Origin of the sequence: Streptomyces sp. MS19 (genome assembly GCF_047200595.1) — a bacterium.
In the GTDB taxonomy this organism is placed as follows: domain Bacteria; phylum Actinomycetota; class Actinomycetes; order Streptomycetales; family Streptomycetaceae; genus Streptomyces.
Genome location: NZ_JBJZOH010000029.1, coordinates 1 through 55,975, shown reverse-complemented (window position 1 = coordinate 55,975; position 55,975 = coordinate 1). Strand labels below are relative to the sequence as shown.

Genomic DNA, 55,975 nt, shown 5'->3' with positions numbered 1-55,975 from the left:
GCTCGCCCGCCCACTGCGCCGAGCCGAGGCTGCCGCCGCCGTACCACATGCGGTCGGCGAGCCCGGGGGAGTGGGGCTGGACGTGGGCGGAGAAGACCTCGATGCCCTCGGTGCCGCTGAAGTCGCTGGCCGGTGCGCCGCGTACGAGGTCGAGGAGGCGCCGTACGCGCCGGTGGCTGAAGTCCTCGGCGTCGGCCGTGTCCGGGTAGAGCGCGTCCCGTACGCGGTCGAAGTGCATCGGCGGGCCGACGCTGACGCCCGGGTTGAGGCGCCCGCCGGACAGCACGTCCACGGTCGCCAGGTCCTCGGCGAGCCGCAGCGGGTTCTCCCAGCCGAGGGGGATGACGGCCGTGCCCAGCGCGATGCGGGTCGTGCGCTGGGTCGCGGCGGCGAGGACGGCGACGGGGGAGGAGATGCCGTGCTGGAGGTGGCGGTGGCGGACCCAGGCGCTGTCGAAGCCGAGCTGCTCGCCCAGTTCGATGATGCTCAGCACCGACTCGTGGCCGCCGCGCGGGGCGGCGGGGTCGAAGAGGCCGATCGTCAGGAACCCCAGGCGGCGCAGGGGTCGGGAGTGCGGTGGCACGGGGGCTCCTCGGTCGTCCGTCGGGCGGGGCCCGGCCCGGTGCCGGGGCGGCTCGATTCTGGCAGCCGAATGTTGCGGGAACGCGTGCCGCGACGAGGAGTTGGCAGGTGGCGGGCGGGGTGGGCGAAAAAGCGGGTTTCCTGGCGCGAGTTCGCGGAACCCGTAGAACAACGGAGAAAGCAAGCCCCATCCGGCCGATGCAGTCGCCGGGTGACCACCTTGGAGGTCAACCATGCTGAAGGCCATCGGAGATGTGTTCCGCCAGATCGGTGGCGCCATCGCCACCGTCGTCACACTGCCGTTCCGCGCGGTGGGCCGGCTGTTCGGCGGCGCGTCGAGCTCGGCACACGGGCACCACTGAGTCTCCGTACACACTGTGAACCCGCCCCGGTGGCGATCGACCCGTCACCGGGGCGGTGACGTGCCCGCGCGCGGGCGGCCGGTCGTGCCTCAGGGCCCGACCGGCTCCCGCCATGCCGGGCGCACGACGGGCCCGGCGTCCGGCAGCGGGATCTCCGGCAGGGGCGAGAAGCCGTGCCGGACGTTGAGGCCGAGGAGCCGGGCCGAACTGGACTCGGCGTACGTGCCGACCCCGTCGAGGTCCGCCCGCTCCAGCACCCCGCGCAGCAGCGCCCCGCCTATGCCGCGCCCCTGACGGCCGGGGCGTACGGCGCAGTACGCCACGTGGTAGTGCGCCGGCGCGTACGGATGCCGGCCCGCCAGGGTGTCGAACGCCGTGACCGCGCGCTCCGCGTACGGCCCCACCGCCGCCTCCAGGCGCGCCGCGAACCGCGCCGCCCGGTCGGCGGGCGGACGGGGCGGGCCCGGCGGGACGTACAGCAGCACGCCGTCCGCCGTGCCGTCGTCGTCGGACACCAGCGTCTCGCCGTGGGCCGCGAGGTGTTCCGCGAACAGGACGTCGAACAGGGCGGGCAGCAGCGTCCTGCGGCGGCGTTCCTCGGGGAAGATCCAGCGCATGACAGGCTCCGCCTGGAACGCCTGGGACAGCAGCTCGATCACCACGGGCCAAGCCTCCCCCCGCCCGCGCCCGGACAGGCCGGCGCGGCGCCCCGTTCACCGCATCGGGTGAAGATGGGGGCGTGGACCGAGACGCGGCCATGGTGGGGCACTGGACCAGCGAACCGTTCGACTACGGCGCGATGGAGAGCAGCGCTCTCGCCCTCCTGCCCGACGGCGGGGGCTGGACCGTGTACGCGTCCGTGTCGGGGACGCTGAGCGTCACGCGTTTCCTGTGGGGCTGCCCGCGCGCGGGTGTGCTGGAGCTGCGGATGACGCGGATCGTGGAGGGGACCCGGGCCAGCAGGGACGACGGTGGGTTCGCGACGGTGGAGACGGACGAGTCGTGCGACGAAGCGCTGCGCACCGGGTACGCGTTCGACAGGGTGCGGGGCGGGGACGGCGCGGTGGTGGAGGCGGTGCGTTTCGAGGAGCCGGTGGAGTACTGCGTGCTGTACGCGCGGGGTGACCGTCGCGTCACGGCGGACCAGGACCCGTCGTGGTCAGTCGTCGGACGCGACCTGCCGTAGCGTGCGGCCGGTGCGCGCGGAGCGTGCGCGGACCGGGTCGGGCGTGCCGTGGTCCGAGGCGTGGCTGTCGTCGCGCTTGACCAGCAGCCATGCCTCGCCCTTGCCCTGCCGGAAGCGGGTCAGCGCGTAACCGCCGCGCAGCTTGCGCCCGTTCAGCTCGAACGACAGGTGCCCCCGGCGCAGCGCGTCCGCGACGGACGAGCCGCGCTCCTGGTGCCACGTGCCCTCGTCCCAGATGATGACGGTGCCCGCGCCGTACTGGCCCTCGGCGATGGTGCCCTCGAAGTCGCGGTAGTCCAGCGGGTGGTCCTCGGTGGGCATGGCGAGGCGCTTGTCGTGCGGGTCGGTGGACGGGCCCTTGGGGACGGCCCACGACTTGAGGACGCCGTCCGCTTCGAGGCGGAAGTCGAAGTGCATGCGGCTGGCGTCGTGGATCTGCACGACGAAACGGGGCTCGCCGCCGTCCGCCGAGCCGCCGCCCGGCTCGCGGGTGCGGTCGAAGTCGCGCTTGCGCCGGTACTCGGACAGCTCCCCGCCGCCGTCGTCGTCCTGACGGCCGCCCTTCGCGTGTCCCTGCGCGCTCACCCCTCCATGCTGGCACCGGCCCGCCGGGTCCGCACGCCCGCACGCCCGCGCGGCGGGCGGGGCGGGCCGGGGCGGCGGATGATGGCCGCATGGCGCGGCAGGAGCGGGACCACGGGGCGGGGGTCGCCGTACGGGAGCCGGCGGGGCGCCGGGTGCTGGGCGCGGCCGTGTTCGGCTCGGGCATGGCCATGCTGGACGGGACCATCGTCACGGTCGCGCTGCCCCGTATCGGCGCCGATCTGGACGTGCCGCTGTCCGACCTCCAGTGGACGCTCAACGCTTACATGCTGACGCTTGCCGGGCTGATCCTGCTCGGCGGCGGCCTGGGGGACCGCTATGGGCGGCGCCGGGTGTTCGTGATCGGCGTCGTCTGGTTCACCCTGGCGTCGCTGCTGTGCGGCATCGCCCCGAACGGGAACGCCCTGATCGCCGCGCGTGCCCTCCAGGGGGTGGGTGGCGCGCTGCTCACGCCGGGGTCGCTGGCGCTGATCCAGGCGACGTTCCGTCCGGGGGAGCGCGCCAAGGCGGTCGGCCTGTGGTCGGGGCTGGGCGGGGTGGCGACGGCGTGCGGGCCGTTCCTGGGCGGCTGGCTGGTGGACGGGCCGGGCTGGCGGTGGATCTTCTTCATCAACGTGCCGTTCGCGCTGGTCGTGCTCCTGCTGACGCGCGGGGTGCCCGAGAGCCGTGACTGGGACGCGTCGGGGCGCTTCGACGTGCTGGGCGCCGCGCTGGCCGCCCTCGCGCTGGGCGGCGTCACGTACGCGCTGATCCAGCGGACGGTGTGGGTGGCGGCGGTCGGTGTGGTGGTCGGCGCGCTGTTCGTCCTGCGTGAACGGCGCGCGCCCCGGCCGATGCTCCCCCTGGACGTCTTCCGCTCCCGCCTCTTCACCGCGGCCAACCTGGTCACCCTGTGCCTGTACGCGGCGATCGGCGGTGTCTTCTTCCTGCTGCCGACACAGCTCCAGAACGGCCTCGGCTACTCGGCGCTCACCGCCGGGGTCGCCACCCTCCCGACGACCCTGCTGATGACCGCGCTCTCCGGGCCCGCCGGTGCCCTGGCCCAGCGCATCGGCCCACGCCTGCCCATGACGGTCGGTCCGCTGATCGCCGCCGCCGGACTGCTCCTGCTGCACCGCGTCCACCCCGGCGGCTCGTACTGGACGACGATCCTCCCGGGCGTCGTCGTGCAGGGCCTCGGCATGAGCCTGTTTGTCGCACCCTTGACCGCTACGGTCCTCGCCTCCCTGGAGGACCGGCGCGCCGGGGTGGCCAGCGGGGTGAACAACGCCGCCGCGCGCGTCGCCCAGTTGTTCGCCGTCGCGGCGCTCCCGCTGGTGATCGGCCTGTCCACCGACGACTACCGGGACGCGGGCGCGGTGGACGCCGCTTTCGGCCGGGCGGTGCTGGTCTGCGCGGGGCTGATGGCGGTGGGCGCGCTGGTGTCCTGGTTCACCGTGCCGGGGGAACTGGTGCAGGCGGAGAAGGGCCGCCCGGACGGCGGCCGCCAGGGTGGCGAACGCCCCGCCGCGCCGCAGTGCCGCACGCACTGCGCCGTCTCCTCGCCCCCGCTGGAACCCGGCCCGCACCACGACCGCGCGCGCTGACCCCGTAGGCCCCGGCGGGAGGCCCGTATTCGCGTCGCACTCCTGCGCGAGCGGGGCGATAGTGGGGCCATGACATCCTCGCCGGGGCTGTGGTCGCGGAACTTCGCCCTCTTCTTCACGGCGCGCACCGTCGCCAAGCTCGGCGACATGATGCTGCCCGTCGCCCTGGCGGCCGGGCTGGTGGCGCAGGGCGGCGGGGCCGGCTCGGTGGGCGCGGCGCTGGCGTCGTTCACCGCCTGCTTCGCGGGGTTCGTCGTCTTCGGCGGGGTGATCGCGGACCGGTTCGAGACGCGGCGGCTGATGATCGGCGCGGACGTGGTGCGCGTCGTCACCCAGTCGGTGACGGCGTGGCTGTTCTTCGCGGGGCAGGCGCAGCTGTGGCAGCTGTGCGTCTTCGGTGCGGTGAACGGGATCAGCGCGGCGATGTTCCAGCCGGGCGTGGCGAGCACTGTGCCTCGTATAGCGGAGGACGTGCAGGGAGCGAACGGGGCGGTGCGGACCGCCGAGTCGGCGATGGCGGTCCTCGGCCCGGCGACGGCGGGCACGCTCGTCGGTGTCACGTCACCCGGCGGGGTGTTCGCCGTGCACGCCTGCACGTATCTCGTCAGTGCCCTGTGCCTGCTGCTGCTCCGGCTCCCGGCGCAGCAGCGCGGTGAGCGGGGCACCGGCACGTTCCGCGCCGACCTGGTGGAGGGCTGGCAGGAGTTCCGGGCCAGGACGTGGATGTGGGGCGTCATCCTCATCTGGATGCTGCTGATGCTGATGGCCTGGGGACCGGCCGTCCCGCTGGTCGCGACCCTGATGATCGGCGAGCACGGCGAGGGCGCGTACGGCCTGGTGAACTCGGCGCTCGGCGCGGGCATGGCCCTGGGCGGGCTGCTGGCCATGCGGTTCCGGCCGCGCTATCCGCTGCGTGTGGGGGCCGTGGTGCTGTTCGGGTACTGCCTCCAGCCGCTGACGGTGGGCGCGGGCATGCCGCTGCCGGTCGTCATGGGGGGTTTCGTCATAGCCGGGGCCGGCATGGCGTTCTGGGGCGTCATGTGGGCCACGTCGGTGCAGACACAGGTGCCGGGCGCGGTGCTGAACCGCATCCACGCGTACGAGGTCGCCGGTTCCCTGGTGATGATGCCCGTCGGCCAGGCCCTGGCCGGGCCCGCTGCGGGGGTGTTCGGTGCGGACGAGGTACTGCTCGCCGGGGCTGTGGCGTGCGTCGTGGGGCCCGCGACACTGCTGGCCGTCCCCGCCATCCGGCGGCTGCCGCGCGTCAGCGGCAGCAGGCGTCACCCGGTGCCGGTTCCGTCGCAGCGGCGGGTGGTCAGCAGCGCCGAGGGCGAGCAGCGCGGGTGAGGACGTCGGGGTCAGCCGCGCAGCGGGCAGGGCAGGCGGGGATCGGTGTGGTGGGGCGAGCGGCCGATGACGTCCGGCGTGAGGTACCCGGTCCCGCGCAGGTACCAGCCCGCGTGCACGTCGCCGCCCCAGGCGAGCGCCCGTGCCGCCTCCCGGCCGAACCAGTCGGCCGCCGCGTCCGGCGCGCCGAGGGTACGGGCCACGGCGCCGGAGGGCCGCAGCAGCCAGTCGCTGATCCGCAGGGGTGTGCACGGGTCGGCGAGGAAACCGGGCGAGGGCGGCGTGCCGGGTGCGGCGGCGGGGCGCCGGTCGGCCTCCTGGCCGAAGACGCGGTGTTCGCCCTGCCAGTGGTAGGCGTGGAAGTGCGCGGGCGGCATGTCCCTTCAGGCCGGCCGCGCGCGCCCGGGGCTGGAGAGCCGGAACAGAGACGGCCGCCCGGTCGTTACCGCCACACAGCCGAGGAAAGGTGAGGACCATGGACGCGCTGTACACCGCCGTCGCCACCGCGAACGGCCGCGAGGGCCGCGCCGTCTCGTCCGACGGGCAGCTCGACGTCGGCCTGGCGCTGCCGCCCGCGCTCGGCGGCGACGGCCGCGGGACCAACCCGGAGCAGCTCTTCGCCGCCGGGTACGCCGCCTGTTTCGCGAGCGCGCTCGCGGGGGTGGGGCGCCGGGAGAAGATCGACACGGGGGACGTGTCCATCACCGCCGAGGTGGAGATCGGGCAGGACGACGCCGGGTTCGCCCTTGCCGTGACCCTGCGCGCGGAGCTGCCGGACCACCTCTCGGGCGCGGAGGGCGAGCGGCTGGTCCGGCAGGCGCACGAGGTCTGCCCCTACTCGCGCGCGACACGGGGCAACGTGCCGGTGACCCTCGTGGTCGAGTAGCGCGCCGGGGCGGGCCGCGGCGGGTGGGCGGCGGGCGCGCGGGCGCTTCCCGCCTGGGCCGCCGGACCGGGGCGGCCCTCCGACGGCGATCCGGTTGGGAAGGACCGCCGCGTGCTCGGCTCGCACGCCGACGCGGACGACGCGGTCCAGGAGGCGTGGCTGCGCCTGTCCCGCCAGGACGCGGGCGCCTTCGACAACCTCGGCGGCCGGCTGACCACCGTGGTCGGCCGCATCAGCCTCGATCTCCTGCGCTCGGGCCGCACGCGGCCGACGGTTTCCCTCGACGACCAGCCGTCCGGGGGAGGGTCGCGTCACCGGGATCACCGCCGTGGTCGATCCGGCCGAACTCGCCCTCATCAGCCTGCCCGACGCGGTGTGACCGCCCACCGCCCGGCGGCACGCCGGCCGACCGGAACGGGCGACGGGCGTCAAACGCGCAGGCGCCCCCGCCCCCCGTCCCCCAGGTGTTCGACTCCCGCCGCGCCCCCGCTGCCCGTCGCCGCGCGGGCTGTCCGGGCCGCACCCCGCGCCCGCGCCTGCCCGACTCACTCCCGTCACACGGCCCGCCCACCGCCACCACCGCCCCGTACAACCCCACCACCCACGGCCACCCCGCCCGACGGGCGCCGCCACGCACCGCACCCCGGGCCCACCACTCCCCGCCGCAGGTCAACGCCGCCATGACCGGCCCCCGCACCCGACACCCGCGGCGCATCACCCCGTACGCTCCGTCCGCCGCCCCCAGGCCAACCGGCCCGTTCCCCCTCGGTACCACCCGCCGCACCCGGCCCCGCGCACCCGCCGCCCGTTCCCCGGCGGCCACCCCATGACGCCCGGCTCCCGCGCCCCGGCCCCCGCCCGTGGCAGCCGGTGCGCGTCCCGCCCCTTCATCCTGGCGTGACGGCCACCGCGCAGCCGGGGACTTGCCGCGCAGCGGAAGGAGACACGTTCATGCCGATCGTCACCGCCGGGAACGCCCGGGTCCACTACACGGTCACCGGCACCGGGCCGCCCCTCGTGCTCGTCCACGGCACGGGCGCGCTCGGCGCGGAGGGCACCTGGAGCGGGATCGCCCCCGCCCTCGCCGACCGGCGCACCGTGATCGCGCCCGACCTGTCGGGCACCGGCAGGACCGAGGACGACGGGGCGCCGCTCACCGTCGAGGGGCTCGCCGCCCAGGTGGCGGCCGTCATCGGGCACGCGGCAGCCGGCCCGGCCGCCGTGCTCGGCTACTCGCTCGGCGCACCCGTCGCCGCCGCGCTGGCCGCGCTGCGTCCCGACCTGGTGGCCAGCCTGATCACCGTCGCCGGGTGGGCGCACACGGAGGGGGACGCGTACCTCAGCAACGAGTTCGCGCTGTGGCGATTTCTGGGGGACCTGGACGCCGAGGCGTTCGGCCGCTGCGTCACCATGACGGGCTTCAGCCGCGGTTTCCTCTGCGCGCTCGGCCACGACGAGGTGGAACGGCTCGTCCGCGCCATGCCGCCGACGCCGGGGACGCTGCGGCACGTGGACCTCGACCGGCGCATGGACATCCGCGCGCTGCTGCCCCGCGTACGCGCCCGCACCCTGGTGATCGGCTGCGCGCAGGACGCGACCGTGCCGGTGGAGCACAGCCGCGCGCTGCACGCCGCCATCGCGGGGGCGCAGTACGCGGAGATCGACGCGGGGCACGCCGTGTTCTTCGAGCAGCCGGAGGAGTTCGTCAAGCTGGTGCGGGACTTCGTGCCCGCGTCCTGACGCCGCCGCCCGCGGCCCCGCCCCGCCGCCGCCCGCCGTCAGACCGCCGGTTCCGCGGTCTCCGACTCGGTCATGACGGTGTCCCCGAGGATCGTCGCGTGTTCCAGGACGTCTTCGAGCGGGTCGTCGATCTGCCCGGTCCCGATGAGCGCGAAGCGCGGTCCGATGCGGGTGTCGCCGGCGTAGTGCTCGTCGGCCGCCGCGGCGCCCGCGCCCAGGGCCGCCGCACCCGCCGTCGCGAGGGCCAGCAGCGGCAGTCGTGCCGGCAGTCGTGTCCAGAGGGTCCGGTTGCTGGTGCTGTGCATGTCCACGCCTTTCCGACGCCCCCGCACCGCGCGGGAGTTCGGTCTGCTCATCAGGTGGGCGTCCAGAAGGTTACGGTTTCACCAGGTCGTATTACCGTGCGTCAGGTGACTACTGCATCCCGCCCCCGCCCGCGCGTGACCGTGGCCGTCCCCCTCCTGCTGGCCGCCGCCCTGCTGGCCGCCTGCGACCAGGCACCCGAACTGCCCGGCACCGACCCCGCACCGCCGTCCGCGACCGGAGGCGGCGGCACCACCGCGGGCACCACCCTCCCCGGCCTCCCCGAACCGGCCGAGGCCCGCGCACTCCTCGACGGCCTCACGGTCGCCGACGCCGGCTCGATGAGCGGCTACTCCCGCGACCGCTTCCCCCACTGGACCGAACGCGACGGCTGCACGGTCCGCCAGCTCGTCCTCGAACGGGACGGCGAGGACGTGACCGCGGACGACGACTGCCGGCCCGCCTCCGGGACATGGACCAGCGCCTACGACGGCGAGACGTTCACGGAGGCAGGCGACCTCGACATCGACCACATGGTGCCGCTCGCCAACGCCTGGCGCTCCGGCGCCGACGAGTGGACCGACGACGAGCGCGAGGCGTTCGCCAACGACCTCGACGCCCCGCAGCTCCTCGCCGTCAGCGCCGCGAGCAACCGGTCCAAGGGTGACCAGGGGCCCGACGAATGGCTGCCGCCCGCCGAGGACTTCCACTGCACCTACGCCGTGGCCTGGACGGCGGTGAAGGACACGTACGGCCTCACCGTCACCGCCGCGGAACGCGACACCCTCGCCGGACTCCTCGACGGCTGCGCCTGACCGCGCGCGGGGGCGGGGACGGGGCGGGAGCCGGGGAAACCCGTTTCGCACCACGGAACGCGGCGTTATGATCCCGCTGTTCACGTTTTCGGGTGCGACGGCCCGCCGGCCGTCCCCGCGCGGTCCCGTCCCCCCGCCCGGCCGGCACACGGGCCGCACCGGGAGCCGAGGAGGCAGCGGTGGATCTGTCCAGCGCGCACAGTTACCGGCTCGACTGGATCACCAGCTTCGTCGCCGTCGCCAGGCACGGCGGCTTCTCCGCCGCGGCCAAGGCCCTCTACCGGTCGCAGCCCCGCGTCAGCAGCCATGTCGGGGAGCTGGAACACGTCCTCGGCGCCCGCCTGTTCGACCGCTCGGTCCAGCCGGTCGCGCTCACCCCCGAGGGGCGGGCGCTGCTGCCGCACGCCGAGGAGATCATCGCGCGCCTCGCTGTGTTCGCCGAGGTGGCGGGCGGCGCGGACGGGGCGCTCCGCGGCGAGGTGCGGATCGGGATGTACCCGAGCGCCGCCGCGTACGCCTACCCGCCCCTCGTACGCGCCCTGCGCCGGCGCGCGCCGACCGTGCGCACCACCCTGGCCGAGGGCCCCGCGCTCTCGCTGGAGAGCGGGCTGTCGGACGGCGAGATCGACCTGGCGCTGCGGCCGGTCCTCCCGCTGGTCCGCGACGACCGGCTGACGTACCGGCGGCTGTGGAGCGAACCGCTCGTCGCCGTCGTGCCGCACGGCCATCCGCTGGCCGGGCGCGGGCCGGTGACGCTGGCGCGGCTCGCGGCGTTCCCGCTGGTCACGATGGGGGAGCCGGCCGAGGGAGCGCCCCGGCAGTTCGAGACGAACCTCGCGTTCGCCGAGGCGGGCGTCCGGCCCGAGATCGCCTTCGAGACGACCCAGCCGCAGACCCTCGCCGCCCTGGTCAGGGGCGGGCTCGGCATCGGCTTCACCAACGCGCTCGCCATGACCACGGCGAACTGCGAGGGCGTCGAGCTGCTGCCCGTCGCCGAGCGCCACATCCGGCGGCACGTCGCCGTCTGGTGGCGCGCCGACCGGCCCGAGTCCCCGCTGCTGCCGCTCGTGCGGGACGTGATCGCCGGGCTGCCCGCGCCCCGGCTGGCCGAGGTCGCCGACCCGTACGACCCCTACGACCCGTACGACCCCTACGGCACGGCGGACGCCGTGGCCTGACGCCCGGGGTATCGCGACAACGGATGGCCCCCATTCGGGTACGCCCCACCGCGGCACCGGGCACCGCGCGACCAGTCCCCAGGCGGCGTACCCGGGGTTACGGTGACAGCCCCGCGCCGAAGGAACCGCATGACCGCATCACACGAGCCGCCGCCCCCCGCCGCCCCCCGCAGCGCCGCCTGGTTCGGCACCGAGGGGCGCAACGGCTTCATCCACCGCTCCTGGCTGCGCAACCAGGGCCACGGCCCCGAGGTCTTCGACGGACGCCCCGTCATCGGCATCGGCAACAGCTGGTCGGAGCTGACGCCGTGCAACGCCCACCTGCGCGACCTCGCCGAGGCCGTCAAGCGCGGGGTGTGGCAGGCCGGCGGCTTCCCGCTCGAATTCCCCGTCATGTCGCTCGGCGAGCCGCTGATGCGCCCGACGACCATGCTCTACCGCAACCTCCTCGCCATGGAGACCGAGGAGACGCTCCGCGCCAACCCGCTCGACGGCGTCGTCCTCCTCTCCGGCTGCGACAAGACGACGCCCGCGATGCTGATGGGCGCCGCCAGCGTCGGCCTGCCCACGCTGATGGTGACCGGCGGGCCGATGCTGAACGGCAAGTTCCAGGGCCGCGACATCGGTTCGGGCACGGACGTGTGGCGGCTGAGCGAGGAGGTGCGCGCGGGCCGCATGTCGCCCGCCGACCTGACCGACGCCGAGGCGTGCATGTCCCGCAGCAGCGGCCACTGCATGACGATGGGCACCGCCTCGACCATGGCGTGCATCGTCGAGGCGCTCGGCGTCCAGCTGTCCGGCGGCGCCGCGATCCCGGCCGTGGACGCGCGGCGGCGCGCGATCGCCCAGGAGTCGGGGCGGCGGATCGTGGCGATGGTCGGGGAGGACCTGCGGCCGTCCGCGCTGCTGACGCGCGAGGCGTTCGAGAACGCGATCCGCGTCAACGCCGCGCTCGGCGGCTCCACGAACGCCGTCGTCCACCTGCTCGCCCTCGCCGGGCGCGCCGGGGTCCCGCTCGCGCTGGACGACTTCGACCGGCTCGCCGCCGACGTGCCGGTCCTGGTGGACCTGATGCCGTCCGGGCGCTTCCTGATGGAGGACTTCTACTACGCGGGCGGGCTGCCCGTCGTCCTGCGCGAACTCGATCGCATGGGCCTGCTGCACGGGGACGCGATGACCGGCGGCGGCCGCACGGTCGGCGAGGAGGTCGCGGGGGCGCGCTGCTGGAACCGGGAGGTCATCCGCACGGCGGAGGAACCGTTCCGCCCCGCCGGGGAGGGGACCGTCGTGCTGCGCGGCAGCCTCTGCCCGGACGGCGCCGTCCTCAAGGTCTCGGCCGCCTCGCCCGGACTGCTGCGGCACCGGGGCCGGGCACTCGTCTTCGACCGCGTCGAGGACTACATCGCGGCGGCCGACGACCCCGGCCTGCCGGTGGACCCCTCGACGGTGATCGTCGTGCGCGGCGCCGGGCCGCGCGGCTACCCGGGCTTCCCCGAGGTGGGGAACGTGCCGGTGCCGAAGGTGTTGCTGGAGGCGGGCGTCGAGGACGTGCTGCGCATCAGCGACGCGCGCATGAGCGGCACGGGGTACGGCACGTGCGTCCTGCACGTCGCGCCCGAGGCGGCGGTCGGCGGACCGCTGGCGCTGGTGCGGACGGGCGACTGGATCGAGCTCGACGTCGCCGCCCGGCGCCTCGACCTCGCCGTGGAACCGGCGGAACTGGCCGCACGCACCCCGGCACCGGTGGCCACGGAGATCCCCGCGCGCGGCTGGGCGCGGCTGTACGTGGAGCACGTCCAGCAGGCGGACGCGGGCGCCGACCTGGACTTCCTCACCGGCGGCAGCGGGGCCGCCGTGCCCCGGCACTCGCACTGACCGCACGGGTCACAGGAGGGCCGGTCACAGGGGCGTGCGGTAGTTCTCCGCCTTGTCGAGCGTCGCGGTGAAGCGCGCCCACTGCTCAGCGCCTTCCGCCGTGGGGCCCACGGTGAAGTCCTCCGGGTCGAGGAAGTCGAGCCGTTCGCGTGTGGCGGGATCGAGGTCCCGCCACGCCGCTTCGTCCTGCGGTGACCGAGCCACAGTTGTCGCACACCCAGATGTTGTTGTCCACGCATCGCCTGCCGCCCCCGACCTGCCCCGTTACGGACAGCGGCCGTGGGAGAGACCGACTGTAGCGTGCCGCGCGGGGGCGCGGCAGCCCCTGACGCCGCGCGGTGACGCGTACGCCCGCGCGGCGTCAGGGGTGGTGCGTACCGATCAGGCCACGCGGGTCAGCCGTTCGCCGACGGCGGGTTCCGCCAGGTCGCCGACGAGGGCGACCGGCACCTCGGTGCCCGCGACCGTCAGCGTCCCGACCTCCGTGCCCGCCGCCGCGCTGCCCGGCACGCCGTCCTCGGCCGGGGTGAGCGTCAGGTCCACGCTCATCCCGTCCCAGCCGACGGCCGTCACGTCCTCGGTGACGGCGACGGGTGTCCGGCCGCCGAGCCCGTCGTCCACATAGCCGACGACATCACCCGCCGACAGGATCGTTTCGGTCCGCAACTGTTCCTGCGCGAAACGGATCAGGGTGTCGCTGGCCGCGATCGCCCCGTCGAGTATGGAGTTGTTGAGCGGGTCCTGGTCCACGACGGCGCCGACGATGAGGCGGTGCTCGTCCTCGCCGACCGGCTGCTCGACGGCGAACAGCAGGTTGCCGCCCGCCGCGGTCGTCGTGCCGGTCTTGATGCCGACGACGTGGTTCATCGGCACGAGGCCGTTCCAGTTGTAGTGCAGCTCGTCGTACATGTCCGTGTACGAGGGCTGGCGCGCGATCTCCCGGAAGATCCCGTCCCGCATCGCGGCCTCGCCGAGGATCACCTGGTCCGCCGCCGTGCTGACCGTGGTGTCCTCCAGGCCGCTCGGGTCGGTGTACGTGGTGTTCTCCATGCCGAGTTCGCGGGCGGTCTCGTTCATCTTCTCGACGAACGCCTCCTCGGACCCGGCGTCCCAGCGGGCGAGCAGGCGCGCCACGTTGTTCGCCGACGCGATCAGCAACGACTGGATCGCCTCGTACTCGGTGATCTCGTCACCGGCCTGCACATCGACGGTGGACTCGTTCTGCGCGCTGAGACCGCTGTCCTCCTCGGCCTGCTGGTCGATGGGGATCAGCTCCCCGAGCCCGGCCTCGTCGGTGATGGGGTGGTCGCGCAGGATGATGTAGGCCGTCATCACCTTGGCCACCGAGGCTATGGGCGTCGGCTCCTGCGCGCCCGACGAGCCGAACGAGCCGATTCCCGCCACCTCCAGATGCGCCTGGCCGGAGGAGGGCCAGGGCACGTCAGGCGCGCCGCCGTCGAACGTGAACGTCTCCGCGGCCGTCAGCCGCAGCTCCGGATCGGGCAGCGGGCGCAGGAACTGCGCGACCGCGACCGCGATCACCAGCAGCAGGACGACCGGCGTCCAGATCTTCACCCGCCGGGCGGCGGTGCGCAGGGGCGTGGGCGGGGGCGGCGGCCGGTTGGTCAGGGCGGCGAGCAGCTCCAGCGGGTCCTTGGGCTCCTCGGCGGGTGCGTCCGCCGACTTCAGCGGGACGTACGTGCTGGCCGGGGGCTCGGTCGTCCCGGTTGCCGAGGGCGGCAGCCGGAGCGACGTGGTCCTCCGGTCGGCGGGCGGCTCGTCCGCTTCCTCCGGTGCGCCCTCCTCCCCGGTGGCCGAGGACGGCAGCCGCAGGGAGGTCGTCTTCCGGTCGGCCGGGGGCTCCTCCGCCGTGTCGGCCGGGACGCGGAGCGCCGTGGTCGGCTGGTCCACCCGCTTCCCCGGCAGGGCGAACATGGCCGTCGGCTGGTCGACGGGACGCCCGTCCCCCTCGCCGTCGTCCTCCTCCGGCTGTCCGGCCTCCCCCCGGGGCTTCTCGCCGGGTTCTTCCTCCGACGCCTCCGCCGCCTCGCCATCGGCCTGCCCGGAGGCCTCCTCCGAGTCCTCGTCCTCGTCCTCCTCGGGCTCGGGGCCGCTCTCCGCCGCCATGGGAACGCGCGGATCGCGCGGGGCGGGGAGCTTCAGGGCCGTGGTGGCCTGTTCGGCCTCCTTGCCCGCCTGCCCGGCGCCGCCACGGTCCGCGCCGTCCGCGCCGTCCGGGGCGGAGAACGCCCGGCCGGCGGGCGCCGCCTCCTCCTCGGCGCCGCCCTCGCCCTTCCCGGCGTCACCAGCGCCGACCGTGCTGTGTGCACTGTCCGTGCTGTCCGCGTCGGCGTCCCCCGCCGTGGCGTCGGACTCCCCGGTGTCCACCGGCTCCTCGGCCTGCCCGGTCTCCGCGGTGCCCGTCGTCTCCGGGCTCTCCGCGTCACTACGGTCTTCCGCCGTGTCCACCCCTGTGCTGTCCTTCGTCACGCTCTCGTCCCCGGGAACCTCCGCACTCCGGGGAACCTCCAAGGCCCTCCCGGACGTCTTCTCCGATGACTCCCGCTCCCGCTCCGAAATGTCCGGGGACCTGCCCGACACCCGTGCCTCCCTGCAAGTCGTTCTCGCCGCGCTTCGAAGTACCCGTCGGCCCTACCAGTCTGCCGGGTCCTGTGCACCTCGGTACGCCACGTCCGTGGCGACGGGTTTCTGCCGTCTGCCCATGAGGACGACAACGACATATCTACGGGTTCCCGCCCATAGCGACCACGCGCTCTCGACAGAACAATGTGAGAGGCGTCACCCTGTCTTTCATCCACGCGGGGAGGCATGGATGGGCAGGAGTCGTAGAACCATTCCGGAGGAGCTGCTGCTGCTGGCTCTGGACCCGGCGACGGGCACCACAGCACAGCCTCAGTCGCTCGACCTCGGCCTTGCCGGGGCGCAGCTCGTCGAGCTGGCCCTGGCGGGTCGGATAGCCCCTGATGGGGACCGAATAGCCGTGATACTGGCACGGCCGACCGGAGATCCCACCCTGGACTCCGCTCTGGAACTGCTGCGCAGGCGCGGCAGCCCGGTGCGGGCCGTCCACTGGATCGGCGGGCCCAGACTGGGACTTCGCCAAACCTACCTCACTCATCTGGAACGCTGCGGCATGGTGCACGCGGTGGAGAACCAGATGTGCGGGGTTCTGCCGACGACCCGGTACCAGGCGACGGACACCGCGGTCAGCAGGCAGATCCGGGCCCGGCTGGACAGCGCGATCCGCACCGGCACACCGCCGGACGCGCGGACCGCGGCACTCGCGGCACTGGCACACGCGGTCGGCCTGGGCAAGCACCTCTATCCCGGCAACGAGGGGCGGTCGTCCCGCTCCCGGCTGCGGGATCTGATCAGGCACGACCCGATGGGCGGCCTGGTGGCCCACGCCGTCATGGACGTCCAGAACGGTGCGGCGGGCCAGGCGGCCGCCGCACGGCGCCCGCAGCCCAGCGGCGCGCCACGCAAGGCGGGACACGCTCCGGTGACCGCGGCCATGGCCGTGGTCGGACAGCCGGGGCCTCCGGAGCAGATGCGGCGGAGAGGGGTGACACGGGCCGCGCCCCGCCCTTCGTTGTCGCACTAGAGGGCGCACCGGCGCACGCGCCGGGACGCCCACGCGCCACCACATGAACACGCGCGATACCGGACCACCGGGAGCCGCACAGTGAGCGTGGGGTGTGGCGACGGCCCCAGACGACGGCCGTAGCCACACCCCACGCTTGCGCGCGGCCACACACAGTCGCCAGTCTGATCATCACGCTGTCGCCAATTCCCTGCGGCGGCGCCCCGCCGGGTGGGACGCTGCTCCTGCGACAGGTATGTGATCGCTGACCGACGGAGGTGCAAGTCCGTGGCGGGCAATGTCAATCCCACTGTGCGGCGACGCAGGCTCGGCCAGGAGTTACGGCGTCTCCGGGAGGAGCGGGCCATGACGGCGGAGCAGGTCGCCGACCGGCTGCTCGTCTCCCAGTCGAAGATCAGCAGACTGGAGAACGGGCGGCGCAGCATCAGCCCGCGCGATGTCCGCGACCTCTGCGGTGTCTACGAGGTCGAGGACCAGCTGCTCGTCGACTCCCTCATGCAGATGGCCAGGGAGTCGCGCCAGCAGGGCTGGTGGCACGCGTTCGCCGAACTCTCCACCACCTACAGCGTCTACATCGGCCTGGAGACGGACGCCTCGTCCCTGCGGGTGTTCGAGCCGCAGGTCGTGCCGGGGCTGCTCCAGACCGAGGCGTACGCCGAGGCCGTCATCTCCGGGGCGCTGCCCGAGGTGGGGCAGGACGAGGTCGCCAGCAGGGTCCAGGTGCGGATGCGGCGGCAGCACCGCCTGTGGGACGACCGGAACCCGCTGCGGCTGTGGGCCGTGGTGGACGAGGCCGTGCTGCGCCGCGAGGTCGGCGGCCCCGCGACGATGGTCGAGCAGCTGCACCGGCTCGCGGAATGCGCCCAGCTGCCGAATGTGACGCTCCAGGTGATGCCCTTCTCCGCGGGAGCGCACCCCGGTGTGAACGGGCAGTACGCCGTTATGGAGTTTCCCGAGGCGAGTGATTCGACGGTCATTTACCTGGAGGGCGGCACGAGCGACCTCTATTTGGAGAAGCCGCACGACGTGCAGTACTACAGCGTGATGTACGAGCATCTGCGCGCCCAGGCGCTCAGCCCCGAGCACTCGCGCGCCTTCATCGCCAAGTTGACTGCCGATTACGGGAGTTAGGCAACGGGCACGGGGGTGCACGGGCGCCGGAATATACACGCCCGTCCCCGTGCGCGGTGGGGGAGTCCGGGAGGAACCATCCGGTCGGGTGACGATGTCCGTGGAATGCCGGGTGTGACGGCTACGGTCACGGCGTTACTACCGACCGGCACTTTCCGGAGCAGACACATGGCAATCGAGCAAGGCATCACGCGCACCTGGACGCGCTCCTCGTATTCCGCGGGCAATGGCGCCTGCGTGGAGGTGATGTCCCCGGCCCGCGGCCTGCTGGCCATCCGTGACTCCAAGGTCCCCGGCGGTCCCCGGCTCGGGTTCGCCCTCCGGCCCTGGTCGGCGTTCCTCGGTGTGATGGACGGGGCGGCACGCGTCGGCGAGCGCGCCTGACACACGCCCGGTGCCGTCCGGATGCCGTCCGTCACGCTCCGGACGGCATCCGGGCGCACCACGCACCTCGCGCGTTCTTGTGCGTCACGTTCTTGTCCACCGGCGACGCGGCCGATCCCCCGACCGGCGCGCCGCGGCGGCGGCCCGGCGGCCCGTGTGCGGCCCCGTCGGGCGGGGCATACGCTGACAACAGGGACAGCAGGGAGGTGACGTCATGTCCGAGACACCTGAGACACCCGGCACGCCCGGCGAGGGCGGCCGGAACGAGGCCCCGCAGGACCCGCCGACGCCGGACGGGCTGCTGCACAGCGGCGGCGACCGGCCCGTCGATCCCGAGGACCTGGTCAGGCTCAGTGGGCGCGAGCCCACCCCCGAGCTGATCGAGGAGGCCAGGCGCACGCTGGAGCGCGAGGGTCCGGCCGCCGTCGAGCGCTACCTGCCGTAGCGCCCCCGCCCGCGCGCGGCGGAATGTTCGTCCGCCCCTCCTGGTTGGTGCGGGGTACAGACAAGCACCGACCAGGAGGGCCTACGAGCGTGTCCGCAGGAGCCGAGGGGACCGACACAGCGACCGGGAGCAGCACGGAGGGCGCCGCCGCGCCGGCGGACGAGATCAGGGGCGTCCCGCTGGGCACGTCCCCGGTGCCGCTGTCCGTCCTCGACCTCGCGACCGTGGGCAGCGGGACGACGGCCACCGCCGCGCTGCGCGCCACCGCCGACCTGGCCCGCCTCGCCGAGCGGCGCGGCTACCACCGCTTCTGGGTCGCCGAGCACCACTCGATGCCCGGCGTCGCCAGCTCGTCGCCGACCGTGATCCTCGGCCACCTCACCGCCAGGACCGAGCGCATCCGCCTCGGCACCGGCGGCGTGATGCTGCCGAACCACTCGCCGCTCGTCGTCGCCGAGCAGTTCGGCACGCTGGAGGCCCTGGCGCCCGGCCGGGTCGACATCGGCCTCGGCCGCGCCCCCGGCACCGACGCCGCCACCGCCGCCGCGCTGCGCCGGGGCAGGACCGACGGCCCCGACGAGTTCCCGCGCCAGGTCGCCGAGCTGGTGCGCTTCCTGGACGACGACTACCCCGACGGCCACCCGTACGCGCGCGTCCACGCCGTGCCGGGGCCCGTCCAGGGGACCGCGCCCGGGGGCGTCCAGTCCGCGCACCGGCCGCCCGTGTGGCTGCTCGGCTCGTCCGGCTTCAGCGCCGAACTGGCCGCCCACCTGGGCCTGCCCTTCGCCTTCGCCAACCACTTCTCGTCGGCCAACACGCTGCCCGCGCTGGAGCTGTACCGGGAGACGTTCCGCCCCTCGGCCGTGCTCGACGCGCCGTACGCCCTCATCGGCGTCTCCGCGCTCGCCGCCGACACGGAGGCCGAGGCGTACCGGCAGGTGCGTACCGGCGCGCTGTCCATGGTCCGGCTGCGCACGGGCCGGCCCGGCCTCGTGCCGAGCCCCGAGGAGGCCGAGCACCACCCCTGGACGCCCATGGAGTCGGAGATGGCGGACGGCTGGCTCGCCAACGTCGTGCACGGCACCCCGGACGCCGTACGGGAGGGGCTCGACGCCCTCGCCAAGCGCACCGGCGCCGACGAGCTGATGCTCACCACCCAGGCGCACGGTCCCGAGGCCAGGCTGCGCAGCTACGAGCTGATCGCCGACGCCTACCGGTCCTGATCCTCGCCGCCGGGACCCGCCGCCCGTTCCAGCCTCCCCGCGAGGGCGGCGGCGTCCCGCGTGTACCCCGTCACCAGCAGCTCGCCGCCGTCCCGCAGCCGGATGACGCAGCGCACGTCGGTGCCGAGGGCGCGCGCGGCGGCGTGCGGCCGGTCCGACCGCTCCACGGACGCGATCCCGTCCCACGCCACGGCACGCTCGCCCCCGGGCCGCCGCCGCACGAGGCCCCCCTCGTGCAGCACGAAGACCTCGCCGCGCGTCCGCCGCGCCCGCACGGCGCGCGGAACGCCGTACCCGAGCCCGAGCAGCCCGAGGCCCAGAGGCGCGCCGGCGACGGTGTTCGGCCCCGAGGCGCTGTCCGACCCGAACCACCAGAGCAGCAGCGGAATCCCGGCCGCCACCCCGACGACCCCCACCGCCAGCGCCACCGCCGCGACCCGGGCGCAGCGCCCGCTGTCGGTCGGGTGCTCGCTCACCACGCCGCCGAGCGACGCCTGTCCCGCATCGGCCGTCATAACGGATCGCCACCCCTCGTCAGTTCCCGGTCACGTGGCGTCAAGTCTGCGCGTACGGCGGCCCGCCGGGCAACGCACCGGCGGGCATCGGCCGACAGATCAGCCCGAAGGGGTGGCAATCGGCGCCCGGAACGCCGTAATCCGGACCGATGTTGGTGACCCGGGAACGAAGTACTAGGGTTCGGCCGTTGTCTCTCGCGCTACCGAACGGGGAAGCACCATGGCACAGCGGGTGCACCGGCCGGGCGTGCCCGGCGACCTGAGCGGGCCACGCCGTCTCTGGGCGCGGGCCGCCACCCTGGGCCTCCTGGCCACGGTCGGCATAGGCCGCGACACATACGAGGCCACCGCGGACCGGCTGCACTGCGCCGACCCCGGCGGCAGCTACTGGTGGACGCTCACCCTGCACGGCGACGGCCGCGCCGTCTTCCGCGGCCAGGACGCGGACGGCAGCCAGGGCCACCTGCGCGCCGAGCCCGTCGATCTCCTCGCCACCGCGCCCGCCTGGCTGCCCCTGGACGAGCTGCGGCCCCGGCAGGCCGCCCGCGAACTCGGCTACGTCTACTGGTCCGACGGCGCCTCCTGGTCCCGCGCCCCCTACCCGGACGATCTCGCCGACGACGGACTCGAACTCTCCGCGGGCTGGGTCGGCGACGACGACGAGGTCGCCGAGGAACTGTGGGACGCGGCCGGCGGCGGCGACGAGATGGCCGACGCCGTCGTCGCGTTCCTCGACCGCGCCGAGGCCCGTACGGTGGACGCCGACGCGATCCGGGCGCTGCTGGCCGCCTGTTCGCCGAAGGAGCCGCCGTCCGTCGACGCCGCGCTGGCGTTCGCCGCCAGGGCGGACCTCACTTCCGCGGCCTGACGGCGGGTCACAGCCGGACGAGCCCGGCGCCGGTCGGCCGGAAACCGCAGCCTTCGAGGTAGAACTCCCGCCACTTCTCCTCGAAGTCCACGTGCAGCCACGCGCACCCGGCCGCCCGCGCGTGCTCCACGGCGCACTCCACGAGCGCGCGCCCCACCCCGCGCCGCCGTTCCGCGACCGCCACGACGGTGTCGAGCACGAAGGCGTGCCCGCAGCCGTCCCACGCCACGTTCACGAAGCCGACCAGCGCGCCGTCCGCCGCCCGCCGCGCGCACACCCACCCGAGGCTGAACCGCTCGACCTGGCCCCGCCAGTCGAAGTCGGGCGCCGGCGGATGCCCGAACCCCTCGGCGTGCAGCTCCTCGACCTCACCGTTCTCGAACGCGCCGCGCCATTCGCAGGCCACCGTGGTCACCGTCATCCCGCCACCGTAAGCGCGCCCCGCCGATCCGGACCCCGCCTTTCCGCCGAAGATCGTCAGGCCCCGGCCACTTGCTGCGCGCGCGGGGGCGCGTCACTCCGCCGGGGGGATGCCCGCGCGGCGGGCCAGGGCCACCGCGGCGAGGGTCGAGTGGACGCCGAGTTTGCCCAGCACGTTCTGCATGTGCGTGCGGACGGTGTGGGGCGAGAGGAACAGGCGCTCCGCCACAGCCTTGCGCCCCATACCGGCGAGCATGCAGCGCAGCACCTCCAGCTCACGCGGCGTCAGCGACTCGACGAGGCGCTCGTGCTCGCTGCGGTGGCGGCGGTCGCGGTCGAGTTCGCGCAGGACGCCGGTCAGCAGCGCCGGGGGCACGTGCGTCTCGTCCCGCAGCGAGCCCCGTACGACCAGCAGCAGCCGCGCCAGCGAACTGTCCTTCGCCACCCACCCGCGCGCGCCCGCCGCCAGCGCGCGCGCCGCGAGCCGCGCGTCGTCGGCTGCCGCGAGCATGACAGCGCGGAGGTCGGGGAAACGCTCCCGCACGGCCGTCAGCAGAGCGCCGTCCGCGTCGAGTTCCGCGTCGAGCAGGAGGACGTCGTAGGCGGGGTACCCGGTGCGTTCGAGCTGCTGGAACGCCGCCTGCGCGGTGCCCACGGCGGCGGCCTCGACGTCCGCCTCCGCCGTCAGGGCGGTCGCCAGGGACTCGGCGAAGATCCGGTGCCCGTCGACCACCAGCACCCGAATACGTTCCACTGCGCTGCCCTTCGAAGGCCCGGGAGAGCGGGGGACACGACGGCGCAGGGGCGCGGCGGGCATCGGCGGGCACGGGACACCGCGCCCGGCGGTCCTTCCGGACGTACGGCCGCCGCCGTACGCACCGATGCCGGTCGCGGGCACGCACCCGCCGCTCTCGCCCCCTGAGACAGCACCGGCCCCCACCGGTGCTGCCCTCAGAGTACGTGCGGCGCGCCGTCGCGGGCAGTGGTTTGACAGAAGTAACCCGTCGGGAACGCGGGGAAAGCCCAGATCGCGGAAGTCCCTCAGCGGGTGAGCCGGCGCGCGCCCGCGGACGGGACGGCCTCAAAGACGCGCGGCGCGGCGTACCCGGCCGCGGCGAACGCCTCCCGCACCGCCTCGCCGACGGCCTCGGCCGACGCCGCCTCCACGAGGACGATCGCCGAGCCGCCGAAGCCGCCGCCCGTCATGCGCGCGCCCAGGGCGCCCGCCTTGCCCGAAGCCTCGACGACGAGGTCGAGTTCGGGGCAGGAGACCTCGAAGTCGTCCCGCAGCGACGCGTGGCCCTCCGTCAGGACCGGGCCGATCTCGCGCGGGCGCTCCGCGTCGAGCAGCCCGATGACCCGCTCGACGCGCCGGTCCTCGGTGACGACGTGCCGCACGCGGCGGCGGACCACCGGGTCGTCGAGCCGCGCCAGGGCGTCGTCGAGACCGTCGGAGGGCACGTCGCGCAGGAACGGCACGCCGAGCGCCGCCGCGCCCGCCTCGCACTCCGCGCGCCGCCGGGCGTACGCCCCGTCCGCGTGGCTGTGCTTGACCCGCGTGTCCACGACGAGCAGCCGCAGGCCCGCCTCGGCCATGGCGAACGGCACCTGCCGCCGCGCCAGGTCGCGCGTGTCCAGGAAAAGGACCTCCCCGGCGGCGCAGGCGGCGGACGCCATCTGGTCGAGGATGCCGCAGGGCATGCCGACGAAGTCGTTCTCGGCGCGCTGGGAGACGCGGGCCAGCTCGTCCGGCGTGAGCCCGAGCCCGTTCAGGTCGCTGAGCGCCAGCGCCGTCACCACTTCGAGCGCGGCGGACGAAGACAGCCCGGCGCCCACGGGCACGTCCGAGGTGAAGTGGATGTCGGCGCCGCCGAGTTCGTGCCCGTCCGCGAGCAGCACCCAGGCGACCCCGGCCGGGTACGCGGCCCAGCCGGTGACGCGTCCAGGCGCCAGGTCGTCGAGGGAGACCTCGGTGATGCCGCCGTCGCCGTCCGCCGAGTGCAGGCGCAGCAGGCGGTCGGTGCGCCGGGAGACGGTGGCGACCGCGTTGTGGGGGAGCGCGAAGGGCATGACGAAGCCCTCGTTGTAGTCGGTGTGCTCCCCGATGAGGTTGACCCGGCCGGGGGCGGCCCAGCGCCCGTCGGCCGGCACCCCGTACACGTCCTCGTGCGCGGTCATCCCGCCTGCTCCTCTCGCTGCGCGAACGCCCACGCGTCCGCGATGATGCCGTCCAGGTCGGTCCGCGCGGGGCGCCAGCCGAGGCGCGCGCGGGCGCGGTCGGCCGAGGCGACCAGGACGGCCGGGTCGCCGGCGCGGCGGGGGGCCTCGGTCTCCGGGATGGGGTGGCCGGTGACGCGGCGGGCGCTCTCGACGACCTCGCGGACGGAGAAGCCGTTGCCGTTGCCGAGGTTGCAGATCAGGTGCTCGCCGGGGGTGGCGGCGTCGAGGGCCAGCAGGTGGGCCTCGGCGAGGTCGGCGACGTGGATGTAGTCGCGGACGCAGGTGCCGTCGGGGGTGGGGTAGTCGGTGCCGTAGACGGAGATGGCGGGGCGGCGGCCCTGGGCGACCTGGAGGATGATCGGGATCAGGTGGCTCTCGGGGTCGTGCCGTTCGCCGAACGTGCCCTCGCCGGTGCGGTGGGCGCCCGCGACGTTGAAGTAGCGCAGGGAGACGGCGGCGAGGCCGTGGGCGTGCGCCTCGCTGGTGATCATGTGGTCCACGGCGAGCTTGCTGGCGCCGTACGGGTTGGCGGGCGCGGTGGGGAAGTCCTCGGTGATGGGGCTGCCGGCCGGTTCGCCGTAGACGGCGGCGGTGGAGGAGAAGACTAGGCGGCGCACGCCCGCGTCGCGCATGGCGCGGAGCAGTTCGAGCGAGCCGGCGACGTTGTTGCGCCAGTACTTCTCCGGGTCGGTGACGGACTCGCCGACCTGGGAGGAGGCGGCGAAGTGCAGCACGCCGTCGAAGCCGCCGATGCCGAGGAGGCCCGCGGCGTCCTGTACGCGGCCCACGACCAGTTCGGCGCCGGGGGGCACGCCCTCCTTGAAGCCGGTGGACAGGTCGTCGAGGACGGTCACGCGGTGGCCCGCCGCCAGCAGCCGGGCGGCGACCACGCTGCCCACATAGCCCGCGCCGCCCGTCACCAGGTATGTGCTCACTTGTCCGTCGCCACCTCTCGCAGCCGGGCGGCAGCGGCCTCCGGCAGCACGTCGTTCACGAAGGCGCCCATCCCCGACTCGGAACCGGCGAGGAACTTCAGCTTCCCCGGGCTGCGGCGGATCGTGAACAGCTCCAGGTGGAGGGCGAGGTCCTCGCGGTCATCGATGCCGAACGGCGCCTGATGCCAGCCGGAAATATACGGTGTCGGCCCCGCGTCCTCGCCGAAGATCCGGTCGAAGCGGCGCAGCAGTTCGAGGTAGACGGCGGGGAACGCGGCGCGGGCGTCGTCGTCCAGGGCGCGCAGGTCGGGGACGCGGTGGCGGGGGTAGAGGTGCACCTCGTACGGCCAGCGCGCGGCGTGGGGGACGAACGCGGTCCAGTGCGGGGTGTCCAGCACGACGCGTTCGGCGGCGGCGCGCTCGGTGGCCAGCACTTCGTCGTACAGGTTGGCGCCGGTACGGGCGCGGTGTGCGCGGACGGACCGCAGGGCGCGCTCGGTGAAGGGGGTGACGTACGGGTAGCCGTAGATCTGCCCGTGCGGGTGGCCGAGGGTGACGCCGATCTCGGCGCCGCGGTTCTCGAAGCAGTACACCTGGCGTACGCCCGGGTGCTGGGCCAGCTCGGCCGTGCGGTCGGTCCACGCGTGGAGCACCAGCGCCGCCTGCTCCTCGGTGAGGTCGGCGAACGACGCGTGGTGGTCGGAGGTGAAGCAGACGACCTCGCAGCGGCCGGTGCCGTCCCCGAAGGAGGGGAAGCGGTTCTCGAAGACCGCGACCTCGTAGCTCTGCGCCGGGATCTCGCTCAGCCGGTCGCCCTGGCTGGGGCACAGGGGGCACTGGTCTGCGGGCGGCAGGTACGTGCGGTCCTGGCGGTGCGCGGCGTACCCGATGTGCTCGTCGAGGAGCGGGTCGTGGCGGATCTCGGAGCGGGAGGCGGCGGGCGCGAGGGGGCGGCGGTCGAAGGCGTCGCGGACGGCGTCGTCGTGCGCGTCGTAGTAGATGAGTTCGCGGCCGTCGGCCAGCCGGGTGGCGGTCCTCTTCATGAGCTGTCCAGATCACGCGAAGTCCAACAGAATCAAACAATAGGCAGCATACAGTGCGGCGCGGCGCCCTGAGGAGGCCCGCGGGGCACTTCCCGCGCGCACTCGGGCAAGCAACTTGCACAAGTTGCTTGCCGAAAACTACGGTGGCCCGTATGACCGAATCCGGACACGCGCCACCGCCGGACACCACCGTCGAGACCGCGCACCGCCTGAGCGTCGCCATCACCCGGCTGCGCTCCCGCCTGCGCGAGGAGTCCGGCACGCACGACACCGGCCTGTCCATCTCGCAGCTGTCCGTGCTGCGCCGCGTCCTCGACGAGGGACCGGTCACCGCCGCCCACCTCGCCGCCGCAGAACACGTCAGCCCCCAGTCCATCGCGCAGAACCTCGCCGCCCTCAAGGAGGCCAGGCTCGTCACCGCCCGCCGCGACCCCGCCGACGGGCGCCGCACCCTGATCACCGCCAACGCGAGCGGCGACGCCCTGGTGCGCTCCCTGCGCGCGTCACGCAAGGCCTGGCTGGTCCAGGCGATCGACTCCCTCGTCGGCCCGGAGGAACGGCCCGCGCTCGACACCGCGCTCGACCTGCTGGAACGGCTCGCCGCCGCCGACGTCCACAACGACGGCCGCACCACCGCGCGGAAGGGGAACGGCCGCAAGGAGGCCGCTCCGTGACCGGAGCACCACGCCGCGCCCCCGCCCCGCCCGCCGCGCCCGCCGCGCGTACGGACGGCGGCGCCCGCCCGTTCTCCTGGCGCTTCACCACCCCCCTGCTCCTCGGCGCCTCCCTCAACCCGGTCAACAGCTCGCTCCTCGCCACCGCCCTCACCCCCATCGCCGCGTCGCTGGGCGTCCCGGTCGGCCGGGTCGCCGTCCTCGTCGCGGCCCTCTACCTGGCCAGCGCCATCGCCCAGCCCACGGCGGGCAAGCTGGCCGAGGAGTTCGGGCCGCGCCGCGTCTTCCTGACGGGCGCGGCCCTCGTCGTCGCCGGCGGCACGGCCGGCGCCCTCGGCCAGGACCTCCCGACGCTCGTCGCCGCCCGCGTCCTCATCGGCGTCGGCACGTCCGCCGCCTACCCGACCGCCATGCTGCTGATACGGCGCCGCGCCGCCGACGCGGGACTGGCCGAACCACCCGGCCGCGTCCTCGGCGCCCTCTCCGTCGCCGGCCAGGCCACCCTGGCGCTCGGCCTCCCCGCGGGCGGCCTGCTGGTGGGCGCCGCGGGATGGCGCTGGACGTTCCTCGCCAGCGTCCCCTTCGCGCTCGCCGCCCTCGCGATGACCTGGGCGTGGATACCCCGCGACCCGCCCGTGGCGCGGCGCGGGAGCGCGCGGGAGGTCCTCGCCCGGCTCGACGTGGCGGGGATCGCCGGTTTCGGCGGCGCGATGACGGCGCTGCTCGTCTTCCTCATGGCGCTCCCCGAACCCGCCTGGGCCGCCCTCGTGCCGGCCGCCGTCCTGGCCGCCGCGCTGACGGCCTGGGAGCTGCGGGCCCGCGCGCCGTTCCTCGACGTACGGCTGCTCGCGTCGAACCTGCCGCTCGTCCGCACGTACCTGCGTGTCGCCCTGACCCAGCTCGGCGTCTACACGGTGATGTACGGCGTCACGCAGTGGCTGGAGGCGGGGCGCGGCCTGTCGGCGGAGCAGGCCGGGCTGCTGGTCCTGCCGATGAGCGGCCTCGCCGTCCTCGTCACGCGGCCGGTCGCGCGGCGGAACATGCTGCGCGGCGCCCTCGTCGCGGCCGCCGCCGCGTCCCTGGCCGGCTCGGCCGGGATGCTGCTCCTCGGCACGTCGGCGCCCGTCGTGGCCGTCGTCGGCGTGACGCTGGCCTTCGGCGTCACGGTCGGCACCCAGGCGGCGGGGAACCAGACCGCCCTCTACCTCCAGGCCCCGGCCGGACGCATCGGCACGGCCGCCGGGCTCTTCCGCACCTCCGCCTACACCGGCTCGATCGCGTCCTCGACGCTGACCGGCGTCGTCTTCCACGACGAGGTCACCGACGCGGGACTGCACACCATCGCCGTCGTCCTCATCGCCGTCAGCGCCGTCGTGCTGCTGATGGTCCTCACGGACCGCGCGCTGAGGAAGGACCCCACGCACCGCCCACGCAAGGAGCCCCCCACATGACCACCCCGCCCACCGCCGACGCCCGTACCACCGCCCTGCTGGTCATGGACCTCCAGCCGTCCGTCCTCGCCGCCCTCCCGGACACCGAGGCCGACACGCTGGTGGAACGGGTCGCCGACGCCGTCGCCACCGTACGGGCCGCTGGCGGCACCGTCGGGTACGTCCGCGTCGGCCTCAGTGACGCGGACCGCGCCGCCGTACCCGCCGCCAACACGTCGTTCTCCCGGCTCGCCGCCGACCCCGGCCGCCTGCGCGCCGACGCGCCGGACACGGCCGTCGACGCACGGCTGGCGCCCCTGCCGGGCGACATCCAGGTCCGCAAGACGCGCTACGGCGCGTTCTCCACGACCGACCTCGACGCCCGCCTCCGCGAGCGGGGCATCACCACGCTCGTCCTCGCCGGGGTCTCCACGAGCGGCGTCGTCCTGTCCACCGCCCTCGACGCCGCCGACCGCGACTACGGGGTCTACGTCCTGTCCGACGCTGTGGCCGACGCCAGGGCCGCCGTGCACCGCACCCTGGTCGCCGACGTCCTCCCGACCCGCGCCCACGTCCTCGGCACCGCCGCGCTGCGCGACGTCCTCACGCCCTGACGGGCACACACCGGGCCGAAACGTCATCCGGCGAACGGCAAGTGTTCGCCCTGCCGTTAGGCCGACGCAACGTCAGTCCGCAAGGGACTACGGTCATCCGGTATGAGAACGGATACACCCGACCCGTCACCCCCCGTGCCCGCCGGACCCCCCGCCCAGGGCCGCGCCGCACGCCGGGCCGCCCAGCGCAGGGCGGCGGCCACCAGGACGTCGCCCGCCGCGCTGGTCACGGCGCTGGTCGTCCTGCTCGCCGGGGCCGGTGCCCTGCTGCTGCTCGCACCCGGGGGGCCGGGGAGCCTGGGGGGCGGCGACGCGGGGCCCGTGCTGGTCACCGGCGGGGCGTCCGCCTCGCTGTACCGGACGCTGACCGACGCGCTCGCGGACGCGCCGCACCTCGTCCACGTCGCGCTGGAGATAGCGAGCGAGGGCAGCGTCGTCGTCCTCGGCCTGATCCTGCTGTGGACCTGCTGGCTCGCCCTGCGCCGGGGCGACGCGCGCACCGTCGCCGCCACCGTCCTCGCGGGCGTGGGCACGATCGCCGCGTACGCCACCAGCGAGACGCTGAAGCTCGTCGTGGACGAGGAACGCCCCTGCCGCGCCGTCAGCGGCGCCGACCCGGTCGCCGAGTGCCCGCCGCCGGGCGACTGGTCCTTCCCCAGCAACCACTCGACGCTGGCGGCCGGGCTCGCCATGGGCCTGGCCGTCCTGCGGCCGCGGCTCGCGCCGGTCGTCCTGCCGCTCGGCGCCCTGGCGGGCCTGCTGCGGGTGGCGGTCGGCGTCCACTACCCGCACGACGTGCTGGCCGGCTTCTCCCTCGGCGCATCCGTGACGGCCGCCCTGGTGCTCGCCGCCACAGCGCTCCTGGCACGCCTGCTCGGCCCCCTCCTGGAACGCTGGGGCCCGCGCCTCGGCCTGGCCACCGCGACCGCGACCGCCACCGTCCTTCCCCGCACCGACGGCCCCGGCCAAACCGGTGACGAGGCCCGCTACACGACGCCCCCCACCCGCGAACCCGACGGCCGCCCACGCTGACACCCTCCGCGCCCGCCCCGCCGGTCCGGCGCCGACCCGATGTGCGGCGGTGGCCGCCGAGCGCCGCCGCACGCGGGCGCGCCCGGTGGCGCGTCAGGGACGTCCGGGCCCGACGAGCTGGGCCGACGAGCTGGGCCGGCGCGCGCAGACAGGCGACGACACCGGCGCCTTCCCGCCCGGCCGGCCCTACGACGGTCCCACCCGTGAGGCGCGGCTCACGGGCCCCGGCCCGGCCGCGCTCTGCTTCGCCGACCGGCTGCCCGAGAACGCGGACGCCACCTGGCCGCTGCCCTACCTCCCCCAGGGCACGTACCGGTCCGAGGACCTCATCCCGCCGAGCAGATCCGCGCCATGGCCGAGCGCCGCCCCGGCACCACGCCGGGCGGTGGCGTACCGCCGGCCGAGACCGGCGGCTGATCGGGTGTGGGACCTCACGATGACCGCCGTCCGGCCCGGTCACCAGGGCCGGGGGCTCGGAACGGCCCTGCTGCGGCACGTCGAGGAAGAGCTGCGCGGCGACGGACAGCGGCTCCTGCCCGTCGACACCTGCGGCACCCCTCGGTACGACCGTGCCAGGACGTTCTGTGCCGGATGCGGCTATGCCGAGGAGGACCGGGTGCGGGACCACCGGGCGGACGGCGACGACCTGCTGGTCCTCCGCAAGGCCCTGACGCGCACGGCGGACCGCGCACGCCGCCTCCGGGCACCGGAGGGTCAGCGCGGTCGTCGGAGATGGTCGAGAAGGCCGGTGCGCACGGCGAGTGCCGCCGCTTCGAGGCGTGAGGTCGTCCCCAGTTTGGTCAGCAGCCGCTGGACGTGGGTGCGCGCCGTGCTCGGGGCCACGCCGAGCCGTTCGGCGATCCGCCGCGTGTCGTCACCCTCCACGATCCGGGCGAGCACGGCCGCCTCGCGGTCCGTCAGCAGGGCCGCGAGCCTGGCGCCCTCCGCGTCCGGCGCGAGCCGGGGGTGCAGCAGTTCGGCGAACGCGTCGCGCAGCAGTTGCGGCGCCACCGCCGCCTCGCCCGCCTTCGCCTTGATCATGGCCCGTTCCACCCCCTCTATGCGCTCGTCGTGCCGCACGTACCCGCGCGCCCCCGCCGCGAAGGCCGCCGCCACGCCGTGCGGTCTCGGGACCGGACCGAGCACCACCACGGCCACGCGCGGACTCTCCCGCCGCATCCGCAGCAGCGGGTCGAGCGCCCCCGGCGCCTCCGGCGCGGACGAGCCGAACAGCGCGACATCCGGCTGCTTGCTCACCGACAGCTCGCACAGCCGCGACACCGGCGCACCGGCGCCCAGCACCCGGTGGCCGCGCACCCGCAGCGCCGAGGCCAGCGCCTCGGCGACCAGCCGCCGGTCGTCCACCACCACCACGCGTACGTTCATGGCCTCCACCCCGCCCCGGTCGTCGCGCTCAGCTCCCCGGCCGGTACGGCGGGGGAGCGACGGCGCCCGCGCACCCGCCGCGCGCGAGGGATCTCGCGGGCGCGGGCGGGTGTGCCGTCGCTGCGCGGCGGGCGCCGGTCGTGCGGGAGACGGACGCCCGGCGGTCCCGACTCCTTCTCGCGTGCCCCCCGGCCGGACGCCGCCGCCGCGGACGGCGCCATGCCGCCGGGACCGGACGTCGCGGCCGGCCCCTCCGGGCCGCGAGTGACGTACTGATAGGCCATGATTCTCCCCTGCGCCACCCCGGAGGGCCGGATCTGGCCACCCGCCGCCCGCCCGCGCCCGCCTACCGGTAGACGAGCAGCGCCGGCGGTTCCTCGTCCGCCGCGCCGGCGCTGAACGACTGGTTGAGCAGCATCAGGGTGCCGTCCCGCCACACGGGTATCCGGTCCACGGGGAACAGGCCGGACATCAGCTCCCACTCGTCCCTGCGGGCGGCGCGGTCCAGGGCCATCACCGCGGTCGCCTCCTCGGTGGCCGGGTCGATCGCGACCACCAGGCCCTCCAGCTCCTGCGTGCCGGGCTGGTAGGCGAGGACCTTGCCGTCCACGGAGTCGAACGGGCGTATCCCCCCGCCGTTGACGGCCGGGACCTCGTACTCGCCCTGGCCCGTGGACAGGTCGAACGAGACGACGGCGGTGTTGTCGTAGGGCACGTTCGTCCCCAGGTAGAGGTGCCCGTCGAGGACGACGCCGAGGGGGCAGTCCGCCAGGGTGTTGATGCGGCACGGGGAGACGTAGCGGCGGTCGTCGTAGTCGAGCCGCGCGGCGACCTCCTCGTGGGCGTCGTCCACGACGAGGATGCCCTCCTCGCCCGCTCCCGTCTCGTCCGTGTCCAGCTCGGCCGTGACCACCAGGGGGTCGATGGACAGGACCGCGCCGACCGAGAACGGCCGGTCCTCGTACGTCGTCCCGTACTCCCACCGCCACAGCTCGTCGCCCGCCGCGTCGGTGGCGCGGATCGCGCCGCTGTCCGCGTCCCCCGACGCGTCGCGGCAGATCATCTGGGAGACCAGGGCCCCGTCGATGACGGCGTAGGAGCCCTCGACGCAGCGCTGGGTCTCCAGCGAGGAACGCCAGATCCGCTCGCCGTCGGCGATGCTGTACCCGCCGCTGCCGACGCCCCAGCCGACCGCGACCGTGTCGCCGAGCAGCGCCGGGTAGCTGTACTTGCCCGGCTGCATGGCGTCGTCGCCCAGCGGTATGGACACGATCTCCTCGCCCGCCTCGATGTCCACCACGGTGACGGCCTCGCAGTCGCGGCCCTGGAGGACGGCGATGCGGCCCGCGTCGGCGGTCGGCGACGCGTTGCACGTGCCGCCCGACAGGTCGAAGGGCAGCTCCCAGCGCTCGGCCCCCGTCTCCAGGTCGTACGCCACCAGCGCGTCGTGCATCAGCCGCACCAGGGTGTCGTCGGTGAACCAGATGCCGCGCGCGTCGACGACGATCTCCTCCTCGGGGATCTCCGGCGCGGGCACGTTCCACGCGAGCGACGCCGTGACCGGCTCGGCGGGCAGCGTCTCCCCGTCCTCGCCGCCCTGCCCGTCGTCGCCGGACGGCTGGGCGGCCGGGGTCCCGCCGCCGTCCCCGGTGAGGTACCAGACGAGGCCGCCCGCCGCGAACAGGACGGCCAGGACGAGGGTGACGACCAGCACGGTCCGCGCCGGGTCACGCCGCCGCCCGCCACTGGAGCCGGAGCCGGAGCCGGAGCCGGAGCCGGGGCCCGGACCGGGAACGGGCGTCACCGGAGGGGGAGTCGTGCCGTACGGCGCGCCGGGCGGGCCGGGCGGGTGTGGCGTGACGGGCGGGTGCGGCACCGGCGGGCCGAAGACGCCGTCCGCCGTCTCCCGCCCCGCGACGGCGTACCCGTCCGGCGGCGCGGGCGGGAAGCCGTACCCGGCGGGTGGCGTGCGCGGGTAGCCGTACCCGGGCCGCCCCGGTGTCTCCCCGGCCGGGGCGTCCATCCTCGGCGGCGGCCCGAACGAGCCCTCCGGCGGTGGTGTCGGCTGCGCCATGCGTCCCCCTGCTCACCGTGCCCGGTCCGGAACGGCCGGGCCACGCGGTGTGTTTCCGTCGCCCACCTGTTTACCACCGGCCACCGACAGTCGCCCCGCCGGTACCGCCGGGGACCGCCGGGGACGCGTCCGGCGGCGCCCATCGGCCCGCTCTCCGGGCCCCGCCGGACGCGGTGCGTCGCGGGGCGGTGGGAAGGCCCGCAGCGCGGCCCCGGAGGCCCGTGCCCCAAACGTTCCTCGTACCGGGCGCACTCGGGGCGATGCGACAACGCGGCGAGGTTCCAGTCCACACGCAGGCAGTCCGGCCGCTCGCGGTTCCCCCGGCCTGGCGGCCTGGGGGCACCGCCCAGCCGTCAGGCCGGGGGAGCGGCGCGAGCAGGCGCCCGCCCCCTTCGACGACGCGTCTCAGCCCTCGTCGGACAGTTCGAGCCAGCGGTTCTCCAGCTCGTCCCGCTCCTCGGCCAGTTTCCGCAGCTCCGCGTCGAGGTGCGCGATCTGCTGGAAGTCGGTCGCGTGCGCGGCCATCTCGCCGTGCAGTTCGGCCTCCCGCGCCCCGATGCGGTCGAGCCGCCGCTCGATCCGCTGGATCTCCTTCTGCGCCGCCCGCGACAGCTGCGCGGGCTTCGCCGCGACCGCCGCCACCGGCGCGGCCCGCGGCGCGGCCGCCACCGCCCCGGCCGTCTGCCGCGCGCGCCGCTCCAGGTACTCGTCGATGCCGCGCGGCATCATCCGCAGCGTCCCGTCGCCCATCAGCGCGAACACCGTGTCCGTCACGCGCTCCACGAAGTACCGGTCGTGGCTGATGACGACGAGCGAGCCGGGCCAGCCGTCGAGCAGGTCCTCCAGCTGTGTCAGCGTCTCGATGTCGAGGTCGTTGGTCGGCTCGTCGAGGAAGAGGACGTTCGGCTCGTCCATCAGCAGCCGCAGGATCTGGAGCCGCCGCCGCTCGCCGCCCGACAGGTCGCCGACCGGCGTCCACTGCCGCTCCTTGCCGAAGCCGAAGCGCTCGCACAGCTGGGACGCCGTCATCTCCCGGCCCTTGCCGAGGTCCACGCGCGCCCGCACGTTCTCGACGGCCTGGAGCACCCGCCACGCCGGGTCGAGTTCGCCGACCTCCTGCGACAGGTACGCGAGCCGCACCGTCTTGCCGATCGTGACCCGCCCCTCGCTCGCCTCGCCCGTCGCCATGGCGCGCAGCAGCGACGTCTTGCCCGCGCCGTTCACCCCGACCAGGCCGATCCGGTCGCCGGGGCCGAGCTGCCAGGTGAGGCCCGTCAGCAGCTCCCGCCGCCCCTCCCCCTCACCGACCCGCAGGGTGACGTCCTCCAGGTCGTACACGGTCCTGCCGAGGCGGGCGCCGGCGAAGCGCATCAGCTCGGCGCTGTCGCGCGGCGGCGGGACGTCCTCGATCAGCGCGTTCGCCGCCTCGATGCGGAAGCGCGGCTTGCTGGTGCGGGCGGGCGCGCCGCGCCGCAGCCAGGCCAGTTCCTTGCGCATGAGGTTCTGCCGCTTGGACTCCTCGGCAGCGGCGACGCGTTCGCGCTCGGCGCGCGCGAAGACGTAGTCGCTGTACCCGCCGTCGTACGCGTGGACCGCGCCGCGCTGCACGTCCCACATGCGGGTGCAGACCTGGTCCAGGAACCAGCGGTCGTGCGTCACGACGACCAGCGCGGAACGCCGCGTCCGCAGGTGGGCGGCGAGCCAGGAGATGCCCTCGACGTCGAGATGGTTCGTCGGCTCGTCGAGGACGAGCAGGTCCTGCTCGGCGATCAGCAGCTTGGCGAGCGCGATGCGCCGCCGCTCGCCGCCGGAGAGCGGGCCGACGACGGTGTCGAGCCCGGCGGGGAAGCCGGGCAGGTCGAGCCCGCCGAACAGGCCGGTGAGCACGTCGCGGACGCGCGCGTCGCCCGCCCACTCGTGGTCGGCCAGGTCGCCGATGACCTCCTGCCGCACGGTCGCAGCCGGGTCGAGGGTGTCCGTCTGGGTGAGGACGCCGAGGCGCAGCCCCCCGGAGTGGGTGACGCGGCCGTCGTCGGCGGGTTCCTGGCGCGTGAGGATGCGGATCAGGGTCGTCTTGCCGTCGCCGTTGCGGCCGACGACGCCGATGCGGTCGCCCTCCCCGACGCCGAGCGACACCCCGTCGAGCAGGGTGCGCGTCCCGTAGACCTTACGGATGGACTCGACGCTGGCGAGATTCCGCTGTTCAGGCATAGGAGACGATGGTAGTCGCCCCGGGGGCGGGGGCTGTTGTCGCACGGGCGGTACGGCAGGCGCCGGACGCGGCCAGCGTGCCGGCCAGGGTACGGGCGGCCTCTGCGTCGGCGGTCAGGAACGCGACGGTGGGTCCCGACCCGGAGACGAGACCGGCCAGGGCGCCGCCGCGCAGGCCCGCGTCCAGGGTGTCGGCCAGCGGGGGCCGCAGGGACAGGGCGGCGGGCTGGAGGTCGTTCGCCCGGGGGAGCGCGGCGGCCAGGGCGTGCGGGTCGCCTGCGGCGAGCGCGGCGAGGAGCGCCGGGTGCGGCTCGGGCTCGGGCACGGGGGTGGCGCCGCGCAGCCGGTCGCACTCACGGTAGACGGCGGGGGTGGACAGTCCCCCGTCGGCGAGGGCGAAGACCCAGTGGAACGTGCCGCCGACCGGCAGTTCCGTCAGCTGCTCGCCGCGCCCCCGGCCGAGCGCGGCGCCGCCGACGAGGCTGAACGGCACGTCGGAGCCGAGCCGCGCGCACAGGCCGAGCAGCACGTCGCGCGGGGTCCGCGTGCCCCACAGGGCGTCGCAGGCGAGGAGGGCCCCCGCCGCGTCGGCGCTGCCGCCCGCCATGCCGCCCGCGACGGGGATGTCCTTGGCGATGTGGAGCCGGACGGCGGGCTTGAGGCCGTGGTGTCCGGCGAGGAGTACGGCGGCGCGGGCGGCGAGGTTCGTGCCGTCGAGCGGGACGTCCTCGCTGCCGGGGCCGGTGCAGGTCAGTTCGGGCGCGCCGGTGTCGGCGGGGCGGGCGGTGACGTGGTCGTACAGCCCCACGGCCAGGAAGACGTTGGCCAGGTCGTGGAAGCCGTCGGGGCGCGGGCCGCCCACGGCGAGCTGGACGTTGACCTTCGCGGGGACGCGGACGGTGACGGCGGGTGCGGGCTGCATGGTGCGGCTCAGTCTAGGGCTGTGGCCGGGGAGGTTTGCCGGGTTACGGCTCCCCCAGCCTGGCGGCTGGGGGAGGTGCATCGCAAGGCGCCGGATCGCAGCTCGTACTCGGCCGTACCCGCGCGATTCGGCAACGCGGCGAGGCTCCCCCAGGCCCGGCGGGCGTCGTGAGTCGGTGAACCTTTCCGGTCACAGCACTCGGGGCGGCGGCGGGGGCGTCAGCGCCGCCGGGAGCTGTGCGAAGAACGCCACGGCGTCCGCCCGCCACAGGCCGCGCCAGCCCGCCGCCTCGGCGGCGGCGGCCCGCGCCCAGCGCTGCATGTCGGCGCGCAGCGACGCGTCCACGCCCCGGCGCACGGCGATCTCCCGTATCCGCGCGACGGTCTCCGGCGCGCACTCCCGGTCGCCGAGCGCCGCCTCGACGGTGGCGCGCTCCGCGCGATCGGCGGCGGCGAGCAGCGCGCGCACCGCGTACGTGCGCCGTCCCTCGCGCAGGTCGGCGCCGGCGGGCTTCCCCGTGGCGGCCTCGTCGCCGAAGAGGTCGAGCCAGTCGTCGCGCAGCTGCCCGAGGACGCCGACCGGCACCGCGTAGCGGCGCAGCCGTTCCGTGTGCGCCGCCGGGTCCTCGCCCGCCGCGATCAGCCCGAGGCGCAGCGGGGCCAGCACCGAGTAGCGCGCCGACTTGAACTCGCTGACGACATGCAGCAGTTCCTCGTCCGGCAGCGGGTGGAAGTCGCGTTCGAGGTCGGCCATCTGCCCGGCGACGGTCTCGGCCCCGGCGCGCACCAGCACCTCCGTCATCGCCTGCCGCACGGACGCCGGCGCCGGGGCGGTGAGCACGGCCTCGACGGACAGGAACGCCGCGAGGTCCCCCGCCAGCACGGCCAGCCCGAGCGCCGTGCGCTCCCCGTCCGGGAACCGGGCGGTGGGGAACTCCGCGCGGTACGCGGCGTGCACGGACGGGGCGCCCCGCCGGGTGGCGGAGCCGTCGATGATGTCGTCGTGCACCAGGCCGTGGGTGTGGAGCAGTTCGACGGCGACCGCCGCCTCGTCGAGGCCCGCCGGGCGGCCGTCGCCGTCCTGTACGAGCCGCGCCGCCTCGTACAGCACGGCGACGCGCAGCCGTTTCCCGCCGCGCAGCGACTGGTCGCGCAGCAGGTCGAGGGCGCGGCGCGGGAAGCGGGTGAGCGGCGGGACGTCGAAACGTTCCTCCACCCCCGCGAACCACGCCGCGAACAGCGCCTCGAACCGCGCCCGGTGCCCCGCGACGCGCGCCCGCGCACCGGCGGGCGCCGTCACCGCCCCGCGCCCGGCCGGTGCTCGGCGAGCCGGGCGAAGTCCGCCACCGTCAGCGCCTCGCCGCGCGCCGTCGCCGGTACGCCCGCCGCCCGGCACGCCTCCTCGGCCGCCGCCGGGGACCCCGCCCACCCGGCCAGCGCCGACCGCAGCGTCTTGCGGCGCTGCGCGAACGCCGCGTCCACCACCGCGAACACCTCGGCCCGGCCCGCCGTCGTCACCGGCGGCTCGCGCCGCTCCAGCGCGACGAGCCCCGAGTCCACGTTCGGCGCGGGCCAGAACACCGTCCGCCCGATCGCCCCGGCCCGCCGCGCCCGCGCGTACCAGGCCGTCTTCACGGACGGCACCCCGTACACCTTCGACCCCGGCCCGGCCGCCAGCCGGTCGGCGACCTCCGACTGCACCATGATCAGCCCGCGCTCCAGGCTGGGGAACGCGGCGAGCATGTGCAGCAGGACGGGCACGGCGACGTTGTACGGCAGGTTCGCGACGAGGGCGCGCGGCGGCGGCCCCGGCAGCTCCGTCACGCGCAGCGCGTCGTCGTGGACCAGCGCGAAGCGGTCGGCGCGCTCCGGGAGGCGCGCGCCGATGGTCGCGGGCAGCGCGGCGGCGAGCACGTCGTCGATCTCGACGGCCGTCACGTGCGCCGCCTCCGACAGCAGCGCGAGCGTCAGCGAGCCGAGCCCCGGTCCGATCTCCAGCACGGTGTCCTCGGGCCCGACGCCGGCCGCGCGCACGATGCGGCGCACCGTGTTCGCGTCGATCACGAAGTTCTGCCCGCGCTGCTTGGTGGGCCGCAGGCCGAGCGCGGCGGCCAGCTCGCGGACGTCACCCGGGCCGAGGAGGGCGTCGGTGGCGGTCATGCGAAGACCCGCCGCGTGTTCTCGGCGATGTGCCCGGCCAGCTCGTCCTCGGACAGCCCCTTCACCCCGGCCATCGCGCGCAGCGTGACGGGGATCAGGTACGACGCGTTCGGCCGCCCACGGAACGGCGCGGGCGTCAGGAACGGCGCGTCCGTCTCGACCAGCAGCAGTTCGGGCGGCGCGGCGGCGAGCGCGTCCCGCAGCGGCTGCGCGCTGGCGAAGGTCACATTGCCCGCGAACGACATGAAGTACCCGGCCTCCGCGCACACCTCGCTCATCGCTGCGTCCCCGGAGTAGCAGTGGAAGACGGTGCGGCGCGGCGCGCCCTCCTCGCGCAGGATGCGCAGCACGTCCGCGTGGGCGTCCCGGTCGTGGATGACGAGCGCGACGTCCCGCTCCTTCGCCAGCCTGATGTGGCGGCGGAACGAGCGCTGCTGCGCCGCCGTGCCCTCGGGGCCTGTCCGGTAGTAGTCGAGCCCCGTCTCGCCGATGGCCCGCACCTCGGGGTGCTCGGCGATCGCCGCGATCTCGTCCAGCGCGGCGTCGAGCGCCGCCGGGCCGTGCTCGGCCTCGATACGGGCGGCCTCGTTCGGGTGCAGCGCGACACCGGCCCAGATCGCGTCGTGCCCGGCGGCGGTCTTCACCGACCAGCGGGCGCGCTCCACGTCGCAGCCGATCTGCACGAGGCGCGGCACGCCCACGGCGGTCGCCTTGGCCACCGCCTCCTCGACGCCCGGCGTCTGCATGTCGAGGTGCGTGTGCGAGTCGGCGACCGGCACGGCCAGCGGCTCGGGCAGCGGCGGCGGGACGTTCTCCTCGGCCTTGGCCTTGGCGGACTTGGGCATGCCCCCGATCCTACGGTGGCCCCGCCCGCCGCCCCGCCCGCGCTGCCGGGACGTGCCCCGCTGCCCCGGCGGGCGTGGCGGTGCGGCTGATGGTGGGCCCTGTCTGTCGCGCGATACCGGTGTCGGGGGGCGGGAGAACCCTGCCGCGTCGCGCGCGGTGGGGCTCGCCCGCCCGCGCGCCGGTCAGGCCCGCTTGGCCGCCACCACCGCGTCGAACACCGCCCGCTTCGGCACCCCCGCCTCCCGCGCCACCTCCGCGATGGCCTCCTTGCGCGCCTGCCCCGCCTCCTCGCGCCCGGCGACCCGCCGCGCCAGCTCCGCCGCGTCGGCGGGACCGCCGCCGTCCGCCGCCGGATCGGCGCCCGCGACGACGACGGTGATCTCGCCGCGCACCCCCTCGGCCGCCCACGCCGCCAGCTCGTCCAGCGGCCCGCGCCGCACCTCCTCGTACGTCTTGGTCAGCTCCCGGCACACGGCCGCCCGCCGCTCCCCGCCGAACGTCCGGGCCATCGCCGCGAGCGTCGCCGCGAGCCGGTGCGGCGACTCGAAGAAGACGAGGGTGCGCCGCTCCTCCGCCGCCTCCCGCAGCCGCGCGTCCCGCTCGCCCGCCTTGCGCGGCGGGAACCCCTCGAAGCAGAAACGGTCCACCGGCAGCCCGGAGAGCGCCAGCGCCGTCAGCACGGCGGACGGCCCCGGCACCGCCGTGACGCGCACGCCCAGCTCCACCGCCGCCGCCACCAGCCGGTAGCCGGGGTCGGAGACGGACGGCATCCCGGCGTCCGTCACCAGCAGCACGCGCGCCCCGCCCGCCAGCTCGCGCGCCAGCTCCGGCGTACGCGCCGCCTCGTTCCCCTCGAAGTACGACACGACGCGGCCGCCGATCCGCACATCGAGCCCCTGCGTGAGCCGCCGCAGCCGCCGGGTGTCCTCGGCCGCCACCACGTCCGCCTCCGCCAGCTCCCGCGCCAGCCGCGGCGGCGCGTCCGCGAGGTCGCCGATGGGGGTCCCGGCCAGTACGAGAATGCCTGTCACGCCCCACATCCTCACCCATCGCCCGCCCCGCCCGTCACCTCCGGGCGGCGGCACCCGCCCGGGGGCGCGCGGGCGGATGCCAAGATGGCCCGTGATGAGCAGCCAGACCGCGCCCGGCACGGAGCAGGCGACCCCGCCGGCGCCACCCTCGGAGACTCTCCCGGAGAGCAGCGCCCCCGGCACGGCCACGGGCTGGGAGCGGAGGCTGCGCCGCTTCGGCTGGACGGCCCGGCTGCCCGCCGGTGTCCGTGAACGCCTCGTCCCCCCGTACCCCGAGCCGGGCACCAGGCTGTGGCAGTACTTCGGCCTCGCCGGGGCCACCGCCGCCCGCCTCGCCCGCTGGACCGGCTGGGGCGGCCCGCTGCTGGTGGCGCTGCTGGCGGGCGTGCTGCGCTTCGTGAACCTCGGGTCCCCCGACGCGGTGATATTCGACGAGACGTACTACGCCAAGGACGCCTGGTCCCTGCTCCAGCACGGGTACGAGACCGAGTGGCCCGACGACGCCGACGAGCGGATCATCGCCGGTGACATCCCGGCCGCCGACGCCGCCGCGTACGTCGTCCACCCGCCCGCCGGGAAGTGGGTCATCGCGCTGGGGGAGTGGCTCTTCGGCCTCGAACCGGTCGGCTGGCGCTTCATGACGGCCGTGCTCGGCACCCTGTCCGTCCTGCTGCTCTGCCGCATCGGGCGGCGCCTCTTCCGTTCCACCTTCCTCGGCTGCCTCGCCGGGCTGTTCCTGGCCGTGGACGGCCTGCACTTCGTGATGAGCCGCACGGCGCTGCTCGACCTGGTCGTCATGTTCTGGCTGCTCGCCGCGTTCGGCGCGCTGCTGGTGGACCGCGACAAGGCGCGCGCACGCCTGGCCGCCGCGCTGCCCGAGGGCGGTGACGGACTGCTGCGCCCGGACGCGGACATCGCGCGCCGCCTCGGGCTCGGCGCCCGGCCGTGGCGGGTGCTGGCGGGCGTCTGCCTGGGCCTGGCGTGCGCGACGAAGTGGAACGGGCTGTACGTGCTGGCCGCGTTCGGCATCATGACGGTCCTGTGGGACGCGGGCGCGCGCCGCGTCGCGGGGGCGCGCGCGCCGTACCGCGTGATGCTGCGCAAGGACGCCCTGCCCGCGTTCTGCTCGCTCGTCCCTGTGGCCCTGGCGGTGTACCTCGCGTCCTGGGCGGGCTGGTTCGCCACCTCGGGCGGCTACTACCGCGACTGGGCCGCGACCAGGGGCGCCGACAGCGCGTGGAGCTGGATCCCCGCGCCGCTGCGCAGCCTGTGGCACTACAGCAGCGAGGTGTACAGCTTCCACGTCGGCCTCACCTCGGAGCACAACTACCAGTCGAACCCGTGGAGCTGGCTGGTCGCCGCCCGGCCCGTCACGTACTTCTACGAGTCGTCCGACGCGGGCCAGGACGGCTGCGGCTACTCCAGCGGCTGCTCCCGCGAAGTCCTCGCCCTCGGCACGCCGATGCTGTGGTGGACGGCGTGCTTCGCGCTCGCGTACCTCTGCTACCGCTGGCTGCTGCGCCGCGACTGGCGGGCCGGCGCTGTGCTGTGCGCGGTGGCCGCCGGATACCTGCCCTGGTTCATGTACCAGGAGCGCACGATCTTCTACTTCTACGCCGTCGTGCTGGCGCCGTTCCTCTGCCTCGCGGTCGCCATGCTGATCGGCGCACTCCTCGGACCGCCCGGCAGTACGGAACGCCGCCGCGTCACCGGCATCGTCGCCGCAGGGGTCCTCGTCCTGCTCATCGTGTGGAACTTCGTCTACTTCTACCCCATTTACACCGGTACGGAGATCCCCCGCGACGGCTGGCGCGCCCGCATGTGGCTGGACAGCTGGATCTAGCCGATTCCCCTACGCCCTGAGCAACAGCTCCCTTCATCCGGAGGCCACCATTTATCTCTCGAAGGTGCAGATCGACGGTTTCCTCGGATTCGTCGGGGAAAGGGCGGTCGAGCTGGAGTTCCCGCGCCGGAGAAATGGGTATGCCGGGTGGACGGTACTGGCGGGACGTAATGGATCGGGAAAGACCTCGCTGCTGCGGTGCATGGCGCTCTTGCTCGCGGGCCACCGCGTCGTCCCGGCCCTGGCGCCGGACTACGCCACATGGGCTCTCCCCGCGCGCACGGTGGCCGGGATGCAGGCCGAGTTCTTCATGGACGCGGCGGACCTCAAGCAGCTACGGGTGCCCGATCCGCCCCGGCACCCGGGTGTGCACGCGCGGACGGCGCTGCGCATCCCCCCGCCGGAGACCCTCAAGAGGTCGGGGACTTCGGTGCGGTTCCAGCTCTCTCCCCGGTGGTCGCAGGTGCTGTCCGAGGGCGGCGCCGTCGGTGGTGAGGTCGAGGAACTGAGAATGGACGAGGAGATCTTCCCGGCCTCGTTCGCGGCCGGCTACGGTCCTTTCCGCAGGCTCTCCTCGGAATTCCCCGACCCGCTGTCCACGCATGCCACCCTGCGTGATCCCTCGGACCTGGCGGAGAGCGCGGGGCGTTTCTCGACGCTCTTCCAGGAGGACGCCTCCCTCGGGGAGAGCGTTTCGTGGATCGTCGGGACGTATCTCAGAAGTCTGGAGAAACGTGCGGGGGCCACGCGCCTGTTGGAAACCGTTCTGGAACTCCTGTCCGACGGTCTTCTGCCGGACGGCTACGAGATCGCCAAGGTGGACTCGGACGGCCTCTGGGTCAGGCACTGCGGGCTGAGCTTCCCGCTGAAGAGGATGAGCGACGGCTACCGGACCGTCACGGCACTTGTGCTGGACATCGTGCGTCACCTGCACGACTTCCACGGTGCGCTCAGAGCGAGACGGTCCAGGAGCGGCATCGCGGTCCACGTCCCCGGTGTGGTGCTGATCGACGAGATCGATGCCCACCTGCACGTCAGTTGGCAGCAGCGGATCGGGGAGTGGCTCAAACAGCACTTTCCCAAGGTGCAGTTCATCGTGACCACGCACAGCCCCTACATCTGCCAGTCGGCCGACCCGGGAGGTCTGATCCGGCTGCCCGGCCCCGGGGAGGCACGAGGTCCCGAGGTGGTGAGCGAGGCGACGTACCGGAGGGTTGTGTACGGCAGTGGCGACGACGCCGCGCTGTCCGATCTCTTCGGGCTCGACAGCCCGTACTCCCGCCAGGCCGATGAGGCGCGGCGGCAGCTGATCGATCTGGAGGAGAAGGTCTTCTCCGCGGCGGCCACCGAGGCGGAGGTGCGGCGGTATCACGAGTTGAGCGAGCGTCTCACCAGCACACTGGAGGCCCGCGTGGACGAGGTGTCCGGCCGCCTCGGCAGAAAGTCGTGATCCCGCTTCAGCGGCCGGATCTTCCGAAGGCGCTGGACAGGCGGCTGGCAGACCGGACGGACAGGCTCCGCGCCGCCGCCGCTGGAGTGGAGACCTCGCGCAAGGCATGGCGGTCTGCGAGGACGATCCGCCGGGATGTCAGGTCTGTTCTGGACGACATGGCAGCGGGGTTCTCCCGGTGCATGTACTGCGGAGACAGTCAGGGCACGGCCATCGATCACTTCCTGCCCATTGCCGACGATCCGCTCCGGGCGTTCATATGGGCCAACCACTTCCTCGCCTGCTCGCACTGCAACAGCAATGAGAAGCGGGATCAGTACCCGTGCGACGCCGCGGGATCGTGCCTTCTGGTCGATCCCTGTGTCGATGACCCTTCCGCGCACCTCCGTCTGACACTCCCGACAGGTGAGTACACCGGGATCACGCGGAAAGGCCGGGAGACGATCCGGGTCTTCGGCCTTGGGCGCCCCTCGCTCGAAAGGGGGCGCGCCAAGGCGTTCGTCCGCTGCCGGTCCATGCTGCGTGACTGGCTCAGGCTCATGGAGCGGGATGCCCCCGGGGAGGCGCGCGAGGTCCTGGAGTCACTTCAGGTACAGCCCTTCGCCGATGTCCTCCACGCCATGGTGGGCCGGGCCGATGCCGCGGGCGCAGAGGTGGTCTTCGGCCCTGACGTGACCACCGCACTCAAGATGATCAGGGGAGACGCGGGGCCGGGGGCGTTGCCCCCGCCGGCGGCCTGACCGCCCGGGACCGGGGAGCCCAGCCCCACGATGTGGTGCGTATCCTTTGGCCAATTCGCTGGACAGCTGGATCTTAGGCCCCACCCGCACCACAGTGTGACGAAGATGTGACGCCAGGCTGTGCCCGTGTCTACCCGGTGTAGCGGTTATGCTGCGGCCAGGCCGCCGGATTCCGGGGCATCTCAGTGAGGCCCGCGGGGCCTCCTCCAGGGGCAGGACAGGGCGTAGCGATGCGGAGCGGACAGCGGATCGCCGTCACAGCGGGTGTCTGTGCGGCAGTTGTCTCGGTGGTGGGGTTCGGCGCGTACAGCCTGCTGGGCGGTGACGACGACGAGGGAACGGCCAACGTCGCGTCCACGTCCGACAGCACGCCGTCCGGCACACCCACCGAGGAGCCGGAACCGGTCACCGACGAGGAGGTGCTGGCGGCCTCGGCGGCGTTCTTCGACGCCTGGACGCTGGGCGACACGGCCACCGCGGCCGGGCTGACGGACGACCCGCAGTCCGCCCGCGTCGTGCTCGACGCGCTGGCCGAACGCGCCGGGCTCGCCGGCCTGGCGCTCGAACCGTCCGCCCCGGACGGCGCCACCGTCCCGTTCGCCGTCTCCGCGACCGTCTCGCTGGACGACGACGAGGTGGAGCCCGCGCCCTGGGAGTACACCTCCGCCCTGGAGGTCGTCCGCGAACGCGGCACCGGCGAGGCCGTCGTCGCGTGGGACCCGGCCGTCATCCACCCGGCGCTCGACGACGACCAGCTCATCGAGGCGGGGCCGGTCGACGAACTGCCGCCCGTCGAAGTCCTCGACGTGAACGGCGACGTCCTCACCGCCGAGGACCACCCGTCGCTGACGCCGATCCTGGCGGACCTGCGCGAGCGCTACGGCGACGCGTCGGGCGGCACCGCCGGGGGCGAGCTGCGGATCGTGGACGCCGAGGGTGAGACCGTCGAGCGGCTCCTCGAACTGGCCGAGCCCGCCCCGGGCCAGGTGCCCACCACCATCGACCCGGTCCTCCAGGCGGCGGCCGAGGAGTCCGTCGCCGCGCGCGGGAACGCGTCGGTGGTCGCCGTCCAGCCGAGCACGGGCGCGATCCAGGCGGTCGCCAACGCCCCCGCCGACGGCATGAACACGGCGTTCGAGGGCTCGTACGCGCCCGGCTCGACGTTCAAGATCGTCACCGCCTCGCTGCTGATCGACCGCGGCCTCGCCTCCGCGAACGCCGCGCACCCGTGCCCCAAGTACTTCGAGCACGGCGGCTGGCGCTTCCAGAACCTGGACGAGTTCGAGATCGAGGGCGGCACCTTCGCCGACAGCTTCGCCGCGTCCTGCAACACCGCCTTCATCAGCCAGGCGCCCGAACTCGCCGACGACGACCTGGGCAACCAGGCGCGCGACGTCTTCGGCCTCGGCCTGACCTGGTCGATCGGCACGACGTCGATGGACGGCACGGTGCCCACGCAGTCCGACGCGCAGATGGCGGCCTCCCTCATCGGGCAGGGCGGCGTCCGCATGAACCCGCTGAACATGGCGTCCGTCTCCGCGACCGTGCAGAGCGGCGTCTTCCGCCAGCCCTACCTCGTCCCGCCGTCCTTCGACAACCGCGCGCTGGCGCAGGCGCCGCGCGGCCTGTCCGGCTCGACGGCGCAGGAGCTGCGGTCCCTGATGAACCGGACGGCCGTCAACGGCTCGGCCGCCGAGGCGCTCGCCGGGCTCGGCGGGGACATCGGCGGCAAGACCGGCTCCGCCGAGGTGGACGGCCAGGACCTGCCCAACGCCTGGTTCACCGCCTACCGCAACGACCTCGCCGTCGCCGCCCTCGTCCCCGAGTCGGGCCACGGCGGGACGAACGCGGGCCCGGTCGTCGCCGAGGTCCTGCGCGCCCGCGGCTGACCACCCCGGCCGTCAGCGCGCTGTTCGATTCCTGAGGCAGCCGTTTGATCAGCCGCAGACGCCGCTCACGGTGGTGGACGGCCCGTTGACCAGTGTCCGGTTCGCCGTGGAGGTCCAGGAGACCGAGGGGCCGGCGGCGGAGGGGACGGTGAGCGCGGTGATGTCGGTGCTGCTCCAAGTGTGCGCGAACGCGCCGCGCGCCGTGAGGTCGCCGCACGCGCCCGTGCCCTGGAAGACGAGCGCGGACCTGCCGGTCGCCACGTTCGTGTCCGTCGCCGAGGACTCCGGCTCGATCAGGAAGCTGACGCCGTAGGGCCCCTCGAACTCGGTGTCCTCCGACGACACGTTGGGGTACTGGGACGTGAGGCCGCTGTGGTGCACCACGCGTGTGATCGGCGTGACGGGGCGGCTGAACCAGGTGACGACGCCCTGGGCGCCCGTCATCGCGTACGGCGGCGGGACCGTGGTGAAGTCCCAGTCCGTGACGGCGACCCAGCGGTCCTTCCCGGCGACCGTCGCGATCCAGTAGACGTCCGGCGCGGCGACCGCGACGGGCCCGGTGGTGGCGGTGCCCGCGGTGCCGCCGACCCGTACCAGGCAGGCCTGTTCGGCGAGGGCGCGGTCGGCCGCCGCCTCGTCGGGCGCGTCCGCGACGATGTCGAGCACCCGCGCGGCGCCCCGTCCGGTGTCGGCCCGGAACTCCGGTACGCAGCCGCCGTCCCCGTCCGCCCGCGCGGGGGCCGCGGCCGACGCGGCGAGCACGGTCAGCAGGGCGAGGGCGGCGACACCCGTACGACGCACCACGGTTACCTCCTGGCACACGCATCGACAAAGCAACATTGTGCTCCCGTTGGTAGGGTCCGCGCCAGGAGGGTGCATGGAGCAACCAGCGGGACGTCACGGCAACCAGTGGGAGACGGTGGCGCGGCTCGTCGCCTGGCTCGACGCGCACGACCCGACCGACCACGCCACCTCGCGCCTGCTGCGGCTCTACAAGATCGCGGAGGAGGCGGGCGAGGTCGCGGAGGCCGTGCAGGGCGTCATGGGAACCAACCCCCGCAAGGGGCGCAGCCATTCGTGGGCCGACGTCGAGGACGAGGTGTGCGACGTGATCGTCTCCGCGATGGTCGCGCTCGCCTCCGTCACCCCGGACGCCCCCGCCGTGTTCGCCCGCCGCCTCGACGCGGTGGCCCGCCGCGTCCTGGACGGCTGAGAGGGCTCAGCGGCGCGCGGCGCGCGGGTCGAAGCCGAACGGCAGCTCCAGCCGGTGCGCGCGCAGCAGTTCCTCGTCGGCCAGCAGGTCGGCGGTCGGCCCGTCCGCGGCGATCACGCCCTCGCTGAGCACGACCGAGCGCGGGCACAGCTCCAGCGCGTACGGCAGATCGTGCGTCACCATCAGGACGGTCAGGTCGAGCGAGCGCAGGATGTCGGCCAGTTCGCGGCGCGCGGCCGGGTCGAGGTTGGCCGACGGCTCGTCCAGCACCAGGATCTCGGGGTCCATCGCCAGCACGGTCGCGACAGCGACGCGGCGGCGCTGCCCGAACGACAGGTGGTGCGGCGGCCGGTCCGCGTACTCCGCCATGCCCACGCGCTCCAGCGCCCGCGCCACGCAGCTCTCCAGCTCCGCGCCGCGCAGCCCCGCGTTGGCCGGGCCGAACGCGACGTCCTCCCGGACCGTGGGCATGAACAGCTGGTCGTCCGGGTCCTGGAAGACGATGCCGACGCGCCGCCTGATCTCGGCCAGGGTGTCCTTGCGCACCGGCAGCCCGGCGACGCGCACGCTGCCCGCGCCCGCCGTGAGGATGCCGTTCAGGTGCAGGACGAGGGTGGTCTTGCCCGCGCCGTTCGGCCCGAGGAGCGCGACGCGTTCGCCGCGCCCCACGGTCAGGTCCACGCCGAACAGGGCCTGGTGGCCGTCCGGATAGGCGTACGCCAGCCCCGAGACGTCGAGGGACGGCGCGGGGGCGTGCTCGGTGCTGCTGCTCACAGGGTCCATCCCAGCACACACACCACGAGGGCCGACGCGGGGAGTGCGACCGCCCGCGCCCACTGCGCGCGGCCCGCGGCGAGCCGGTCCACGACGGGCATGCTGCCCGCGTACCCCCGGCTGAGCATGGCGAGATGGACGCGCTCGCCCCGCTCGTAGCACCGGATGAACAGCGCCCCGGCCGTCTTGGCGAGCACGCCCCAGTGGCGCGGCCCGCGCGCGGTGAAGCCGCGCGACTCGCGGGCGACGCGCATGCGCGCCAGTTCGTCCGAGATCACGTCGGCGTAGCGCAGCATGAACGACGCGATCTGCACCAGCAGCGGGGGCAGCCGCAGCCGTTGCAGCCCCAGGAGGACCTGCCGCAGCTCGGTCGTCGCCGCGAGCAGGACGGAGGCGGCGACGCCCAGGGTGCCCTTGGCCAGGACGTTCCACGCGCCCCACAGGCCCGACTCGCTCAGCGACAGGCCGAGCCACTCCACGCGTGGCCCCGAGGCGACGAACGGCAGCAGCACCGCGAAGGCGACGAACGGCACCTCGATCAGCAGGCGCCGCAGCACGAACCCGGCGGGCAGCCGCGCCACCGCCGCGACGCCCGCGAGGAACGCGGCGTAGACCCCGAAGGCCCACACCGCCTCCCGCGGCGTCGCGACGACGGTGAGGACGAACGCGAGGACCGCGACCAGCTTGCAGTGCGCGGGCAGCCGGTGCACGGCCGAGGTGCCGGGCCGGTACAGCCGCGCCGCGCCGCCGCCGCGCCCGGCGGGACCGTGGGAGCCGCTCACGGGGTGACGGTCTCCCGGCGCCCGGCCGCCTCGCCGTCGTTCCCCGCGCCGCCGCTGCCCGCCGCGCCGTGCCCGGTGCGGCGGCGCACGGCGACGAAGACCCCGGAGCCGACCGCGAGCGTCACGGCGACACCGGCCGCGCCCGCCAGGCCGGTGGACAGCCGCTCGTTGTCCACGTCTCGCACGCCGTAGTCGGCCAGCGGCGAGTCGGCCATGCCGTGCTCGCGCGCCTCCTCGGCGATGCCCTCGTCCGTGGCGACGCGCTCCAGGCCGTCCGGCTCGGCGGACGCGTAGAAGCTGATGAACGCGGCGCACACCACGGCCACGCCGAGACCGCCGAGCCACAGCGGGCGCAGGGAACGGGCCGGTGCGGCGGCCGGCTCGGGTTCGGGCGCGGGCGCCGGGGCGTCGGCGCCCGCGCCGCCGCGTATGACCAGGGCGGGCCGCGCGACGGAACGGGCGGCGCGCACCAGGTCCGGCCGTACGGCGAGGACGGCGCCGACGGTCGCCGTCGTGATGACGGCCTCGCCGATGCCTATCAGGACGTGCACCCCGACCATGGCGGCGAAGACGCGGCCGATGGACACGTCCGCCGTCCCGCCGACCGCGTACAGCCCGGTGAACGCGATCGCGGCGACGGGCACGGATATCAGCGCGGCGGCGAAGGTGGCGACGGCGACCGGGCCGCGCGCCCCGTTCCGGCGCGGCAGGACGCGCAGCAGCCCGTGGAAGACCAGGTGGGCGACCACGGCCGTGACGACGCCCATCACCGTGATGTTGGTGCCGAGCGCGGTCAGCCCGCCGTCCGCGAACAGGAGGCCCTGCATCAGGAGGACGACCGCCAGGCAGAGCACGGCCGTGTACGGGCCCACCAGGACGGTCGCCAGCGCGCCGCCCAGGAGATGGCCGCTCGTGCCGGCGGCGACGGGGAAGTTGAGCATCTGGACGGCGAAGATGAAGGCGGCGACCAGACCGGCCAGCGGCGCGGTGCGTTCGTCGAGTTCGCGCCGGGCGCCGCGCAGGGCGACGGCGACCGCGCCGGCGGCGACGACTCCGGTCACCACCGACACCGGGGCGTTCAGGAACCCGTCGGGGACATGCATGCCGGTCTCACTCTCTCGGGGACTTCAAGCGGGGACTTCAGGCGGGGACTTCGGGCGGGGACTTCGGGGGCGGGTACATCAGGGACGTTTCGAGCGACGTTCGATCATAGGACGCTCTTGCGAAGGCTTCGCAAGAGCGCGTCGGTTACATCTGGTCGAACGTGCGCGGGCCCGCGCGCCCTCCCGCGCGCCGTCCCGCGCCCCCTCCGCCCCCGGAAACGCCGCGGAGCCCGGCCCCGCGCCGCCGCTCTCGCGGTGGTCACGGGACCGGGCTCCGTCACACGACACCCGGTGCGGCCCTGCGGCCGGGGGTCGGTTCAGCCCACGGACGCGGTGGCGTTCTCCCGCTCCGGCTCCAGGCTGTCGCGGCCCTTGCCGTTGGACTTCAGATAACGCTCCAGGGACTCACCCTCCACGTCGACGTTGGGCAGCGCGCGGTCCAGCCACTTCGGCAGCCACCAGGCGCGTTCGCCCACCAGCCCCATCAGCGCCGGAACGATGGTCATGCGGACGACGAACGCGTCCAGCAGGACGGCCGACGCCATGCCGAGGCCCATCATCTTGATCATCGACTCGCCCGAGACGGCCGCGAAGGCGCCGAAGACGCTGATCATGATGATCGCCGCGGCGGTGACCACCCGCGCGTTCAGCCGGAAGCCGGTCACGATGGCGTCGTGCGCCTCCTCGCCGTGGACGTGCGCCTCGCGGATACGGGTCACGAGGAACACCTCGTAGTCCATCGCCAGGCCGAAGATCACACCCACCATGAAGATCGGCATCATGCTCATGATCGGACTGGTCTCCTCGACCCCGATCAGGCTCGCCGCCCAGCCCCACTGGAAGACCGCGACGATGATGCCGAGCGCCGCCAGCACGGACAGCAGGAAGCCGAGCGCGGCCTTCAGCGGCACCAGCAGCGACCGGAAGACGAGCACCAGCAGGACGAACGCCAGGCCGACGACCAGGGTCAGGTACGGCACCAGCGCGTCGTTCATCACCTGCGAGAAGTCGCTCTGCGCGGCGGTCTGCCCCGACACCAGCAGCTCGGCGCCGGTCCGGTCCGCGAAGTCGTCCGCGAAGTCGCCCCGCAGGTCGTCCACCAGGTCGGTGGTCTCCGGGCTCGACGGGCCCGACTCGGGGAAGACCGTCACGGTCGCGACGCTCCCGGACTCGTTCAGCACCGCCGGCGTGGTGGTCACCACGTCGTCGTAGCCCTCCAGGTCGGCGGCGAGCGTCTCGCCCGCGGCCGTGAGGTCCACGCCGTCACCGCCCTGGAGCACCATCAGCAGCGGCCCGTTGAACCCGGCGCCGAAGCCCTCGCTGAGGGTGTCGTACGCCTTGCGCTGCGTGGTGTCGGGAGCCGCCACCTCGTCGCCGGGCAGGCCCAGCTCCATGTCGGCGACCGGCAGGGCCAGCACGCCGAGGCCGAGGACCGAGCCCACGAGCACCAGCCCGGGGCGGCGCAGGATGGCACGCGACCAGCGCACGCCCATGGGCTCGTTGCCGTTGCGCTGGAGGCTGGCGGGGACGTGCGTCTCCGGGTTCTGCTTGCGGTGGCGGCGGCCGAAGATCCTCTTGCCGATCATGCCGAGCGCGGCGGGCACCAGCGTCAGGGCGATCAGCACGGCCAGCGCGACGGCGGCACCCGCGGTGATGCCCATCTTCGTGAGCAGCGGCACATTGACGATCGCCAGGCCGCACAGCGCGATGATGACGGTCAGGCCGGCGAAGACCACGGCCGAACCCGCCGTGCCGACGGCGCGTCCCGCCGCCTCCTCGCGGCTGTGCCCCTCGACCAGCTCCGCGCGGTAGCGGGAGACGATGAACAGGGCGTAGTCGATGCCGACCGCGAGGCCGATCATCGTGGCCAGGATGCCGGTGGTGGCGGACAGGCCCAGGGTGGCGCTCAGCGCCGCGATGCCCATCGTGCCGACGCCGACACCGATCAGCGCGGTGAGCAGCGACAGACCGGCGGCGACCAGCGAGCCGAAGGTGATGACCAGCACGACCGCGGCGACCAGGATGCCGACGGCCTCACCGCCGCCCATCTCCGTCGGGCCCATGGCGACCAGGCCGGACGCCTCGACCTCAAGCCCCTGGTCACGGCCGTCGTCCATGATCTCGACGAGGTTCTCGTGCTCCGCCTCAAGGTCCTCGTCCATGTGGAAGGCGTCGGTGTAGCTGACCGTGGCGAACGTGGTGGTCCCGTCGGGGCTGACGGTGCCGCCCCCCTCGGCGAACGGGTCGGTCACGTTGGCGACGAGGTCGTTGTCCGCGGCCTCGCGCAGGACGTCCTCGACGGCGGTGCGGTGCGCGCCCTCGGATATGGAGCCGCCGTCGGGCGCGCGGAAGACGATGCGCGTCTCGACAGCCTCCGCGTTGGCCTGCGGGAACTCCTCCGCCAGCACGTCGAACGCCTGCTGCGCCTCGGTGCCGGGCAGGGTGAACTCGTCTTCTGGCGGGGCTCCCGCGGTGGCGGCGCCGGTGCCGATGCCGACGAGGATCGCCAGCCAGGCGAGCCCCACCCACCAGCGGCGCCGGAAGGCCAGTCGGCCGAGTTTGTACAGGAACGTGGCCACGGGGCAGGTTCTCCTGTCCGGATGTCGTGTCGTGTCTGTCGTGTCTTGGGCGATGGAGTGTGAAACCGGGAAGTTCACAGCTCATGGGGCGAGACGCCCGGCCGGTGCCCGGAAGGTGAGTCTCCGACCGGATTGTGACTCGAATCACAAAGCGGTGGGCGGAAGGACTTGCCGGTGCAATCGGGGAACCGAAGCATGGGACATGTGAGTCACACATCCGAGCCATCCGAGCCAGACCGCACGGACATCCCCGCCGCCGGTGACGGGACGGGCGGGCCCGACCCCGACGGGTATCTCCGCTTCCCGCACCTGGGCGGCGACATGCTCTGCTTCGTCGCCGAGGACGATCTCTGGCTGGCACCGTTGCCGAGCCGGGGCCGCGGCAGGGCGGAACGCGCCTGGCGGCTGACTGTCGATCGTACCCGGCTCGCCGCGCCGCGCTTCTCTCCCGACGGCCGCTCCATCGCGTTCACCAGCTGGCGCACGCTCGATCCCGAGATCCACCTCGCCTCGGCGGACGGCGGGCAGGTGCGGCAGCTCACGCACTGGGCGTCGTACGACACCCGCGTCTGCGGCTGGACGCCGCCGGGCACGCCGGGCGGCAGCCGCGTCCTCGCGGTCGGGTCGCACGGGCAGCCGTTCGCGTACGTCACCTGGGCCTACACCGTGCCGGTCACGGGCGGCCCCGGCGACCGGCTGCCCTGGGGGCCGGTCGCGGGTATCGCGGTCTCCGGTTCCGGCGACGGCACGGGCGACGGGCGGCACACGCTGCTGCTGACGGGCAAGGCGCCGCACGAACCGGCCGAGTGGAAGCGCTACCGGGGCGGCGCGACGGGCCGGCTCTGGTACGACGGCGCCCGCCTCCTGGACGGGATCGGCGGCCACCTCGACAGCCCGATGATCGTCGGCGACCGGATCGCGTTCCTCTCCGACCACGAGGGGATCGGCAACCTCTACTCCTGCCGCCCCGACGGCTCCCAGCTGTGGCGGCACACCGACCACGACACGTTCTACGCACGCCATGCCTCCACCGACGGGCGGCGCGTCGTCTACCAGTGCGCGGGCGAGCTGTGGGCCGTGGACGAGCTGGTCCCCGGCTCGGTCCCGCGGCGGCTGCCCGTGCGCCTCGGCGGCCCGCGCACCGGCCGCCGCCCGTACCAGGTGCACACCGCCGCGCACGTGGACGGGCTCGCCGTGGACACGACGGGCCGCGCCAGCGCGGTGACCGTGCGCGGCGGTCTCTACTGGCTGACCCACCGCGACGGGCCCGCGCGCGCCATGGCGGTCGCCGACGGCGTACGGGTCCGGCTGCCCGAGATGCTCGGCGACACCGGGCGGGTGGCCTATGTCACGGACGCCGAGGGCGAGGACGCCATCGAGGTGGCCCACCTGCCGCGGGCCGGCGGCGGGCGCGACCCCGTACGGGTGGCGGCGGGCGAGCTGGGGCGGGTGCGGGAGCTGGTGTCCTCGCCGGACGGTTCGGTGATGGCCGTGGCGGCGCACGACGGGCGGCTGCTCGTCGTGCGGGTGCCGCGGGAGGAGGAGGAAGAGGAGGAAGCGGAGCAGCAGGAGGGACAGGAGGAAGCGGAGGAGCCCGGCGTGGACGCCGGGGAGGTCGCCGAGGGGGTCGTGGAGATCATCCGCTCCGTCAACGGCCCGGTCCGCGACCTCGCCTTCTCGCCCGACTCCGCCTGGCTCGCCTGGGCCCAGCCGGGCGTCGGCCGCACGCTGACACAGATCAAGATCGTCAAGCTGACCCGGGACGACCGGACCGTCCTCGATGTGACGGACGGCAGGTTCGAGGACGAGGAGCCCGTCTTCACGAGTGACGGCCGCTACCTCGCGTTCCTCTCCTGGCGTGGCTTCGACCCGGTCTACGACGTGCACACCGGCGACCTCTCCTTCCCCCTCGGCTGCCGCCCCTACCTGGTGCCGCTCGCCTCCGCGACCCGCTCCCCGTTCGCCATCACGCCCGAGGGCCGGCCGGCGGCGGGCGGCCTCGACCCGGACGAGGCGGGCGGCGAGGACGGCACCGTGCACGTGGAGGCCGAGGGGCTGGGCAGCCGCGTGACGCCGTTCCCGGTCGCCGCGTCCAAGTACTCCTCGCTGCGCCCGGTCGCCGGGGGCGGCCTGGTGTGGCTGCGCTGGCCGATCTCGGGCGCGCTCGGCGAGACGTTCGTCAACCCGGACCACACCTCGGGCAGGCCGACGCTCGAACACTTCGACCTCGCCAAGGCGAAGCGCGCCGAACTGACCGACGACGTGGACTGGTTCGCCGTCAGCGGCGACGGGTCGCGGCTGGTCGTCAGCGAGGACAACGACCTGCGCGCCGTCCCCGCCACCGAGTCGGGCGACGGCGACTCGCAGGTCCACGTGGACCTGCGCCGCGTCGTGCACGTCGCCGACCCGGCGGCCGAGTGGCGTCAGTCGTTCGACGAGGCGGGGCGGATCGTCCGCGACCACTTCTGGGACCCCGGCATGTCGGGCGTGGACTGGGCGGCCGTCCTGGACCAGTACCGGCCGCTGGTGGAACGCGTCGCGAGCCCCGACGAGTTCGCCGACCTGCTGTACGAGGCGATGGGCGAGCTGGGCACGTCCCACGCGTACGTCACCCCGTCCCGCCGCGACGAGGGCCCACCGCACTACCAGCGCCCGCAGGGCCTCCTGGGCGCCGACCTGTGCCGCACCAAGGACGGCGCCTGGCAGCTCCAGCGCGTCCTGCCGGGCGACTCGTCCGACTCCCGGGCGCGCTCCCCGCTGGCCGGTACGGGTGTGCGCGAGGGCGCGGTGCTGACGCACGTCGGCGGGCGGCCCGTCGATCCGGTGACGGGCCCGTGGCCGCTGCTCGCGGGCACGGGCGGGACGAGCGTGGAGCTGACGTTCGCCGAGGAGGGCAACCCGCGGGCGCGCCGCCGCATCGCGGTCGTGCCGCTGATCGACGACAGGTCGCTGCGCTACCAGGACTGGGTGGTGCGGCGCCGGGAGATCGTGCGCGAGCTGAGCGGCGGCGCGTGCGGCTATGTGCACATCCCGGACATGGGCGGCTCGGGCTGGGCGCAGTTCAACCGCGACCTGCGCCTGGAGTTCTCGCGGCCCGCGCTGATCGTGGACGTGCGCGGCAACGCGGGCGGCAACATCAGCGAGCTGGTCGTGGAGAAGCTGACCCGCACCATCCTCGGCTGGGACCTGACGCGCAACGAGCAGCCCGTCTCGTACGCGTCGAACGCGCCGCGCGGCCCGGTCGTCGCGGTGGCGGACGAGGCGACCTCGTCGGACGGCGACATGATCACGGCGGCCTTCCGGCTGCTGGGCATCGGCCCGGTCGTCGGCACGCGCACCTGGGGCGGCGTCGTCGGGATCACCGGCGACCACCGGCTCGGCGACGACACGGACATCACGGTGCCGATGAACGCGGCCTGGTTCGGGGAGTACGGCTGGGGCGTCGAGAACCACGGCGTCGAGCCGGACATCGAGGCGCTGCGCACCCCGCTCGACTGGGCCGAGGGCCGTCCGATGGTTCTCCGGGCCGCCGTGCGCGTGGCGCTCGAACTGCTGGAACGCGAGCCCGCCGCCGAGCCGCCCGGCTACGAGGACGTCCCCGACCGCAGCCGCCCGCCGCTGCCGCCCCGCACGGCCGAGGAGGGGTAGGACGTCCCGTTACAGGCGGAAAAAATGCGGTACGTCCCCCGCCGTGCGACGCTGGTGACCCGGACCGACCTACCCGTGGAGGAGTGCGGCACATGGGCATCTCAGACCAGTTCAAGGACAAGGCCAAGGAGCTCCAGAACCGGGCCAAGGAGGCCATGGACGAGCGCAACGACGACCGCTCCCGGGGCGGTGACCAGGGGGACGGGAACAAGCGCGACGACATGGTGAAGCGCGGCAAGGAGCAGGGCCGCAAGGCCGCCGACCGCGCCAAGCAGATGCGGGACGAGCGCCGCGACGACGGCT

At 74.5% G+C, this 55,975-nt stretch carries 52 protein-coding genes and 2 pseudogenes (1 of these 54 cut by a window edge); 28 read left to right on the top strand and 26 right to left on the bottom strand.

The window, feature by feature from the left end; translation table 11 throughout:
• Window positions 1–583, bottom strand: the 5' portion of a protein-coding gene (locus ACL02R_RS22895; protein ID WP_412798852.1) for an LLM class flavin-dependent oxidoreductase. 437 nt of this gene lie to the left of the window's left edge; 583 of the gene's 1,020 nt are visible here — the first part of the coding sequence; it begins with the start codon at window positions 581–583; its stop codon lies off the left edge, out of view.
• A gap of 232 nt (window positions 584–815) precedes the next feature.
• On the opposite strand from ACL02R_RS22895, the gene ACL02R_RS22890 reads away from it, so the two are divergent.
• Window positions 816–944 (top strand): LPFR motif small protein, encoded by a 129-nt coding sequence (locus ACL02R_RS22890; protein WP_412798851.1) that lies wholly within the window; start codon window positions 816–818, stop codon window positions 942–944.
• A gap of 89 nt (window positions 945–1,033) precedes the next feature.
• Here ACL02R_RS22890 and ACL02R_RS22885 read toward each other — a convergent pair whose 3' ends face one another.
• The gene (locus ACL02R_RS22885) at window positions 1,034–1,606 is read right to left on the bottom strand and encodes a GNAT family N-acetyltransferase (RefSeq protein WP_362958404.1); all 573 of its coding nucleotides are present in this window, start codon (window positions 1,604–1,606) and stop codon (window positions 1,034–1,036) included.
• A gap of 77 nt (window positions 1,607–1,683) precedes the next feature.
• On the opposite strand from ACL02R_RS22885, the gene ACL02R_RS22880 reads away from it, so the two are divergent.
• Window positions 1,684–2,130 carry a hypothetical protein gene (locus tag ACL02R_RS22880; protein ID WP_412798850.1) on the top strand — a complete coding sequence of 149 codons (447 nt, stop codon included), beginning with the start codon at window positions 1,684–1,686 and terminating at the stop codon, window positions 2,128–2,130.
• Here the strand turns inward: ACL02R_RS22880 and ACL02R_RS22875 are convergent.
• Window positions 2,104–2,715 carry a DNA polymerase ligase N-terminal domain-containing protein gene (locus ACL02R_RS22875; protein ID WP_412798849.1) on the bottom strand — a complete coding sequence of 204 codons (612 nt, stop codon included), beginning with the start codon at window positions 2,713–2,715 and terminating at the stop codon, window positions 2,104–2,106. The genes ACL02R_RS22880 and ACL02R_RS22875 overlap by 27 nt on opposite strands.
• Window positions 2,716–2,804: 89 nt before the next feature.
• On the opposite strand from ACL02R_RS22875, the gene ACL02R_RS22870 reads away from it, so the two are divergent.
• Both ACL02R_RS22870 and ACL02R_RS22865 read left to right on the top strand, forming a co-directional pair.
• Entirely contained in the window at window positions 2,805–4,319 is a 1,515-nt protein-coding gene (locus ACL02R_RS22870; protein ID WP_412798848.1) for an MFS transporter, read from the top strand.
• 69 nt (window positions 4,320–4,388) lie between these two features.
• On the top strand, window positions 4,389–5,666 hold the full coding sequence (locus ACL02R_RS22865) for an MFS transporter (protein ID WP_412798847.1): 1,278 nt from the start codon (window positions 4,389–4,391) through the stop codon (window positions 5,664–5,666).
• 11 nt (window positions 5,667–5,677) lie between these two features.
• On the opposite strand, the gene ACL02R_RS22860 is transcribed toward ACL02R_RS22865, so the two are convergent.
• The gene (locus ACL02R_RS22860; protein ID WP_412798846.1) at window positions 5,678–6,043 is read right to left on the bottom strand and encodes a hypothetical protein; all 366 of its coding nucleotides are present in this window, start codon (window positions 6,041–6,043) and stop codon (window positions 5,678–5,680) included.
• A 98-nt stretch (window positions 6,044–6,141) separates the two neighbouring features.
• Here ACL02R_RS22860 and ACL02R_RS22855 point away from each other — a divergent pair, with 98 nt between their 5' ends.
• The 3 genes and pseudogenes from ACL02R_RS22855 (at window position 6,142) to ACL02R_RS22845 (ending at window position 8,292) form a co-directional block, all read left to right on the top strand.
• A complete protein-coding gene (locus ACL02R_RS22855; protein WP_412798845.1) occupies window positions 6,142–6,552 on the top strand; it encodes an organic hydroperoxide resistance protein in 411 nt (136 codons plus the stop codon).
• A 108-nt stretch (window positions 6,553–6,660) separates the two neighbouring features.
• Window positions 6,661–6,843: pseudogene (locus tag ACL02R_RS22850) on the top strand (RNA polymerase subunit sigma-70); the annotation flags it as partial.
• Between the two features lie 660 nt (window positions 6,844–7,503).
• Complete coding sequence (locus ACL02R_RS22845; RefSeq protein WP_412798844.1) at window positions 7,504–8,292, top strand: alpha/beta fold hydrolase; 789 nt, start codon at window positions 7,504–7,506, stop codon at window positions 8,290–8,292.
• Window positions 8,293–8,330: 38 nt separating this feature from the next.
• On the opposite strand, the gene ACL02R_RS22840 is transcribed toward ACL02R_RS22845, so the two are convergent.
• The gene (locus ACL02R_RS22840) at window positions 8,331–8,597 is read right to left on the bottom strand and encodes a hypothetical protein (RefSeq protein WP_412798843.1); all 267 of its coding nucleotides are present in this window, start codon (window positions 8,595–8,597) and stop codon (window positions 8,331–8,333) included.
• Window positions 8,598–8,702: 105 nt separating this feature from the next.
• Here ACL02R_RS22840 and ACL02R_RS22835 point away from each other — a divergent pair, with 105 nt between their 5' ends.
• From ACL02R_RS22835 to ACL02R_RS22825, 3 genes are all read left to right on the top strand, one after another.
• Window positions 8,703–9,410 carry an HNH endonuclease family protein gene (locus ACL02R_RS22835; protein WP_412798842.1) on the top strand — a complete coding sequence of 236 codons (708 nt, stop codon included), beginning with the start codon at window positions 8,703–8,705 and terminating at the stop codon, window positions 9,408–9,410.
• 179 nt (window positions 9,411–9,589) lie between these two features.
• Window positions 9,590–10,588 (top strand): LysR family transcriptional regulator, encoded by a 999-nt coding sequence (locus ACL02R_RS22830; RefSeq protein WP_412798841.1) that lies wholly within the window; start codon window positions 9,590–9,592, stop codon window positions 10,586–10,588.
• A 129-nt stretch (window positions 10,589–10,717) separates the two neighbouring features.
• Window positions 10,718–12,463 carry an IlvD/Edd family dehydratase gene (locus tag ACL02R_RS22825; protein ID WP_412798840.1) on the top strand — a complete coding sequence of 582 codons (1,746 nt, stop codon included), beginning with the start codon at window positions 10,718–10,720 and terminating at the stop codon, window positions 12,461–12,463.
• A gap of 24 nt (window positions 12,464–12,487) precedes the next feature.
• Here ACL02R_RS22825 and ACL02R_RS22820 read toward each other — a convergent pair whose 3' ends face one another.
• Together ACL02R_RS22820 and ACL02R_RS22815 are read right to left on the bottom strand one after the other, a co-directional pair.
• A complete protein-coding gene (locus ACL02R_RS22820; RefSeq protein ID WP_362958366.1) occupies window positions 12,488–12,667 on the bottom strand; it encodes a hypothetical protein in 180 nt (59 codons plus the stop codon).
• Between the two features lie 177 nt (window positions 12,668–12,844).
• Window positions 12,845–14,953: a D-alanyl-D-alanine carboxypeptidase gene (locus tag ACL02R_RS22815; protein WP_412798839.1), complete on the bottom strand. Its 2,109-nt coding sequence runs from the start codon at window positions 14,951–14,953 to the stop codon at window positions 12,845–12,847.
• Window positions 14,954–15,296: 343 nt separating this feature from the next.
• On the opposite strand from ACL02R_RS22815, the gene ACL02R_RS22810 reads away from it, so the two are divergent.
• From ACL02R_RS22810 to ACL02R_RS22790, 5 genes are all read left to right on the top strand, one after another.
• Window positions 15,297–16,088, top strand: coding sequence for a GOLPH3/VPS74 family protein (locus ACL02R_RS22810; protein WP_412798838.1), 792 nt, complete (start codon window positions 15,297–15,299; stop codon window positions 16,086–16,088).
• Window positions 16,089–16,355: 267 nt separating this feature from the next.
• A complete protein-coding gene (locus ACL02R_RS22805; protein WP_412798837.1) occupies window positions 16,356–17,219 on the top strand; it encodes a helix-turn-helix domain-containing protein in 864 nt (287 codons plus the stop codon).
• Between the two features lie 168 nt (window positions 17,220–17,387).
• Complete coding sequence (locus tag ACL02R_RS22800) at window positions 17,388–17,603, top strand: DUF397 domain-containing protein (RefSeq protein WP_412798836.1); 216 nt, start codon at window positions 17,388–17,390, stop codon at window positions 17,601–17,603.
• A 214-nt stretch (window positions 17,604–17,817) separates the two neighbouring features.
• Window positions 17,818–18,048, top strand: a complete 231-nt coding sequence (locus ACL02R_RS22795) for a hypothetical protein (protein ID WP_362958340.1) — start codon at window positions 17,818–17,820, stop codon at window positions 18,046–18,048.
• 164 nt (window positions 18,049–18,212) lie between these two features.
• Window positions 18,213–19,271, top strand: coding sequence for an LLM class flavin-dependent oxidoreductase (locus ACL02R_RS22790; protein ID WP_412798856.1), 1,059 nt, complete (start codon window positions 18,213–18,215; stop codon window positions 19,269–19,271).
• Here ACL02R_RS22790 and ACL02R_RS22785 read toward each other — a convergent pair.
• On the bottom strand, window positions 19,259–19,786 hold the full coding sequence (locus tag ACL02R_RS22785) for a hypothetical protein (protein ID WP_412798835.1): 528 nt from the start codon (window positions 19,784–19,786) through the stop codon (window positions 19,259–19,261). The two genes, ACL02R_RS22790 and ACL02R_RS22785, sit on opposite strands and share 13 nt — an antisense overlap.
• A gap of 220 nt (window positions 19,787–20,006) precedes the next feature.
• On the opposite strand from ACL02R_RS22785, the gene ACL02R_RS22780 reads away from it, so the two are divergent.
• A complete protein-coding gene (locus tag ACL02R_RS22780) occupies window positions 20,007–20,654 on the top strand; it encodes a hypothetical protein (RefSeq protein WP_412798834.1) in 648 nt (215 codons plus the stop codon).
• 7 nt (window positions 20,655–20,661) lie between these two features.
• Here ACL02R_RS22780 and ACL02R_RS22775 read toward each other — a convergent pair whose 3' ends face one another.
• From ACL02R_RS22775 to galT, 5 genes are all read right to left on the bottom strand, one after another.
• On the bottom strand, window positions 20,662–21,075 hold the full coding sequence (locus ACL02R_RS22775; RefSeq protein WP_412798833.1) for a GNAT family N-acetyltransferase: 414 nt from the start codon (window positions 21,073–21,075) through the stop codon (window positions 20,662–20,664).
• A 93-nt stretch (window positions 21,076–21,168) separates the two neighbouring features.
• Window positions 21,169–21,828 carry a helix-turn-helix transcriptional regulator gene (locus tag ACL02R_RS22770; protein WP_412798832.1) on the bottom strand — a complete coding sequence of 220 codons (660 nt, stop codon included), beginning with the start codon at window positions 21,826–21,828 and terminating at the stop codon, window positions 21,169–21,171.
• Window positions 21,829–22,115: 287 nt separating this feature from the next.
• On the bottom strand, window positions 22,116–23,252 hold the full coding sequence (gene galK / locus ACL02R_RS22765) for a galactokinase (protein ID WP_412798831.1): 1,137 nt from the start codon (window positions 23,250–23,252) through the stop codon (window positions 22,116–22,118).
• Window positions 23,249–24,229 (bottom strand): UDP-glucose 4-epimerase GalE, encoded by a 981-nt coding sequence (galE, locus tag ACL02R_RS22760; RefSeq protein WP_412798830.1) that lies wholly within the window; start codon window positions 24,227–24,229, stop codon window positions 23,249–23,251. The genes galK and galE overlap by 4 nt, the downstream gene beginning before the upstream one ends.
• Complete coding sequence (galT, locus tag ACL02R_RS22755; protein ID WP_412798829.1) at window positions 24,226–25,272, bottom strand: galactose-1-phosphate uridylyltransferase; 1,047 nt, start codon at window positions 25,270–25,272, stop codon at window positions 24,226–24,228. The genes galE and galT overlap by 4 nt, the downstream gene beginning before the upstream one ends.
• A gap of 152 nt (window positions 25,273–25,424) precedes the next feature.
• Between galT and ACL02R_RS22750 the strand changes: the two genes are divergently transcribed.
• From ACL02R_RS22750 to ACL02R_RS22730, 5 genes and pseudogenes are all read left to right on the top strand, one after another.
• Window positions 25,425–25,946: a MarR family winged helix-turn-helix transcriptional regulator gene (locus ACL02R_RS22750; RefSeq protein ID WP_412798828.1), complete on the top strand. Its 522-nt coding sequence runs from the start codon at window positions 25,425–25,427 to the stop codon at window positions 25,944–25,946.
• A complete protein-coding gene (locus tag ACL02R_RS22745) occupies window positions 25,943–27,397 on the top strand; it encodes an MFS transporter (protein WP_412798827.1) in 1,455 nt (484 codons plus the stop codon). The genes ACL02R_RS22750 and ACL02R_RS22745 overlap by 4 nt, the downstream gene beginning before the upstream one ends.
• Window positions 27,394–27,990: a cysteine hydrolase family protein gene (locus ACL02R_RS22740; protein WP_412798826.1), complete on the top strand. Its 597-nt coding sequence runs from the start codon at window positions 27,394–27,396 to the stop codon at window positions 27,988–27,990. The genes ACL02R_RS22745 and ACL02R_RS22740 overlap by 4 nt, the downstream gene beginning before the upstream one ends.
• A gap of 102 nt (window positions 27,991–28,092) precedes the next feature.
• Window positions 28,093–29,022: a phosphatase PAP2 family protein gene (locus ACL02R_RS22735; protein ID WP_412798825.1), complete on the top strand. Its 930-nt coding sequence runs from the start codon at window positions 28,093–28,095 to the stop codon at window positions 29,020–29,022.
• Window positions 28,964–29,545: pseudogene (locus ACL02R_RS22730) on the top strand (GNAT family N-acetyltransferase); the annotation flags it as partial. The gene ACL02R_RS22735 and the pseudogene ACL02R_RS22730, both read left to right, overlap by 59 nt.
• A 191-nt stretch (window positions 29,546–29,736) precedes the next feature.
• Here ACL02R_RS22730 and ACL02R_RS22725 read toward each other — a convergent pair.
• From ACL02R_RS22725 to rsmI, 8 genes are all read right to left on the bottom strand, one after another.
• Window positions 29,737–30,408 (bottom strand): response regulator transcription factor, encoded by a 672-nt coding sequence (locus ACL02R_RS22725; protein WP_412798824.1) that lies wholly within the window; start codon window positions 30,406–30,408, stop codon window positions 29,737–29,739.
• A gap of 346 nt (window positions 30,409–30,754) precedes the next feature.
• Window positions 30,755–32,482 carry a PQQ-binding-like beta-propeller repeat protein gene (locus ACL02R_RS22720; RefSeq protein WP_412798823.1) on the bottom strand — a complete coding sequence of 576 codons (1,728 nt, stop codon included), beginning with the start codon at window positions 32,480–32,482 and terminating at the stop codon, window positions 30,755–30,757.
• A 405-nt stretch (window positions 32,483–32,887) separates the two neighbouring features.
• On the bottom strand, window positions 32,888–34,693 hold the full coding sequence (locus tag ACL02R_RS22715; RefSeq protein ID WP_412798822.1) for an ABC-F family ATP-binding cassette domain-containing protein: 1,806 nt from the start codon (window positions 34,691–34,693) through the stop codon (window positions 32,888–32,890).
• Window positions 34,686–35,615, bottom strand: coding sequence for a 4-(cytidine 5'-diphospho)-2-C-methyl-D-erythritol kinase (locus ACL02R_RS22710; protein WP_412798821.1), 930 nt, complete (start codon window positions 35,613–35,615; stop codon window positions 34,686–34,688). Before ACL02R_RS22710 ends, ACL02R_RS22715 begins: the two co-directional genes overlap by 8 nt.
• Window positions 35,616–35,804: 189 nt before the next feature.
• Window positions 35,805–36,914 (bottom strand): polyprenyl synthetase family protein, encoded by a 1,110-nt coding sequence (locus ACL02R_RS22705; RefSeq protein ID WP_412798820.1) that lies wholly within the window; start codon window positions 36,912–36,914, stop codon window positions 35,805–35,807.
• Window positions 36,911–37,774 carry a 16S rRNA (adenine(1518)-N(6)/adenine(1519)-N(6))-dimethyltransferase RsmA gene (gene rsmA, locus ACL02R_RS22700; protein WP_412798819.1) on the bottom strand — a complete coding sequence of 288 codons (864 nt, stop codon included), beginning with the start codon at window positions 37,772–37,774 and terminating at the stop codon, window positions 36,911–36,913. The genes ACL02R_RS22705 and rsmA overlap by 4 nt, the downstream gene beginning before the upstream one ends.
• A complete protein-coding gene (locus ACL02R_RS22695; RefSeq protein WP_412798818.1) occupies window positions 37,771–38,619 on the bottom strand; it encodes a TatD family hydrolase in 849 nt (282 codons plus the stop codon). Before ACL02R_RS22695 ends, rsmA begins: the two co-directional genes overlap by 4 nt.
• Window positions 38,620–38,802: 183 nt before the next feature.
• The gene (rsmI, locus tag ACL02R_RS22690; protein WP_412798817.1) at window positions 38,803–39,651 is read right to left on the bottom strand and encodes a 16S rRNA (cytidine(1402)-2'-O)-methyltransferase; all 849 of its coding nucleotides are present in this window, start codon (window positions 39,649–39,651) and stop codon (window positions 38,803–38,805) included.
• 94 nt (window positions 39,652–39,745) lie between these two features.
• Between rsmI and ACL02R_RS22685 the strand changes: the two genes are divergently transcribed.
• The 4 genes from ACL02R_RS22685 to ACL02R_RS22670 all read left to right on the top strand — a co-directional run bounded on the left by ACL02R_RS22685 (window position 39,746) and on the right by ACL02R_RS22670 (window position 45,573).
• Window positions 39,746–41,494, top strand: coding sequence for a dolichyl-phosphate-mannose--protein mannosyltransferase (locus ACL02R_RS22685; protein WP_412798816.1), 1,749 nt, complete (start codon window positions 39,746–39,748; stop codon window positions 41,492–41,494).
• Between the two features lie 64 nt (window positions 41,495–41,558).
• Window positions 41,559–42,944 (top strand): AAA family ATPase, encoded by a 1,386-nt coding sequence (locus tag ACL02R_RS22680; protein ID WP_412798815.1) that lies wholly within the window; start codon window positions 41,559–41,561, stop codon window positions 42,942–42,944.
• The gene (locus tag ACL02R_RS22675) at window positions 42,941–43,684 is read left to right on the top strand and encodes an HNH endonuclease (protein WP_412798814.1); all 744 of its coding nucleotides are present in this window, start codon (window positions 42,941–42,943) and stop codon (window positions 43,682–43,684) included. The genes ACL02R_RS22680 and ACL02R_RS22675 overlap by 4 nt, the downstream gene beginning before the upstream one ends.
• 230 nt (window positions 43,685–43,914) lie before the next feature.
• Window positions 43,915–45,573: a penicillin-binding transpeptidase domain-containing protein gene (locus ACL02R_RS22670; RefSeq protein ID WP_412798813.1), complete on the top strand. Its 1,659-nt coding sequence runs from the start codon at window positions 43,915–43,917 to the stop codon at window positions 45,571–45,573.
• Window positions 45,574–45,621: 48 nt separating this feature from the next.
• On the opposite strand, the gene ACL02R_RS22665 is transcribed toward ACL02R_RS22670, so the two are convergent.
• Entirely contained in the window at window positions 45,622–46,377 is a 756-nt protein-coding gene (locus ACL02R_RS22665) for a hypothetical protein (RefSeq protein WP_412798812.1), read from the bottom strand.
• Between the two features lie 73 nt (window positions 46,378–46,450).
• Here ACL02R_RS22665 and ACL02R_RS22660 point away from each other — a divergent pair, with 73 nt between their 5' ends.
• The gene (locus ACL02R_RS22660) at window positions 46,451–46,786 is read left to right on the top strand and encodes a MazG-like family protein (RefSeq protein ID WP_412798811.1); all 336 of its coding nucleotides are present in this window, start codon (window positions 46,451–46,453) and stop codon (window positions 46,784–46,786) included.
• Window positions 46,787–46,792: 6 nt separating this feature from the next.
• Here the strand turns inward: ACL02R_RS22660 and ACL02R_RS22655 are convergent, their stop codons facing one another.
• From ACL02R_RS22655 to ACL02R_RS22640, 4 genes are all read right to left on the bottom strand, one after another.
• Window positions 46,793–47,569, bottom strand: coding sequence for an energy-coupling factor ABC transporter ATP-binding protein (locus ACL02R_RS22655; RefSeq protein WP_412798810.1), 777 nt, complete (start codon window positions 47,567–47,569; stop codon window positions 46,793–46,795).
• Entirely contained in the window at window positions 47,557–48,342 is a 786-nt protein-coding gene (cbiQ, locus tag ACL02R_RS22650; protein WP_412798809.1) for a cobalt ECF transporter T component CbiQ, read from the bottom strand. Before cbiQ ends, ACL02R_RS22655 begins: the two co-directional genes overlap by 13 nt.
• Window positions 48,339–49,445 (bottom strand): energy-coupling factor ABC transporter permease, encoded by a 1,107-nt coding sequence (locus tag ACL02R_RS22645; protein WP_412798808.1) that lies wholly within the window; start codon window positions 49,443–49,445, stop codon window positions 48,339–48,341. Before ACL02R_RS22645 ends, cbiQ begins: the two co-directional genes overlap by 4 nt.
• 317 nt (window positions 49,446–49,762) lie before the next feature.
• Window positions 49,763–52,024, bottom strand: a complete 2,262-nt coding sequence (locus tag ACL02R_RS22640) for an MMPL family transporter (protein WP_412798807.1) — start codon at window positions 52,022–52,024, stop codon at window positions 49,763–49,765.
• A gap of 321 nt (window positions 52,025–52,345) precedes the next feature.
• Between ACL02R_RS22640 and ACL02R_RS22635 the strand changes: the two genes are divergently transcribed.
• Both ACL02R_RS22635 and ACL02R_RS22630 read left to right on the top strand, forming a co-directional pair.
• Window positions 52,346–55,672 carry a S41 family peptidase gene (locus tag ACL02R_RS22635; RefSeq protein WP_412798855.1) on the top strand — a complete coding sequence of 1,109 codons (3,327 nt, stop codon included), beginning with the start codon at window positions 52,346–52,348 and terminating at the stop codon, window positions 55,670–55,672.
• Between the two features lie 92 nt (window positions 55,673–55,764).
• Window positions 55,765–55,975, top strand: a 211-nt coding sequence (locus ACL02R_RS22630) for a hypothetical protein (protein WP_412798806.1), incomplete at its 3' end; no start/stop codon positions are given.

Excerpts from the sequence above, each read along its gene's own strand:
- ACL02R_RS22855 (WP_412798845.1), top strand. The coding sequence starts at position 6,142 with ATGGACGCGCTGTACACCGCCGTCGCCACCGCGAACGGCCGCGAGGGC.
- ACL02R_RS22785 (WP_412798835.1), bottom strand. The coding sequence starts at position 19,786 with ATGACGGCCGATGCGGGACAGGCGTCGCTCGGCGGCGTGGTGAGCGAG.
- ACL02R_RS22775 (WP_412798833.1), bottom strand. The coding sequence starts at position 21,075 with ATGACGGTGACCACGGTGGCCTGCGAATGGCGCGGCGCGTTCGAGAAC.
- ACL02R_RS22695 (WP_412798818.1), bottom strand. The coding sequence starts at position 38,619 with ATGCCCAAGTCCGCCAAGGCCAAGGCCGAGGAGAACGTCCCGCCGCCG.
- ACL02R_RS22865 (WP_412798847.1), top strand. The coding sequence starts at position 4,389 with ATGACATCCTCGCCGGGGCTGTGGTCGCGGAACTTCGCCCTCTTCTTC.
- galT (WP_412798829.1), bottom strand. The coding sequence starts at position 25,272 with ATGAAGAGGACCGCCACCCGGCTGGCCGACGGCCGCGAACTCATCTAC.
- ACL02R_RS22645 (WP_412798808.1), bottom strand. The coding sequence starts at position 49,445 with ATGCATGTCCCCGACGGGTTCCTGAACGCCCCGGTGTCGGTGGTGACC.
- ACL02R_RS22725 (WP_412798824.1), bottom strand. The coding sequence starts at position 30,408 with ATGAACGTACGCGTGGTGGTGGTGGACGACCGGCGGCTGGTCGCCGAG.
- ACL02R_RS22670 (WP_412798813.1), top strand. The coding sequence starts at position 43,915 with ATGCGGAGCGGACAGCGGATCGCCGTCACAGCGGGTGTCTGTGCGGCA.
- ACL02R_RS22870 (WP_412798848.1), top strand. The coding sequence starts at position 2,805 with ATGGCGCGGCAGGAGCGGGACCACGGGGCGGGGGTCGCCGTACGGGAG.
- ACL02R_RS22780 (WP_412798834.1), top strand. The coding sequence starts at position 20,007 with ATGGCACAGCGGGTGCACCGGCCGGGCGTGCCCGGCGACCTGAGCGGG.
- ACL02R_RS22660 (WP_412798811.1), top strand. The coding sequence starts at position 46,451 with ATGGAGCAACCAGCGGGACGTCACGGCAACCAGTGGGAGACGGTGGCG.
- ACL02R_RS22845 (WP_412798844.1), top strand. The coding sequence starts at position 7,504 with ATGCCGATCGTCACCGCCGGGAACGCCCGGGTCCACTACACGGTCACC.
- ACL02R_RS22750 (WP_412798828.1), top strand. The coding sequence starts at position 25,425 with ATGACCGAATCCGGACACGCGCCACCGCCGGACACCACCGTCGAGACC.
- ACL02R_RS22800 (WP_412798836.1), top strand. The coding sequence starts at position 17,388 with ATGGCAATCGAGCAAGGCATCACGCGCACCTGGACGCGCTCCTCGTAT.
- ACL02R_RS22720 (WP_412798823.1), bottom strand. The coding sequence starts at position 32,482 with ATGGCGCAGCCGACACCACCGCCGGAGGGCTCGTTCGGGCCGCCGCCG.
- ACL02R_RS22810 (WP_412798838.1), top strand. The coding sequence starts at position 15,297 with ATGGGCAGGAGTCGTAGAACCATTCCGGAGGAGCTGCTGCTGCTGGCT.
- ACL02R_RS22655 (WP_412798810.1), bottom strand. The coding sequence starts at position 47,569 with ATGGACCCTGTGAGCAGCAGCACCGAGCACGCCCCCGCGCCGTCCCTC.
- ACL02R_RS22860 (WP_412798846.1), bottom strand. The coding sequence starts at position 6,043 with ATGCCGCCCGCGCACTTCCACGCCTACCACTGGCAGGGCGAACACCGC.
- ACL02R_RS22795 (WP_362958340.1), top strand. The coding sequence starts at position 17,818 with ATGTCCGAGACACCTGAGACACCCGGCACGCCCGGCGAGGGCGGCCGG.
- ACL02R_RS22635 (WP_412798855.1), top strand. The coding sequence starts at position 52,346 with ATGCTCTGCTTCGTCGCCGAGGACGATCTCTGGCTGGCACCGTTGCCG.
- ACL02R_RS22735 (WP_412798825.1), top strand. The coding sequence starts at position 28,093 with ATGAGAACGGATACACCCGACCCGTCACCCCCCGTGCCCGCCGGACCC.
- rsmA (WP_412798819.1), bottom strand. The coding sequence starts at position 37,774 with ATGACCGCCACCGACGCCCTCCTCGGCCCGGGTGACGTCCGCGAGCTG.
- galK (WP_412798831.1), bottom strand. The coding sequence starts at position 23,252 with ATGACCGCGCACGAGGACGTGTACGGGGTGCCGGCCGACGGGCGCTGG.
- ACL02R_RS22825 (WP_412798840.1), top strand. The coding sequence starts at position 10,718 with ATGACCGCATCACACGAGCCGCCGCCCCCCGCCGCCCCCCGCAGCGCC.
- ACL02R_RS22740 (WP_412798826.1), top strand. The coding sequence starts at position 27,394 with ATGACCACCCCGCCCACCGCCGACGCCCGTACCACCGCCCTGCTGGTC.
- ACL02R_RS22710 (WP_412798821.1), bottom strand. The coding sequence starts at position 35,615 with ATGCAGCCCGCACCCGCCGTCACCGTCCGCGTCCCCGCGAAGGTCAAC.
- ACL02R_RS22840 (WP_412798843.1), bottom strand. The coding sequence starts at position 8,597 with ATGCACAGCACCAGCAACCGGACCCTCTGGACACGACTGCCGGCACGA.
- ACL02R_RS22890 (WP_412798851.1), top strand. The coding sequence starts at position 816 with ATGCTGAAGGCCATCGGAGATGTGTTCCGCCAGATCGGTGGCGCCATC.
- ACL02R_RS22715 (WP_412798822.1), bottom strand. The coding sequence starts at position 34,693 with ATGCCTGAACAGCGGAATCTCGCCAGCGTCGAGTCCATCCGTAAGGTC.
- ACL02R_RS22685 (WP_412798816.1), top strand. The coding sequence starts at position 39,746 with ATGAGCAGCCAGACCGCGCCCGGCACGGAGCAGGCGACCCCGCCGGCG.